The sequence below is a fragment of the Bordetella genomosp. 12 genome, assembly GCF_002261355.1.
Lineage (GTDB): Bacteria > Pseudomonadota > Gammaproteobacteria > Burkholderiales > Burkholderiaceae_B > Bordetella.
The window spans coordinates 57,672-114,586 of the sequence record NZ_NEVU01000001.1 but is presented as its reverse complement, the minus strand read 5'-3'; the positions used below and the strand labels follow the sequence as shown (position 1 = coordinate 114,586).

The following is a 56,915-nucleotide window of genomic DNA, read 5'->3' as shown; positions in this document are numbered from 1 at the left end:
TGCCGGGCAAGATCATCGCCATCGCGGTGCAAGCCGGCGACCGCGTCGACAAGGGCCAGGCGCTGCTGGTCATGGAAGCCATGAAGATGGAACACACCATTGCCGCGCCCGCGGCCGGCGTGGTGAGCAAGGTCTTCTACGCGCTGGGCGACCAGGTTGCCGAGGGCGTGGCGCTGATCGCGCTGGACGACCCCGCGCAGTGACCCGGCGGTGGGGCGTCAGGCCGCGGGACTGGCCGGCCCCACATAGCTGAAACGCGGCACCTCGCCGGCCTCGCTGCTGACCGTCTCGTTCCAGATGCGCAGCAAACGCGTGTTCATGGGCAAGCCATCGCGCGGATAAAGCCGCACGTAAACCACGACGGTGTCATCCGTTTCATCGGCGCGGGCCAGGCCCAGCGCCAGATAGTGCTGACCCTTGTAATGACGATAGACGCCAGGGCGAAAGTCCTCGATCGCAGACATCACAACTCCAAAGCAAGACAGCCGCATTGCGCGGCTGCCGTGGAAAGGGAAACGCTTAAGAACGGACGGTGGCGATCAGGTGATCGAGCTGCTCGAGCATGGTCGCCGTTTCGGCTTCGGACACGTTCAGGGCCGGCATGAAACGCAGCAGGTTGCCGCGCGGCGCGTTGAGCAGCAGGCCTTGCGGTTCGAGCTGGCGTGCCGCCTCGACAATCGCCGGACCGTAATCGCCATCGAGCTTGAGCGCGCGCAGCAGGCCCATGCCGCGCTCGCCTTGCAGGCCGTACTTCTGCGACAGGGCCAGCAGGCCCTCTGAGAGCTGTTGGCCACGCGCCTGCACGCTGGCCAGAAAGCCCGGCGCGGCCAGCGTGTCGTAGACCGCAACGCCCACGGCCGTGCACAGCGGATTGCCGTTGTAGGTCCCGCCTTGCTCACCATGCGAGAACACACTGACGGATTCGCGCGCCAGCAACGCGGCCAGCGGCACGCCGCCGCCGATACCCTTGCCCAGCGTCATGATGTCGGGCACCACATCGAACTGCTGATACGCGAACATGGTGCCGCTGCGGCCCATGCCCGTCTGCACTTCGTCGACGATCAACAGAATGCCGTGCTCGTCGGCCAGCTTGCGCAGGCCCTGCATGAATTCGCGCGAGGCCGGAATGACGCCCGCCTCGCCCTGGATGGGTTCGAGCATGATGGCCACGGTCTGCGCATCGATAAGGGCGCGTACCGAATCCAGGTCGTTCAGGTCGGCCTTGGGAAACCCATCGACCTGCGGCGCGAACATGGTGTCCCAGCCCGGCTTGCCCGAAGCCGACATGGTCGCCAGGGTGCGGCCGTGAAAGCCGTGGTCCATCGTGATGATCTTGTAGGCGCCGTTACGATGCACGCGGCCCCATTTGCGGGCCAGCTTGATGGCGCCTTCGTTGGCCTCGGCGCCGCTGTTGGCGAAGAAGACACGATCGAATACCGAGCCCTCGGTCAGCCGCTTGGCCAGCTCCAGCGAAGGCAGGTTGTAGAACGCGGGCGAGGGGTTCATCAGCAGGCCGGCCTGGGCCTGCAGCGCCTGCTGCATTTCCGGGGCGCAATGGCCCAGCGCATTGACCGCCCAGCCCTGCACGAAATCCAGATATCGCTTGCCCGCGTGATCCTCCAGCCAGGAGCCCTGACCGCGCACGAACACCAGGTCCGGACGGGAGGTGATCTCCATGAGGTTATTGACATTCAACTGGCTGAATTCCATGGCAGTTCCGCAAAAAGAAACAGGAAGGGGTGGGGGAAAAGCTGAAATTTAGCACCTTGGCGGGGCAGCCCGCCGCGCCGCGGGTCTGCGGGCGGCGGCCGGGGCCGAAAAAGGGCCGCGGCACGGCCCGCCGGGGCCCGCTAGCGGCTCAGGCCGCGCGCGGCGATGGGCCACAGGTCCACGACCACCTCATCGCGGAACACGACCAGGGTATCGTGCAGATTAAAGCCCGGATCGACATGCGGCATCACCAGGCGCATGACCTCGCCCACCACCGGCGGCTCGGCGCCGGCCTGCACCCGTACCACGCCGTGCTCGTCATTGGCCATCGCATAGTCCAGGCCCGGGCGGCCCACGATACGCGGCAGCCCGCACTCGATGGTGGCGGATTTCAAGCCGGCATCCAGGATCGCCCGATCCGGCGCCGGAGTGCTCATCACGGTGGACAACAAGAAAAGACTGGTGCCAAAGGACAAGGGGCCGGACCACTCATTGGCGCCGTAATCCCCGTCCATAAAGGCATACGAACCGGCCTGCAATTCGGTATAGATGCCGCTGGCCGCGTCGAATTCGGCGCTGCCGCTGCCGCCGCCGGTAATGCGCTCGCAGGTGATGCCATGGGCGCGCAACAAGGACGCGTAACCAGCGGCCCGCGCGGCGGCCTGCGCGCACAGCGCTGCGCGCTCGGCATGGCTGCGCACATGCTGCACGCTGCCGTGGTAAGCCTGCAGGCCGCCAAAGCGCAGGCCCTGCGCGGCCTCCGCCGCGCGCGCCAGCGCGAGCACATCGTGATCATCGACCACGCCGCAACGCCCCTGGCCGACATCGACCTCGACCAGCACCGTGATGCGCGCGCCGGCCTGCGCCATCGCGGCGGCCAAGGCCTGCAGATTGCGCATATTGTCGACGCAGACACTCACGTCGGCTTGCACGGCGATCTGCGCCAGCAAGGCCAGCTTGGCCGGCCCCACGACCTCGTTGCTGATGTGGATGTCGCGGATGCCGGCCTGCAAGAAGGGCAAGGCTTCGCTCACCTTCTGGCAGCAGATGCCGCGCGCGCCCAATGCCAGTTGCCGGCGCGAAATCTCAGGGCATTTGTGTGCCTTGGCATGCGGGCGCAAGGCGACGCCATGACGGTCGGCCCATTGCTGCATGGCGTTCAGATTGCGCTCGAACACGTCGAGATCGAGCACCAGGCTGGGCGTGTCGACCTGCGCCAGCGGCTGGCCGGGCAGGGCGGGATCGGGCAGGAATAATTCGTTGGAAAGGCGTGTGGACACCAGCGTTCGCTCCGCGCATGACCCCGCGTCCATAACAAAACCCGGGGCAATCATAACCATAGGGCCCAGTGGCCCCCAGGTAAACCATACCCTCCGGGTCATTGGCTAAGCAATCCCTACGTGACACACTGGCGTTGTTAAACGGCCAACAATCAGAGAGCCAGTTCTCACGGAGAAGCTTTACATGTCACTCAAAAAATGGATCAAAACGCTGACACTTGCCGTTGCCATCGCGGGCACGGCCACTTCGGCGCAGGCACAACAGTTCTTCCGTATCGGCACCGGCGGCACGGCCGGCACCTACTATCCCATCGGCGGCATGATCGCCAACGCGGTGTCGCAGCCCGGCAAGCTGATTGCCACGGCGGCGGCGTCCAACGGCTCGGTGGCCAATATCAACGGCATTTTGGGCGGTTCGTTCGAATCCGGCTTTACGCAATCCGACGTGGCTTACTGGGCCTATAACGGCAGCGGCACCTTCGAAGGCAAACCCAAGGCCCAGGATCTGCGCCTGGTCGCCACCCTCTACCCCGAAAGCATCCACCTGGTCACGCGCAAGGGCGCCGGCATCAAGTCGGTGGCCGATCTGCGCGGCAAGCGCGTCTCCATGGACGAGCCCGGCTCGGGCACGCTGGTCGACGTCCGCCTGATCCTGGGCGCCTACGGCATGACCGACAAGGACGTCAAGGCCGAATACCTCAAGCCCAACCAGGCAGGCGACAAGATCAAGGACGGCGGCCTGGACGCCTTCTTCTTCGTCGGCGGCGCGCCGGCCGGCGCCATCGCCGAACTGGCTTCCAGCTCCGGCATCGAAATCGTGCCCCTGGTCGGCCCGGAGATCGACAAGCTGCGCGCCGATCAGCAGTTCTTCACGCCGGACACGATTGCTGCCAACACCTATCAGGGCGTGGGCGAGACCAAGACGATTTCGGTCAACGCGCAAATGGTGACTTCGGCCAAGCAACCTGAAGAGACCGTCTACGAGATCGTCAAGGCCATGTACAGCGATCCGACGCAAAAAACCCTGGCCGCCGGCCACACCAAGGGCAAGCTGATCACCAAGGAAAACGCCGTCAAGGGCGCCGGCATCCCCTTCCATCCGGGCGCCGAAAAGTACTACAAGGAAATCGGCCTGCTGAAGTAAGCCGGATTCTCTGCGCGACCCCAACAGGCCACGGCATGCCCTGCAGCCGTGGCCTTGTCTTTACCCGGCGGAAACTCCCGCCCGCGAGATGCATTGGCCATGGAAATAGATCACGATAAAACCCAGCAGCTGGCCGAGAAGTACGATTCGGAAATCCGCTTCCGGCCGCTGGACAAGACCGCTACCTGGATCGTCTCCCTGCTATTGGTGACGCTGTCCATTTTTCACTATTACACCGCGGGCTTCGGCCTGCTGCGCGAAGCCACGCACCGCGGCGTGCATCTGGCCTTCGTGCTGAGCCTGATCTTCCTGGTCTTCGGTTTCAGCAAAGCCCATTACCAGCGCGAACCGAAGTCCACCTGGTACAGCCCCGGCGGCGTGCCGCTGTACGACTGGATCATCGCCATCGTCCTGGCGCTCAGCGTCCTGTACATCCCCTACATCTTCGAAGATCTGGCCTTCCGCGTGGGCAACCCGCTGACCATGGACGTGGTCATGGGCACCATCCTCATTCTGGGTTTGCTCGAAGGCACGCGCCGAGCCATGGGATGGCCGCTGCCCATCATCGCCCTGGTGTTCCTGGCCTACGCCGCTTTCGGTCCCTACTTCCCGGGTCTGCTCAAGCACGCCGGCAACAGCTGGTCGCAGATCGTCAACCACATGTACCTCACCAGCCAGGGCATCTATGGCGTGGCGGTCGGCGTGGTGGCGACCTATGTGTTTCACTTCGTGCTGTTCGGCGTGCTCGCCACGCGGATCGGCCTGGGACAATTGTTCCTGGATATCGCCTCGACCATCGCCGGGCGCTACGCCGGGGGTCCGGCCAAGGTGTCGGTCTTCGGGTCGGCCATGTTCGGCATGCTGTCGGGCTCATCGGTGGCCAATGCCGTGACGGTGGGGTCGTTGACCATCCCCGCCATGATCCGCATCGGCTATCCCCGCCACTTCGCCGGCGCCGTGGAAGCCGCCTCCAGCACGGGCGGGCAGATCACGCCCCCCATCATGGGCGCCGCCGCCTTTCTGATGATCGAGTTTCTCGGCATCCCGTATCAGGACATCGCCCTCGCCGGGATCTTTCCCGCCTTCCTGTATTTCTTCGGCATGTTCATGCAGGTGCACTTCGAGGCCAAGCGCGAAGGCCTGCGCGGGCTGACCGCCGAAGAAATGCCCAAGCTGCGCGCCTCGTTCAAGATGCGCTGGCCCACGCTGATTCCGCTGTTCCTGCTGATCGGCGTGCTGGCCAGCGGCCGCACGCCCTATCTGGCCGCCTTCGCGGGCATCACCGGCTGCATCGTGGTGGGGCTGCTCAATCCCTTCCAGCGCCTGCGCTGGCGGGATCTGTACGAAGCCTTCGAGACCGGGGCCAAGTACGCCCTGGCCGTGGGCGCGGCCGCAGGCACCGTCGGGTTGGTGATCGGGGTGGTCACGCTGACCGGGGTCGGCTTCAAGATCTCGTACATCGTCATCATGGCCTCGCAAGCCATCGCCTCCGGTGTGGGCAACATCATCCCCGAAGCATTGGCCAATGCGCAGACGCTCACGCTGATCGCCGCGCTGGTGATGACCGGCATCGTCTGCGTGATCATGGGCTGCGGCGTACCGACCACGGCCAACTACCTCATCATGGTCGCGGTCGCCGCGCCCACGCTGGTGCAGTTGGGCGTGCAACCCATCGCGGCGCACTTCTTCGTGTTCTATTTCGGCATCCTGGCCGACATCACGCCACCGGTGGCGCTGGCCGCCTATGCCGCGGCCGGCATGGCGGGCAGCGACCCCTTGAAGACCAGCGTGACGGCCTTCAGGCTGGGGATCACCAAGCTCATCGTGCCCTTTGTGTTCGTGTTCTCGCCCTCGCTGCTGATCTCGGTCAAAGGCTTTAGCTGGCATGACTTCGCCGTCACGCTGGTGGGTTGCATGATCGGCCTGGTGCTGCTGTCGGCCGCCTTCTCCCGCTACTTCCTCGTGCCGATGAAGTCCTGGGAACGTTGGCTGTTCACCATCGGCGCATTGCTGACCATCGTGCCCGGCGCCCTGAGCGGCATAATCGGCCTGGTGCTCTGCGTGCCGGCCTTCATGAGCCAATGGCGCGGCTGGAACGACCAACGGCGCACGCCCGCGGCAGCCTGACCCGTCCGCACCCGGCAAGCATGACGAAAACCCCCGCGTGGGGTTTTCGTTTTTCTGGAGCCAGGATGTCTCCCACAACACAAAACGAAACCGCCCGCTGCGGACGGTTCGAAAGGAAATTTAGTATCGATTCTCACTCATCTCCAGCGCCGGGCGCGCCCCGGTCTCTCGTTGTACTCGCGCATGTCTTTGCCCCCACCCCTGGCCCTGGCGGCCCTGTTCCTGCCTGCCGCCTCCCTGGGTTCGACCCACGCTCCCGCGCCACCCGATACGCGCCCGGTCTTCACGCTGCCCGCGCAGCAAGTCCTGGCCGACAGCGTCGAACTCAGCCGCTCGACACTGGAGCAGACCGACATCGACCGCGCGCAGGCCGACAACTTCGCCAGCCTGGTCGATCGCCTGCCCGGCATCTCGATGGCCGGATCGCCGCGGCCGGGTGGCCAGAGCCTGAACATCTGGGGCCTGGGCGACACCGAGGACGTCAAGCTGGTGCTCGACGGCGCACCCAAGGGTTTTGAAAAATACCGCCAGGGTTCCGTGTTCATCGAACCCGAGCTCATCCGCCGCATCGCGGTGGACAAGGGGCCGCACAACCTGCTGGACGGCACGGCAGGCTTTGGCGGCACGGTGCGCATCGACACCAAAGACGCCGCGGACCTCCTGGCTCCCGACGAACACCTGGGCGGTCTGGTCAAGTACGGCCGCCACAGCAACGATGGGCAGAACATCTACAGCGCCGCGGTGTTTGGCCGCATGGACCACGCCGACGGCCTGGTCTACGTCAACCGGCGCAACGGCGGCAATCTCCGGCGCCCGGACGGCAGCCGGTTTGCCTTCTCCGGCGCCGATTCCCAATCGTATCTGGCCAAGACCCAGCTCTATCTGGGAGCCAGCCATAGCCTGAGCTTGTCGGCGCTGCAATCGACGTCGGAAGGCTGGCAACCCTTTGCCGCCAAGCGCGACGATCTTCCCGCCCCCTCGCTGGCCGATATCCGCCGCTATGGCCTGACCGAAGCCTGGCGCCGCCGCCTCGTGTATCGCGACCAGACCGACCGCACCCTGAGCGCGCGCTACCAATACGCCCCGGCCGAACATCCCTGGCTCAATCTGACGCTGTCGTTTGCGCGCTCGCACACGTCCCAGCATGACCGGCGCCCTGACAACGCCTCACGCAGCGCCTTTCTCGCCACGCTGGGCAACCGCAGCTGGGTCGACTATCGCGACCGCGTGCTCGAACTGCGCAACCTGGCCAGCTTCGCCACCGGCGCGGCCGAGCACGGTCTGCTGCTGGCGGCACGCTGGCACCGGCATGACCGCGACACGCTGATGTACTACCCGGCCGGGGCGCGGGCGGCCGACTACAACCACGGCTACTTCCAGCCCTACTACATGCCCGCCGGCCGGCAAACCGTGCGCAGCGTCGTCGTGCAGGACGCCATCCGCCTCGGCACGCTCACCATCACCCCCGGCGTGCGCTACGACCAGGTCCTCAATCTCGGGCGTCCCAACGATGCGCCGCGCTACAACAGCCCGCTGCCCTCGGTCGGCCACGATTACCGGGGCGTGCGCTATACCGGCTGGACACCCCACCTGGGAGCGCTCTGGCAGGCCCGGCCCGGGTTGAGCCTGCTGGGCGACGTCACACGCGGCTGGCGCGCGCCGGTGATCGACGAGCAATACGAAGTGCAGTACGCCCGCGCGACGACCACGGGCACCAGCCGCGCACTCAAGCCCGAGCGCATCCTGGGCTGGCGCGCCGGGGCCATCGTGCAACACGACGGCCTGCTCACCGCCGGCGACCATCTCGAACTGCGCGCCACCGTATTCGGCAACCGTGGCAAGGATGAAATCTTCGCCCGCCGGGGTGTGCTGTGCGCCCAAGCTCCCTGCCAACGCCCGTTGTCGAACTACCGCAACCTGCCCGGTTACCGCATCGAGGGGCTGGAGCTGGAATCCTTCTACGACAGCCGGTACTGGTTCGGCAAAGTGGCCGTGACGGCGCTGCGCGGCTGGCGCGACAGCTCGCCGCGCGATCCGGCTGGCCGGCGCAGCTGGATGGCCGAGATCCCGCCCCTGACCGCGCACGCCATGCTGGGCATCAAACTGCCGCGCCACGGTCTGGCCATGGGCTGGACGGGCGACTTCGCGCGCCGCCAGGACCGCGCTCCCACGCAAAGCGATCCCTTGGCCGTATTCTGGGCGTTGCCGGCCTCCAGCGGGTATGCGCTGCATGGCCTGTTCGTGCACTGGCGCCCGCCCCAATGGCAAGGCCTGCACCTGCGCCTGACGATCGACAATCTGTTCAATCGCGCCTATCGCCCCTACCTGGGCGAATCCGTCTCCGGCTTGGGGCGCAACGTCAAACTCAGCCTCTCCCAACGCTTCTGATCCCGCTGCGAGGGATACGTCCCCCGCAGCGCGTCCTCCGGGCGCAACGCCTCCGATATCCTTGGTGGAATCGCGGTTGATCCCAGTGACCGTTCCGCGTAAAGTAAAATCATGTTTGCTGGTCTGCCGATATGCGGGCCGACTGTGCAAACCGGCACCTTACTCGCCATATGTTCGATATCCTGGTTTATCTGTTCGAAAACTACTACACGCCGCAAGCCTGTCCTGCGGCAGATGTGCTGGCAAAACGGCTCGCTGCCGCCGGCTTCGAGCACGAAGACATAGACGATGCCTTGGGATGGCTTTACGGCTTGGCCGAAACCACGGAACGCTGCGTCGATCTTGCCCACACCTCTGCCACCGGCTTTCGCGTCTATACCGACGCCGAGTATCAGCAACTGGGCAGCGCCTCGATCGGCTTCATCACCTTTTTGGAATCGGCCGGCGTTTTGCCGCCGCCCTTGCGCGAAATCGTGATCGATCGCGCTCTGGCCTCGCCCGACGTACCGGTCTCGCTCTCCAAGATCAAGATCATCGCCCTGATGGTTCTCTGGAGCCAGGAAGCCGAGATCGACAATCTGGTGCTCGAAGAACTGCTCGACGACGAAGAAAGCCACCGGCTGCATTGAGCCGCCGCCGGCGTTACCGCAACGCCCGGGGGGCATCCTTGCCCCCTGATTTTTCCTGTTCCCCATCGTGAGCTATATCGGCCGATTCGCCCCCAGCCCGAGCGGGCCTTTGCATGCCGGCTCGCTGGTCGCGGCTCTGGCCAGCTGGCTCGATGCCCGCGCCCATGCGGGCCGCTGGCTGCTGCGCATCGAAGACGTCGATAAACCCCGCGCCGTGCCCGGCGCCGACGCCACGATCATGCGGCAGCTGCGCGAGCTGGGCCTGCACTGGCAGGGCGAAGTGCTGTGGCAATCCCGGCGTGATGCGGTCTATCAGGCGGCCTTCGCACGCCTGGAGCAGGCAGGCCTGGTCTATGGCTGCGGCTGCACCCGGCGCGAGATCGCCGACTCGGCGCTGCGCGGCGCGACAGGCGTCGACGGCGAGCGGCCATACCCCGGCACCTGCCGCCACGGCCTGGCGCCCGGCAGGCAGGCGCGCGCCTGGCGCTTGCGCGTGCCGCCCGGGGTCGAACACTTTGACGACCGCTGGCTGGGCGCGCAGTCCCAGGATGTCGCCAGCGCGGTCGGCGATTTCGTCCTCAAGCGCGCCGACGGGATGTGGGCTTACCAGCTCGCCGTGGTCGTCGATGACGGCGAACAGGGCGTCACCGACATCGTGCGCGGTGCGGATCTCCTCGGGTCGACGGCGCGCCAGCGGGTGCTGGCGCGTCTGCTGGGGCTGCCCCTGCCGCGCGTCATGCATCTGCCTCTGGTGATCGACCCGCAAAGCGGCCTGAAGCTGTCCAAGCAGAACCACGCGCCCGCGCTGGACACCCGGGATGCCCTGGCCTGCCTGCAGCGCGCCTGGCAGGATCTGGGCTTTGCCTGCCTGCCCGCCAGCGGCCGGGATGACTTTCTGGCGCGCGCCACCGGCATCTGGAGCGCGCGCTTTGCCCGCTCCTAGAGCGGCTGCATATCCTCGCCCAACATGCGCACCAGCAAGCCGGTGCCGCGGCCGTCCAGCCTGACCTCGCCGTAACGCGCGCGCTCATAGCGGGCGGCCTGGCCTTCCGGGAAGAAATACGCATTGGTCACGATGCGCACGCCACCGGGCCGCACGCGATAGCGCAAGGCCATTTCGGCCGCGGCGTGCGGATCGGCCTGCGCCTGGATGCGCAGGGGTTGCGCCACACCGCGTGCATCGGGCGCCAGAATCACATAGCCATCATCGGCCGCACCCTCGTCGGCCTGGTGCAGTTTTGACACCGCCGTGCCGGCGGCAAAGCGCAAGGCCATGTAATCGCCCTGCATCAGCGACCGCGGATCCACCGGGGCGAGTTCCAGAATGGCGACGTCTCCATGCGCGAGCAGTTGCTCGCGCTGGTAGATCGTGACGTTGCATACACCCAGCACCAGCACCAGACCGCCGAGCACCACCGCGACGCGGCGGCGCATGACGCGCGAGGCCGGCGCCACCACGGGCCGGCGGCCCGCGTCGGTGCGCATGAAGCGCGGCACCAGCCAGACCAGGATGCGCAGCAAAAACAGCAAAGCCGCCGCCGCCGACAACCAGATCGCCTTTTGCAGCAAAGGCACCTCCATCTGGTAGTAATACAGCATCAGATAGGCCAGCAGGCTGAGCACGCCGAAACCGGTCAAACGCGGCTTGTTCAAGCCAAAACCCAGGAGAATCCACGTCAGCGCAAATGCAATGCCGGGGCTGGGCAGCCAGAACAAGGCCAGCAGCAGCAAGGCCAGCGGCGTGATGAAGACCAGCGACAGCGTCAGCACCCGGCGGCGCGGCCAGAGCAGCCAGAGCGCCACTACCGCCGGCAGCAGCGCACCGGCGATGTTCAGCAGCGCCGTGAGGCGATGCAGCCGCCACAACGCGGGCAATTGGTCCACCCCGACCCCGCCCGCCATCCAGACCATGCCCTGCACCGCCACCACGAAAGCCCACGCCAGCGGCTCGAGAAAATGCGGCTGGGTGCGCGCCAGCCGGCGATCGGCGCAGAAGGCCAGCGTGGCCATCCAGGCGCCCAGCACGGCGACCGGCAGCCACAGGAAAGTGGCGCGCATCACATCCAGCGCCAGCCACATGTTCAGCACATCATGGCGGTCGAGATCCGGCTGCAGGGCCTGCCATACCAGCCCCGTCATGCCGAACGCGATCAGGCCGCCGCTCAGAAAGCGCAGCAGCACATCCGGCGCCAGGACGTAGACGGCCGCGGCCAGCAGCACAATGAACAGGCTGGCGCTGGCGATCGAGTCATTGCCGACAAAGCTGAAGACCACCAGCAACTGCCCGGCAAACGCCATGGCGATGGCGCATTGGCGCCAGAAGGGCCCGGGGGCGGCGCGCAGGACGGCCACACCGGCCGCGCACAGCACCAGGCCAAACACCACGGCGCCCTGGTCGCTGTTGACCATGCCCGAAAAAAACAGAAAGACCAGCAGCAGCAAGGTGGCCAGCCAGGCGCTCAAACCCAGCAGGCCCTGCACATACCAGGGTGCGGTGGCGGCGTGATGCAGGCTGCTGTCTTCGGCCAATTCGATCACGGGCGCGGCATCGTCGGCCGGATCCACGCTCAGGCCCGCCGACATGCCCGCCGGCTCGGCATCGGCGGCGACAGTGGCCGCACGTGCGCCGTGCGAGGCCTGGCCGCGCTCACCCAGCCGCCGCAGCCAGCGCGCGGCCCAGACCGCCTCGGCCATGAGCAAGGCCGCCAGGGGCAGGGCGGCCCACACCCCCGGCTCGAGCCGCATCAGCCACTCGCCGGCCAGGCGCAGCGAGACGCAGATCACGCCCGCGGCCAGCATGGCCAGGATGACCAGATCTCGGCGTCCCCGTTGATAGAAATAGCCCAGGCCCAGGGTCACGGCCAGCCAGGCCAGGCCGGTGGCCTTGCCCTGGCCGCCGACGATGAAATCCGCGAACATCAAGGGCAGCACCAGGGCGGTCAGGGCCAGGAAGGCCAGCACCCGCGGCCCCACCCGCGTCTGGATGTTGCGCCGCCGCACCACTGCCTCCCACACCCCGAGCATGATGAGATTGGCCAGCGCCATCACCAGGGCCACGAAAGCGGGGTCGGATAGCTGATCCCACCACACCAGCAGGTGTTCACCGATCCACAGGCCCAGCGCGGCATTGACGACCAGGCACCAAAGCAACCAAAGTATCTGGGTGCCGGCGGCCAAGGCCCATGGCAGCATCAACAGCGCCCACCAGGCGAAGAGCTCCCACGTATCGGCGCCAGTCTGGTAGGTTTGGCCCAACAGGGCCAGCAGCGCGCCCAGCAGCAAACCGGACAGCGTCAACACGGCGCCGGCGGATTGTTGCCGCAGGCGCTCTGTCCCCCGTAAACGCAGCGCCAGCCAGATGCTCACGCAGACGGAGATGGTTAAAAGGCCCTGCGCCAGAGTAAAACGACGAATGATGGTCATGCCGGGCCAGTTGGCGGCCACCCAGCAGATCACCCCGCTGCCCAGCAGCAAAACCGCCAGCCAAAGCGTAGTCCGACCGAGAAATTGACGCCATGCATGAAGTTCCGATCCCGCCTGTTGAGTGGTGCCGACTTGCATCTCGCGAATCTCCCCTCTTATCATCCGCGCTAATTAAGGCGGGACTGCCGCCACTGGATACTCATGAACAAAACGCTGATCATTGCCGAGAAACCCTCGGTAGCCCTGGATATATCACGCGCTCTGGGAGGCTTTGCGCGCGAGGGTGACTATTTTGAAAGCGAACGTTACGTACTGGCTTCCAGTATCGGGCATTTGCTCAGTCTGGTGGCGCCCAACGACCCGGTCAAGGGCAAATGGAGTTTCACCCATCTGCCGGTGATCCCGCCCGCCTTCGAGTTGGGACCGACGGACAAAAAATCCGCCGAACGCCTGAAGCTGCTGGTGCGCTTGGCCAAGCGCAAAGATGTGGATGCCATCATCAATGCCTGTGACGCTGGCCGCGAGGGCGAACTCATTTTTCGCTACATCATCCAGTACGCCGGGGTGAAAAAGCCCATCCAGCGCCTGTGGCTGCAATCCATGACGCAAGCGGCCATCCGCGAAGCGTTCGAGAATCTGCGCGACGACGTCCAGCTCAAACCGCTGGAGGCCGCCGCCCGTTCGCGCGCCGAAGCCGATTGGCTGGTGGGCATCAATGGCACGCGGGCCATGACGGCCTTCAACAGCAAGGACGGGGGCTTTTTCAAAACGCCCGTCGGACGCGTGCAAACGCCGACGCTGGCCATCGTGGCCGAGCGTGAAAGCCGCATCCGCAGCTTCGTCTCGCGTGACTACTGGGAGGTGCACGCGACGTTCGTGGCCGCCGCCGGTCTGTACGAGGGCCGCTGGATCGACCCGGAGTTCAAGAAAGACGAGCGCGACCCCGAAAAGCGCGAATCCCGGCTGTGGTCTCAAGCCGCCGCGCAAAGCGTCGTGGCCGCCTGCCGCAGCCAGGCCGGACAGGTCACGGAAGAGTCCAAGCCCTCGACCCAGATGTCGCCGGCGCTCTACGACCTGACCTCGCTGCAACGCGAGGCCAATGGCCGCTTCGGCTTCTCGGCCAAGACCACGCTGGCGCTGGCCCAGACCCTCTACGAACGCCACAAGGCGCTGACCTATCCGCGTACCGATTCGCGCTACCTGCCGGAGGATTACCTCAACACGGTGCGCCAGACCATGCGCGCGCTGGCCGAGGGCGATTCGCAAGCCGTGGGCGGGCTGTCCCGCCATGCCGGCACCGTCGTCAGCAACGACTGGGTCAAACCCAATCGCCGCATCTTCGACAACAAGAAAGTATCGGATCACTTTGCCATCATCCCCACGCTGCAGATCCCGCACGATCTGAGCGAAGCCGAAGGCAAGATCTACGACCTGGTCCTCAAACGCTTCCTGGCGGTGTTCTTCCCCGCCGCCGAATACCGCGTCACCACCCGCCTGACCCAAGTGCAGGGTCATCGCTTCAGAACCGATGGCAAGGTACTGGTGGCGCCGGGCTGGCTGGCCGTCTACGGCAAGGAAGCGCAGGGCGAAGACGCCAACCTGGTGCCGGTCGCCGAGGGCGAAACGGTGCGCACCGAGGACGTGCGCGCCGAGGCCCTGGCCACCAAACCGCCGGCACGCTACAACGAAGCCACGCTGCTGTCGGCCATGGAAGGCGCGGGCAAGCTGGTCGACGACGAAGAACTGCGCGAGGCCATGTCCGAGCGCGGCCTGGGCACGCCGGCCACCCGCGCGGCCATCATCGAAGGCTTGCTCAACGAGAGCTATCTGCGCCGCGAAGGCCGTGACCTGGTGCCCACCGCCAAGGCGCGCCAGCTCATGACGCTGCTCTCCGGCCTGGACGTCACCGAACTGACCTCCCCCGAGCTGACCGGCGAATGGGAGCACAAGCTCAAGCAGATCGAGCAAGGCGGCCTGAACCGCGAAGCCTTCATGCGCGAAATCGCGCAAATGACCCAGGTCATCGTCAAGCGCGCCAAGGAGTACGAGCGCGACACGGTGCCGGGCGATTACGCCACCTTGCAAACGCCATGCCCGAAGTGCGGCGGCGTGGTCAAGGAAAACTATCGCCGCTACGCGTGCACGCAATGCGATTTTTCGATCAGCAAGCACCCGGGCGGACGCACCTTCGAATTGCCCGAGGTCGAGGAGCTGCTGGCCAAGCGCGAGATCGGGCCCTTGCAAGGCTTCATCAGCAAGATGGGCCGTCCGTTTGCGGCCATCCTGCGCATCAGCGACGAGTACAAGCTGGAGTTCGACTTCGGTCAGAATGACGAAGACGACGACGAACCCGTGGACTTCAGCGGCCACACGCCCGTGGGCACTTGCCCCAAATGCGCGGCGCGCGTGTTCGAACATGGCATGAGCTACGTGTGCGAGAAATCCGTCGGCCCGCAAAAGAGCTGCGACTTCCGTTCCGGCAAGGTCATTCTGCAGCAGGAGATTTCGCGCGAGCAGATGAGCAAGCTGTTGTCCGACGGACGCAGCGATCTGCTCGACGGTTTCGTCTCCAGCCGCACGAACCGCAAGTTCAAGGCCTTCCTGGTGCGCCAGCCCGACGGCAAGATCGGTTTTGAATTCGAGCCTCGCCCGGAAAAGCCCGGCCGCGGCGCCAAAACGGCAACCAAGACCGCCACCAAAACCGCGACCAAGACGGCCAGTAAAACGGCGGCCAAGACCGCAGCCAAGAAGGCCCCGGCCAAAACGGCCGTCAAGAAAGCCGCGGTCAAGAAAACGGCGGCCAAGACTGCGGTCAAGAAGGCAGCCGCCAAGAAAACCGCCAGCTGAGCGCGTCAGTGTTAACCCGAAATGCCCGGTCCGCCGGGCATTTTTTTTTCCGCCTGCCAATGGCTGATGTATCGTTGGCGACACTCGATACGCCACCACAAAATCAAAGAGGACGACATGACTTCTCCTTCCCATGGCCTGACACGTCGACAGTTGCTGGCCGGCGCGGCCGCGACCTCGCTCATCGGGCTGCCCGCCCTGGCGCAACCCCGGCTGGGCAAGGCCGTGTACGGTCAAGGCAGCATCGATCCTTTCTTCACCGCCGGCTACGTCGCCTTGAAAAAGGGCTATTTCGGGGCCAACGGCCTGGACGTGGAATACCTCAATTCACAAAGCGGCCCGCGTACCAACCAGCTGCTGGCCGCCGGCCAGATCCTGTTCGGCGCCACCGCGGCCACGGCCGCCCCCGCGCTGACCCTGGCGGGCAAACCGGCCACCCTGATCTTCGGCTTTGACCGCAAATTGACCTACGCCAACGTCATCGTGCGCAAGGAAGACTACGACAGCGGCAAAGTGCGCGAGTTGAAGGACCTGGCCGGCAAACGCATGGGCGCCACCCAGCCGCAGTCGAGCACCTGGTTGATGGCCGTCTATCTGATGCAGAAAGCGGGCGTGGGCGACAAAGTCGATATCCGGCCGCTGGGCGACCTGGCCACCATGCTCGGCGCCTTGAAGACGGGCTCGGTATCGGCCAGCATGGCCACCATGTCCATGATGGAGCAGGCCAAGGCCGAAGGCTGGGGCGTACCGATCTTCGACGCCACCACCGATGCTTCGTGGCAGGCATTCATGGGCGGCGACGTGCCGGGCATTGCGGCGCTGACCTTGCGCGACACCGTCGAGCGTCGCCCGGAAGTGGTGCAGGCCTTTGTCAGCGCGCTGGTCAAGGCGCAGGATTTCATCAGCACGCATAGCGCCGCCGAAGTCACTGACACCATCTACGCGGATTATCTCAATGCCTTCCCGCGCGCGGCCATCGAGAAAACCATCGGCGTCTATCAGAACAGCGTGTTCCTGAAAGACAATCTCATCACCGAGGACGCCTACGCGCGGCTGCTGGCCATCATGGGCGACGGCCGGCAGTTCTCCAATGAAGAACTCAAACGCACCCCGTACTCGCTGTGCGTGGACATGAGCTTCGTGCGCAAGGCCCGGGGCCTGTGATGATACGGCTGGAGCACGTCGGCAAGGTCTACCACGGCCGGCAGGGCAGCACGCATGCCGTCGGTGACGTCAGCCTGGACATCGCGCAGGGCGAGTTCCTGTCCATCGTCGGGCCTTCGGGCTGTGGCAAGAGCACGCTGTTGAATATGATCGCGGGCTTTCTGACGCCATCGAGCGGCCGCATCTATGTCGACGGCCAGCTCGTGCAAGGACAGGTCCCCCCGCGCCTGGGCTATATCTTCCAGAAGGACACGTTGCTGCCCTGGTACACGGTGAGCAAGAATGTGGCCCTGGGGCTCCGTTTCATGGGCGTGCCCACCGGCGAGATCGCCACGCGCGTCAAGCGCCTGCTGGCGCTTGGCCACCTGGAGAACTTCGCTCAAGCCTATCCGCACCAGCTCTCCGGCGGCATGCGCCGCCGCGTGGCGCTGTTGATGAGCCTGGCCGTCGAGCCGCGCATTCTGCTGCTCGACGAACCTTTCGGCGCGCTCGACACCCATACCAAGACCCATCTGCACCGCGAGCTGGGCGAGATCTGGCGCAATCTCGGCCAGACCATCGTGATGGTCACGCACGATCTGGACGAGGCCATCACGCTGTCCGATCGTGTCATCGTGCTCTCGGGCCCGCCCAGCCGGGTGCTGCTCGATGAGCGCATCACCATCGCCCATCCGCGCGACGTCTTCACCTTGCGCGAAACGCCCCAGTTCACCACCCATGTGCAAAGCCTGTGGGCCGTGCTGGGCCAGCAATTCCGCGCCGCGGCCTAAAGCAGCTTGAACATGACTCCCGCCTCTCTTTCCCCCGCGGCAACGCAACATCTGCAGCAGGAGCGCCGGCAGGCGGTCTCACGCCGCTTACGCATCACCGCCTGGCAGATCCTGATTCTGGCGCTCCTGCTGGGCGCCTGGGAAGGCCTCACCCGCATCCCGTGGTTCGTGCAGAACACCTTGTTCGATCCGTTTTTCATCAGCCAGCCCTCGCGCGTGGCCGTGCGGCTGTGGCAATGGCTGCAACCCGGGCCGCAATCCGTATGGCCTCATCTGTGGCTGACCCTGCAGGCCACGCTGGTGGGTCTGGCGGTGGGCGTGAGCAGCGGCTTCGTCGTGGGTCTGGCGTTGGCCCGCAGCCGCATGATGGCCGACGTCTTCAACCCCTTCATCGTGGCCTTCAACTCCATGCCGCGCATCGCCTTCGTGCCGCTGATCACCATGTTCTTCGGGCTGGGGCTGGCCTCCAAAGTGGTGACCTCGTGGTTCGTGGTGTTTTTCCTGGTGTTCTTCAACACCTACAAAGGCGGGCGCAGCGTGGAGCGCGAGCTGGTGGACTTCTGCCGCACACTGGGCGGCTCACCGCGCCAGATCCTCTGGCGCGTGCAAGTGCCCACGGCGGCGGCCTGGACGTTCGCCTCGCTGCCCAATGCGATCAGCTTCGCGCTGATCGGTGTGGTGCTGGCCGAGTTCGTCGGTTCGACCACCGGCATGGGCTATCTCATGATCACGGCGCTGGCCACGCTCAACGCCACGGATATGTTCGCCGCCGTAACGCTGCTGTCTATCGTCGGCATCGTGCTGGTCTATTGCGTCACCTGGTTAGAGCGTAGACTGCTGCACTGGGCTCCTGAATTCCGCGAATGATGTCCGCGTCAACACTCTCACCCTCGCAGTCGTATCTGCAGCAGTTCTCGCTGTCCGGCCAAGTGGCCCTGATCACCGGTTCGGCCCGCGGCCTGGGCTGGGAGATCGCCGCCGCCATGGCCGGCAGCGGTGCGCATGTCCTCATCAACGGCCGCAATGCGGCCGCGGCCGAAGCGGCCGCGCACAGCCTGCGCGAGCGCGGCCTGGCCGCCTCGGCGCTGCCCTTCGATGTGGCCGATCCCGACGCCATGCAGCAGGCCTTCGAACACATCGATGCACGCCATGGCCGGCTGGACATCCTGGTCAACAATGTCGGCGCGCGCAACCGCAAGACGCTGCTCGAACTGGACCTGGCGCAGATCCGCGAACTGATCGACACCGATCTGGTGGCCGGGATCATGCTGTCCAAGCTCGCGGCGCAGCGCATGCAGCGCCAGGGCCGCGGCAGGCTGATCGCCATCACCTCCGTGGCGGGCGAACTCGCGCGCGCGGGCGACGCGGTCTACCCGGCGGCCAAACAGGGCCTGACGGGCATGATGCGCGCGCTGGCCGCCGAGTTCGGCGCCTCGGGCATCACCAGCAATGCGATCGCACCGGGAACCTTCGCCACCGAGACCAACGCGGCCATGGTCGCCGACCCGGTCGCCGGCCCCCGTCTGGCGGCGCGCAATCCCACGGGCCGCTGGGGCCAGCCGCATGAAATCGCCGGCGCGGCCGTCTTTCTGGCTTCGCCCGCCGCCTCTTACATCAACGGCCAGGTGCTGGCCGTCGACGGAGGGCTCTCCATCCAGTTCTGATCCTGTCTGCCGCTTGCGGGCGGCAGCAACGCTTTGGTTTTGCTGTGGCTTTTTCTCATTATTCTTTTAAAAAGGGTGGTCAGGCATGAAGCAGCATTTCATCGATAACCGGTTCGTTGCCGGATCGACGCAAGACGCCATCGACGTGGTCGATCCTTCCACGGGTGAAGTCTACGAACAGATCGCGCGGGGCAACGCCGCCGATATCGACCGTGCGGTGCAATCCTCGCGCCGCGCCTACGAAGGCGCTTGGGGCAACATGTCCGCCGCCGAGCGCGGCCGCATTCTGCTGGCCCTGTCGCTCAAGATTCTCGAGCACCACGACGAACTCACCCAGATCGAATCGCGCGACTGCGGCAAGCCGACCAAACAGGCGCGCGCCGACGTCACGGCCATCGCGCGTTACTTCGAGTTCTATGGCGGCGCGGCAGACAAACTGATGGGCGAGTCCATCCCCTACCAGAACGGCTACACCGTCCTGACGCTGCGCGAGCCGCACGGCGTGACCGGCCATATCGTGCCCTGGAACTACCCGCTGCAGATCTTCGGACGCAGCATAGGCGGCGCGCTGGCAGCCGGCAACGCGTGCGTGGTCAAACCCGCCGAGGACGCCTGCCTGTCGCTGCTGCGCGTGGCCGAACTGGCGGCCGAAGTCGGCCTGCCGCCCGGCGCGCTCAATATCATCACCGGCTACGGCCACGAGGCCGGCGACGCGCTCTCGCGTCATCCCGGCATCGACCACATCTCCTTTACCGGTTCGCCGCGCGTGGGCATTCTCGTGACGCAGACGGCGGCCGAGAACCACGTCCCGGCCACGCTGGAGCTGGGCGGCAAATCGCCGCAGATCGTTTTTGCGGACGCCGATCTGGATGCGCTGATTCCGGTGGCGGTCAACGCAATCGTGCAGAACGCCGGGCAGACCTGCTCGGCCGGCAGCCGCATCCTGATCCAGCGCGACATCTACGACGAGGTCATGCGGCGCCTGTCGGCCGCGTTTACGGCCTTGCGCGCCGGCCCGGCCGGCCTGGATCTGGATTGCGGCCCCTTGATCCGCAGAAGCCAGCTGGAGCGCGTGCAGAGCTTCCTGCGCCAGGCCGAGGCCGACGGCATCGCCAAGGCCGCGCAAGGCACCGTGATCGACGGCGCGGACGGCTATTTCCAGGCGCCCACGCTGCTGTCCAATGTGCCGGTCGATCACCTGCTGGCCCAGGAAGAAATCTTCGGGCCGGTGCTGGTGGCCATCCCCTTCGATGACGAAGCCGATGCCGTGCGCATCGCCAACGCCACGCAGTACGGCCTGGCCGCCAGCATCTGGACGCGCGACGGCGCGCGACAGTTGCGCCTGGCGCGCAAGATCCGCAGCGGCCAGGTCTTCATCAACAACTACGGCGCCGGCGGCGGCGTGGAGCTGCCCTTCGGCGGCGTCAAGGCCAGCGGCCACGGGCGCGAGAAAGGCTTCGAAGCGCTCTACGGCTTTACCGTGCTCAAGACCATCGCCATCAAGCACGACTGATCGACAACAAGGAGACAACATGCGTCTGAAGGGAAAAACGGCCATCGTGACCGGTGCCGGCTCGGGATTTGGTGAAGGTATCGCCACGACGTTCGCGCGCGAGGGCGCCAACGTCGTCGTCGCGGACATCAACGAGGCCGGCGGCAAGCGCGTGGCCGATGCCATCAACAGCGCGGGCGGCCGCGCCGTCTTCGTGCGCGCCGATGTCTCGCGCAGCGACGACGTCGCCGCGCTGCTGGCCGCCACACTCGAGGCGTTCGGCGGGCTGGACACGGTGGTCAACAACGCGGGCACCACGCACCGCAACCGCCCCATGCTGGAAGTCGACGAAGCAGAGTTCGACCGCATCTACGCGATCAACGTCAAGAGCATCTACCTGACGGCCAAGCACATGGTGCCGCACTTTCGCGCCCACGGCGGCGGGTCCTTCATCAACATCGCCTCGACGGCGGCCATCCGGCCGCGTCCCGGCCTGACCTGGTACAACGGCAGCAAGGGTGCGGTGGTCACGACCAGCAAATCCATGGCGGCCGAGCTGGGCCCGGACAACATCCGCGTGAACTGCGTCAACCCGGTCATCGGCGCGACCGGCCTGCTGGCCGATTTCATGGGTGTGCCCGACACGCCCGAGAACCGCAAGCGCTTCCTGGGCACCATCCCGCTGGGCCGCTTCTCGACCCCTCAGGACATCGCCAACGCCTGCCTGTATCTGGCCTCGGACGAGGCAGCCTTCATCACCGGCACCTGCCTGGAAGTCGACGGCGGACGCTGCGTGTAAAACCCGGGCCGGGGCAATACCCGGCCCGCCGCCTCACTCTTCGAACCACTTCCCGCTGGCCAGCATCATGCGATGATGGCCTTCGCCCGCGGGCATCATGGGAAAGCAGTTTTCCTGCGCCGCGACGGTGACGTCCAGAAAGAACGGGCCGTCATGCGCCAGGCATTGCGCCAGCGCGGCATCGAGTTCGGCGGGATGCTCCACGCGTGCCGCCCCCCAGCCGAATGCACGCGCCAGGGCGACGAAATCCGGCAGCGAAGCGTTGTAGCTATGGCTATAGCGCCCGCCATGGATCAGCTCCTGCCATTGCCGCACCATGCCCATATAGCCGTTATTGCACAGCACGACCTTCACCGGGGCCCGGTGCTGCATGGCGGTGGACAACTCCTGAATGTTCATGAGCACCGAGGCATCGCCACTGACGCACACCACGGTTTTTTCCGGATGCGCGATCTGCGCCCCGATGGCGGCCGGCAAACCATAGCCCATGGTGCCGGCCCCGCCCGAGGTCAACCAGCGGCCAGGGTGGTCGAAACGCAGATATTGCGCGGCCCACATCTGATGCTGACCCACGTCGGTCGACACGATGGCATCGCGCGGGCCGAGCGCGGCATTCAGTTGCGCCATCAGTTGCTGCGGCAAGATGGCGTCGGGCTGCGGCTGCCAGGCCAGGCAATCGCGCGCGCGCCATGTCTCGATGCGCTGCCACCATTGCGCCAGTCGCGCCGGCGGCATGGACATGGCGTTCAGTTCGGCGCGCAGCGCCTGCAACATGGGCAGGCAATCGCCCACCAGCGCCGCGTCCACCCGCACCACCTTGTTGATCGACGCGGGGTCGATATCGACATGGATCTTGCGCGCATTGGGGCAAAACTCCGAGAGCTTGCCTGTGATGCGGTCATCGAAGCGCGCCCCGATACACACCACCAGATCGGCATGGTGCATGGCGAGATTGGCCTCGAGCGTGCCGTGCATGCCCAGCATGCCGACGAATTGCGGATCCGACGCCGGGAAGGCGCCCAGCCCCATGAGGGTGAGCGTGCAGGGCGAACCGGTCAGGCGCACCAGTTCGGTAAACGCCGCGCAGGCCTGCGGGCCGGAATTGATCAGGCCGCCGCCGCCGTAGAAGATGGGCCGGCGCGCCTGGGCGATCATGGCCGCGGCGCGGCGCACCGCGCCGGCGGGCACGCGCAACGCGGCCTTGCCCGCCTGACGCCGGGCGCGCGAGGCCGCGACCTGGGCAGAGCTGGGTTCGATGTGATCGTCGCAAGGCCGCGCCAGTTGCACGTCCTTGGGCAAATCGACCAGCACCGGCCCCGGGCGGCCCTGACGCGTGAGCGTGAAGGCGCGGCTCACGACATCGGCCACGTCCTCACAGCGTCGGATCTGGGTATTCCACTTGGTGACCGAGCGCGAAATGCCAATCGCATCGCACTCCTGAAAGGCGTCCGTCCCGATGGCGCTGGTGGCGACCTGGCCGCTGATGCACAGCACCGGAATGGAGTCGCACATGGCGTCCAACAGGCCGGAAGTCGTATTGGCCATGCCGGGGCCCGACGTCACGAAGACCACGCCGGTGCGGCCCGTGCTGCGCGCATAGCCTTCGGCGGCGTGCACGGCCGCCTGCTCGTGGCGCACCAGAACATGCCGCAGCCGGGGCTCGGCGTGCAGGGCGTCATAGAGCGGCAGCACCGCGCCGCCCGGATAGCCGAACACCGTGTCCACGCCCAGATCGATCAGCGTCTGCAAAAGAATCTGCGCGCCATTGGCGGCAACGGGAGGGGCAGGGGAGTCGACAGCGTCGGGGGTGTCGAGGGCGGCGAGCGCCTGGGCGTGGAGACGATCATTCATGTGACCATCTTATGGGACTTTCGGCAGAATTTTTATCTTCTTTCCCACAGCTACCGGCAAATAGCAGTAAATTTATCCTTTCAAATGCAAATTCCTAGAAAATGAATCTGGACAAATTTGATCTGGCCATTCTCAAGGTCTTACAGGACAACGCACGCGCCAGCCTGGCCGATATCGGCCAGGCCGTGGGCCTGTCGTCCACCCCTTGCTGGAATCGCATCAAGCGCATGGAAACCGCGGGCGTCATCCGCGGCTACACCGTCGATCTGGACCCGGCCAAACTGGGCTACACCGACACCGTCATCGTCCACGTCACGCTCGAGAGCCACAGCGAAGAAACCCTCTACGAGTTCGGACGCGCGCTGGCCGATATCCCGGAAGTGCTGGAAGCCTTTCTGGTGTCGGGCGACTACGACTACTACATCCGCATCGCCGTGCGCGACACCCGCGACTACGAGCGCCTGTTGCGCGAACGCCTCTACCGCATCCCGGGCATCCGCCACAGCAAATCCGGTTTCGTGCTGCGCAGCCTCAAGGAAGCCCGCCTGCCGCTGGAGCTGCCGCCGGCTCAGTCGAGCTGATAGCGTTTGGGGGCCAGCGGCTCGGGCAGATCGGTCTGGCCCAGGCTTTCGAGCAGATCGATGGCCGTCAGGCGCGCCATCGCATTCAGGGGCAGATCGTTGTCGTCCAGCCCGAACGGCTCCTCCAGCTCATCGCCCAGCGCATCCAGGCCAAAGAAGGTGTAAGCAATGATGGCCACGGCCAGCGGCATGATGTTGCCGAGCGTGCCGACCAGGCCGAAGGGCAGCAGCAGACAGAAAATCCATGCGGTGCGATGCAGCAGCAGGGAATAGGCAAAAGGCGTGGGCGTAAAGCGGATGCGCTCGCAGGCGGCCTGCACCGCGCCACAGGCCGCCAGGCGCAGCATCAGGCCTTGATAGATCACCTCGCCGAAACGGCCGGCCTGACAGGCCTGCCGATAGGTCTGGCTGATCAGGCTGAGCAAGCCGTCGGGCACGTTGCGGCGGCCTTCGAGCGCCTGGATGTCACTGGCTTCCAGCCAGGGCCTGACCGCCTCCAGTTCGTTCTGCTGCCGCAGCCGCGCGGCCAGCGCGTGCGGAAACGCGATCAGGCGCCGGATCTGGCGCTGCACCTCGGGATCCTGCACGGGCAAGGGAGCCTCCCACACGACCCGGGTTTCTCGCGCCAGCGCGCGCAATTGGACGATGAGCTCGCCCCATTGTTTGCGCGCTTCCCACCAGCGGTCATAGCAGACGTTGTTGCGAAAGCCCAGGAACACCGACAGCGCCAGGCCGAACAGCGAGAAGGGCACGGCGCCCAGATGCCCGGGGTTGAAATACCCGGCGGCATGGACCGCGGCGATGACACAGCCCGCCACGATCATGAAAAGCAATTTGCCTGCAATGCGCGGCAACACGGAGCCGCGCAAAATGAAGAGCAGGGCCAGTGCGGAAGGACGCGGGCGGACAATCATGAAACACAGCAGCGGACGAGACGGGCGCTCACTATACGCCTGTCTCGATGCGGCCGATATAATGACGCGCGCTCTGTCGCACTTTCGCAGCCTCCTGCACAACAGCCCCACTCCATGACCACCGAGACCGTAAAACCCTGGTACGCCGTGCGCCGCTCCAAGCTGCATGGCAATGGCGTGTTCGCCGCGCGCAAGATCCCGGCCGGCACGCGCATCATCGAGTACGGCGGCGAGCGCATCAGCGCGGCCGAAGCCGACCGGCGCCACCCCACCAACCCCGACGACCCCTTCCACACCTTTTTCTTTGCGCTGAGTTCGGGCAAGGTGATCGACGGCGGCGACCAAGGCAACGACGCGCGCTGGATCAATCATTCCTGCACCCCCAATTGCGAAGCCCAGGAAGGCCGTCACGGCAAGCGCGTGTACATCGTGGCGCTGCGCGATATCGCCCGGGGCGAAGAGCTGGCCTACGACTACGGTCTGGTGCTCGATGGCCGGATCACCAAAGCCCTCAAGCAAGGCTATGGCTGCCTGTGCGGCACGGAGAACTGCCGCGGCACCATGCTGGCGCTCCCCAAGAAAAAAGCCGCCAAGAAGAAACCGGCCGCTGCGGCCTGAGCCTGCCCGGCGCCCGCCCCGGGCCTCATCGCGCCACGCGGCGCGGCCTGCCGGTCATATGGTTATGCTTTCCTCTTGCGGCCAGCGGCGTACAATCAGCGCTGCCGTATCCAAAAACACGGCATTGCAGTACGTCTTCAGGGCGGGGTGAAACTCCCCACCGGCGGTATGCCGCGCAATGCGGCGAGCCCGCGAGCGCCCGGCCTGTGCCGGGGTCAGCAGATCTGGTGAGATGCCAGGGCCGACGGTCATAGTCCGGATGCAAGAAGATGTGCCGGCTCAACCCGCCCAGGACGGCGTCCTGGCGGTATTGCGTTTGGCTGTCGTAGCCCTGAAACGTTTTTCGCCCATTTACTCTAGCGAGAGCGTTTCAATGTCCCATTCCACGGTTTCCCCGCTGTTTGCCCAGCCGTTTGCCATGCGCTTCGAACGCGCCCTGCATCAATTGCGCCTGGGACGCCCCATCATCCTCATGGATGATTTCGATCGCGAAAACGAAGCCGATCTCATCGTCGCTGCCGACAAGCTCACCGTCCCCGTCATGGCCCAGTTGATCCGCGATGGCAGCGGCATCGTCTGCCTCTGCCTGCCCGGCGAGACGCTGGATAAGCTGGATCTGGCGCCCATGGTCCAGCGTAACCAGAGCCGCTACGCCACCGCGTTCACGGTCTCCATCGAGGCCGCCAGCGGCGTGTCCACCGGCGTGTCGGCCGTCGACCGGGTGACCACGATACGCGCGGCCATCGCCCCTGGCGCGCAGGCTGGCGACGTCGTCAGCCCGGGCCATGTATTCCCCTTGAGGGCGCAGCCCGGCGGCGTGCTGACCCGGCGCGGCCATACCGAAGGCTCGGTCGACCTGGCCCGGCTCGCAGGCCTGCGCCCGGCAGGCGTGCTGTGCGAACTGATGAATCCCGATGGCACGATGATGCGCGGCGCCGCACTGGAGCGCTACGCCGCGGCCCAGGGGCTGGTGGCGCTGACGATCGCGGAGCTGGCCGACCATCTGCGGGCCTTGCAGCCCGAGGCCGCCCTCGCCGCCTGAAAACGCCGGTGTCAGGCGCCGGCGGCGAGCCGGCGCAGACAGGCACGCGCATCGCCTTGCACCCAGCGCGCGCCGCAGGCCAGCATGAGATTCAGCGGCAGGCCGAAGTCTTCGACCGTATAGCCCTGCGCATCCACATAACGGCCATCGGTGTCACGGCGCACAGGCTGTTGCTCGATCAGGGGCCGGGCATCCTCGGCATAGGCCCACACCGGCTTGCCCAGCGCCACCGCATAACCCACTTCGAACGCCGTGCCGGAGTCCGGCTCGGCGCCCCGAAAGCGGTTCAGATTGGCCATGACCAGATCGGCACGCTGGATCAGCGTGACGTTCTGGCGGTAGATCCAATTGGCCAGCGGCGGCCCGGCCAGATCGGCCGGTGCCTGGTTATCGAGCGGGTAGAGGCCTTCGTAGCCATACTCGCGGCACAAGGCCTTCAAGCGCTCGCCGTGCGCGAGCGCATCGGCACGAAACACGTCAAAACCGGCCAGATAGATGCGTCGCATGGCGCTGCCCCGCGTTCAGAACATACCGTTGGCGTTGGCGGGATTCTCGGGAATCTCCTGGCTGACATCCCAGTGCTCGACGATTTTGCCGTCGGCCAGCCGGAAGATATCGACCACGGCCTGGCCGCGGTCCTCGGCCGCTTCTTTCCAGAGGCTGTGCACCACCACCAGATCCCCTTCGGCCACGACGCGCTTGATTTCGGCCGAGGCCTGCGGATTCTGCTCGAAATAGAGCACGAAAAAATCCACCAGCGGCGCCGTCCCCGATTCGAGATAGGGGTTGTGCTGCACATAGCGCTTGTCCACATAGCGCGACACCGCCTCTTCCACCCGATGCTCCTGGAACATCAAGCGGAAAAAAGCCAGCGCCAGCTCCTTGTTCTGCTGGACACTCTGCGCCTGGGCCGCGAAAGCCGTCGCCAGACAGGCGCAGGCGGTCCAGGCCAGCATCAACGTCTTGAACTTCTTCATGCCTTGCCCCGAGATCGTGGCAGGCCAGTTTAAGGGAAAGCCGGCCGGCCGCAATGGCGGGTCGGCACAATACAACGCTTGCCGTATTCAGTACGCCACACTGAAGCGCCGGCGGCTGTGACGAGGCGTTTCCAGCTCGTCGACCAGCGCGATGGCGTAGTCCTCCATCGAGATCCGGCTGTTGCCCTGGGCATCGGCCATCAGCGCGTCGCCCCCGAGGCGAAAGCGGCCCGTGCGTGCGCCCGGCTCGAACAGCGCGGCCGGTGACAGAAAGGTCCAGTCCACCGCTTCCTGGGCGCGCAAGGCCTGCAGAAACCGCAAGCCCGCGCTGGCCTCGGGCTTGTAGGCCGCGGGAAACTGCGGCGTGTCGATCAAGGCCTGGCCCGGCGCCACCTCCAGACTGCCCGCGCCGCCCACCACCAACAGACGCGGCACGCGGGCCTGCCGGACCGCGGCAAGCAGCGCATCCGCCTCCATGGACACAAAACGTCCGGCGCTGATGACCGCCGCGTGGCCGGCCAGCAGCGGCGCCAAAGCCGCCGGCGCGCTGGCATCGCCCGGTACGACGGTCAGCCCCTGGCGCGGCGCAACGCCGGCGACCTGCCGGGCGATCCCCGTGACCTCATGGCCACGGCGCAACAACTCGTCGGCCACGCGCGTCCCCACGCGACCGCTGATTCCTATCAAGGCAACTTTCATGCACGCACTCCGGCTAGCGGCGCCTGCGCCAGGCGCCATCGAATGCGTTCATGCTAGTGGCCGGACGGGCCGGCGCCTACCCCGCCCGGACAGACACACTATTGCAGCTTATGCACCAATGGCGCGCTGCGCCTGGTAGACCTGCAGATGACTGCGCGCCAGCCGCAACAACGGCGTAGCCACCGCCAGCGTGGCTCCCCGGTGCGCCATGTCGCCCACGATGTGGTCGGCCTCCACACGCAGGCCCTGGCGCAGATCGCGGAACATGGAGGCCGTCATGGGCTGCGCCGGATCGGTCAGTACCTTCAGCGCGGTCGCATCGGCCTGCGCACGCACGGGATGGCCGCTGGCCGCCGCCACCTGCTGCGACTCGCGCAGCAGATCCCGCATGAAGTCGATGCCGCCCTCCGTGGAACAGATCTGGCCCACCGTGCCGCGCATCAGGCAGGTCGCCGCGGCCAGAGTGGTCAGGAACACGAATTTTTCCCAGATGTCCTGATGGATGTTCTCACTCAGGCGGCTGGAAAACGCGGCGTCGGCCAAGGCCGCCTCCAGCGCCTCGCAGCGCGGGCTGCGCGCCGGCCCGGCACGCTCGCCGAAAACGAAATTGGCCGTCGTGCCCATCTGCACGATTTCGCCCTCGGGGCCCAGGGTGGCGTTGATCTGGCACAACCCGCCCAGCACGCGATGCGCGCCAAACTCACGGTCGAGAATGTCGTACTGCAACACGCCGTTCATGATGGGCAGCACGGCGGTCTGTTCGCCCATGGCCGGCCGCAGCGCTTCGATGGCGCTGTCCAGATCGTAGGCCTTGCAGCTCAGGATGATCACGTCGTAATCCGCGCTCAGGGTGTCGGCGGTCACCACCTTGGGATGCAACGTCACCTCGCCCCCCGGGCTTTGGATGCGCAGGCCCTCGGCCTGCACTTTCCGGGCACGGGCCGGACGCAACAGAAAACTCACGTCCGCGCCGGCTTCCAACGCGCGGCCGCCAAAAAAACCGCCGGTCCCGCCGGCGCCCAACACCAGAATCTTCATACCTGTCTCCTCATTGCATCCATGATCGTCTTCACACCCGGGGCAGGCGCCGACCTTGCCGGCACTGCGGGAGCAACGGGGGACAGATTACCTCGCCTCCCGCCCGACCGCGCGCCCACGGGCGCCAGTGCGCCAAGTGTAGGCCGGCTCGCCCCCATAACCGGGCAACAACCCTGTTCATGTGCGGGCTCGCACCAAGACGTGGCAGGCAAGGCGCCGTTCTGGTGCGTACAATCCCTCCCGCGGTGCTTGCCCGCCGAAAGATCTGCCCGACTTTCGCGCATTGCGGCAATGGCATACAACTTGCTTGCTCAGTAGCGTGCGCGCGCGACACGCGCCGCCGCTCCTGTCCCGACCTCCATAGGAACTCACATGACATCCTTTTTCCGCGGTGCTGCGCGTCGCAGTCTGCTCAAACTCGGCCTGGCCGCCAGCCTGGCGCTGATCGGCGGCATGGCCCATGCCCAGACGCCGGCCAAGACCAAGGTCGCCGCGGTCTATACCGTCCCGGTCGAGCAGCAATGGGTTTCGCGCATCCACAAGGCGCTGAATGCGGCCAAGGAACATGGCGACATCGACTATGTCTACTCGGAAAATGTCAGCAATGCCGATTACGAGCGCGTGCTGCGCCAGTATGCCGAGCAAGGCAACAACCTGATCGTCGGCGAAGCCTTCGCCGTCGAAGCGGCCGCGCGCAAGGTCGCCAAGGATTATCCCAAGACGGCCTTTCTGATGGGCTCCTCGGGCAAGCCGCAGCAACCGAACTTCTCGGTCTTTGACAACTACATCCAGGAGCCGGCCTACCTGACCGGCATGATCGCCGCCGGCATGAGCAAAAGCGGCCAGATCGGCCTGGTGGGCGGCTACCCCATCCCCGAAGTCAACCGCCTGATGCAGGCCTTCATCGCCGGCGCCCAGGAAATCAATCCCCAGGCCCGTTTCACGGTCACCTTCATCGGTTCGTGGTTCGATCCCCCGAAGGCCAAGGAAGCGGCCTTCGCCATGATCGACAAGGGCGCCGACGTCCTCTATGCCGAGCGTTTCGGCGTCTCCGATGCCGCCAAGGAGCGCGGCAAGCTGGCCATCGGCAACGTGGTCAACACGCAGGCCCAGTATCCGGAGACCGTGGTGGCCTCGGCGCTGTGGAACATGGAACCCACCATCGGTCATGCGCTCAATGAGGTCAAGGCCGGCAGCTTCAAAGCCGAAGACTACGGTCAATACTCGCTGATGAAGCACAAGGGCTCCGAACTGGCGCCGCTGGGCACCTTCGAGGGCAAGGTGCCCGCCGATGTCATGGCCAAGGTCCAGGCGCGCCAAAAGGCCATCCTGGATGGCAGCTTCGCGGTCAAGGTCGTCGACAGCGAACCCAAGTCGAGCAAATGAACCAAGCCGCCACTGCCCTGCGCTTGACAGGGATTACCAAGCGCTTTGGCAGCCTGACGGCCAATGACGACATCTCGCTCGCGCTGGACGCGGGCGAGGTGCTCGCCCTGCTGGGCGAGAACGGCGCGGGCAAGTCCACCCTGGTCTCCATCCTGTTCGGCCACTACGTGGCCGACGCGGGGCGCATCGAAGTCTTTGGCCAGCCCCTGCCGCCGGGCCGCCCGGACGCGGCACTGGCCGCCGGCATCGGCATGGTCCACCAGCATTTCACGCTGGCCGACAACATGACCGTGCTGGACAACGTCATGGTCGGCACGGAATCGCTCTGGAAGTTCGCCTCCGCGCGCCGCCCCGCGCGGCAAAAACTGATCGAACTGGGCGAGCGCTTCGGCCTGGCCGTGGATCCGGAGGCGCGCGTCGGCACGCTGTCGGTCGGCGAGAAGCAGCGCGTGGAGATCCTCAAGGCCTTGTATCGCGGCGCCCGCATCCTCATTCTGGACGAGCCCACCGCCGTCCTCACGCCGCAGGAAGCGCAGGCGCTGTTCGCCACCCTGCGCGGCTTTGTCGAACAGGGGCTGGCTGTCATCTTCATTTCGCACAAGCTCGATGAAGTGATGGCCGTCTCGCGCCGCGTCGCCGTGCTGCGCGCCGGCCGCCTGGTGGCCGAACGCGCCACGGCCCAGACCCATGCCGCCGAACTGGCCGAACTGATGGTCGGGCGCAAGGTGGTCATGCCGCGCGCCCAGGCTGCTGCGGCGCGCGATCAGCTCGCGCCGGTCATCCGGCTGTCGCAAGTCACGGTGCAGGCAGAGCACAGCAACGTCGCTCTGCTCGACGCGCTGGACCTCACCGTGCATGAACACGAAATCGTCGCCATCGCTGGCGTGGCCGGCAACGGCCAACAGGCGCTGGTGTCCGTCCTGACGGGCCTGCGCCAACCCACCGACGGCAGCATCCGCCTGGGTACGGCGGGCACGATGGCGCCGCAAACCCCGGCCGGCTGGACCGCCGCCGCCGTGGGCCGCATCCCCGAAGACCGCCATCACGAAGGCGTCATCGGCGACAGCCCGCTGTGGGAAAACGCCATCGTCGAAGACCTGAATGATGCGCGGTTCGCCCGTCACGGCATGATCCGCGCCCAGGCCTCGCGCGCGCACGCCGCCGATATCGTGCGGCAATACGACGTGCGCGCGGCATCCCTCGATGTGCGCACGCGCAGCCTGTCCGGCGGCAACATGCAGAAGCTGATCCTGGGCCGGGCCCTGTCCCGCCAGCCGCGCTTCATCGTGGCCGACCAGCCCACCTGGGGCCTGGATATTGGCGCGGTCGCCTATGTGCGTGAACAACTGCTGGCCGCACGGGAACGCGGCGCCGGTGTGCTGCTGGTCTCCGAAGACCTCGAAGAGATCTTCGCACTGGCCGATCGCATCGCGGTGCTCTGCGCCGGCAAACTCGTCGCCGATCGGCCCGTGGATCAATGGACCCCCGCCACCGTGGGCCTGGCCATGACTGGAGTGTCAACATGAGTTTTATCCTGGAGCGGCGCCCCGAACCCAGCCGCTTCGTGCTGGCGGTCGCGCCGCTGACGGCCATCGTCTTCACCTTGCTGATATGCACGCTGCTGGTCGCCTGGGCCGGCGCGCCCATCGGCCGCACCTATGCGCTGCTGTTCGACGGCGCCTTCGGGTCGCGCTTTGCCATCGCCGAGACGCTCACGCGCGCCACGCCGCTCATGCTCACCGGCCTGGCCTGCGCGGTCGCCTTTCGCGCGCGCTTCTACAACATCGGCGCCGAAGGGCAGCTCTATCTGGGCGCGCTGGCCGCCGTAGCGGTGGGCGGCATGCATGGCGGCACGGGCTTTGACCTGCCCACCCCCGTGCTGTTTGCCGGCATGCTGCTGGCGGCGGCCGCCGCCGGGGCGCTGCTGCTGCTCATCCCCGCCATCCTGAAATCCCGCCTGGGCGTGGACGAGGTGGTCACCACCTTGCTGGGCAACTTCATCGTGCTGCTCTTCGTGTCGATGATGCTCGACGGCCCCATGAAAGACCCCATGGCCATGGGCTGGCCGCAATCGGTGGCCCTGAACGGCGACCTGGAGCTCGGCCGCCTGATCGAACGCACCCGCGCCCACACCGGCTTGTTGTGGGCGGTGGGCCTGGCCGTCGGCCTGTGGCTGCTCAACCGCTACACCGTGTTTGGCTTTCAGATGCGCGCCGTGGGCGCCAATGCCCACGCCTCGCGCTTTCTCGGCCTGCCCGTCAATCGGGTGATGGTGGGCACCGCCATGCTTTCGGGCGCGCTGGCCGGACTGGCCGGCGCGCTGGAAGTCGCCGGCCGCACCAGCTACGTGACCCTGGACATGTCGCCGGGCTATGGCTACACCGGCGTGGTCGTGGCCATGCTGGCCGGCCTGCATCCGCTGGGCGTGATCGCCGCCAGCATCTTCGTGGCCGGCATGCTGGTCGGCGCCGACAGCATGAGCCGCGCCATCTCCGTGCCGAACTACATCGCCGACGTGATCGTCGCCACCTCGCTGCTTTCCATGCTGGTGGCCACGCTCTTCGCGCAATACCGGCTGCGCCGCAACCCCGCCTGAGGATCTCGCAATGGAATGGATGGATTTGCTGGGATCGGCAAGCTTCTGGATCGCCACGCTACGGCTGGCCACGCCGCTCATTCTCGGCACCCTGGGGGTGCTGATGTGCGAGCGCGCAGGTGTGCTCAACCTGGGCATCGAAGGCATCATGGTGGCCGGCGCCTTTACCGGCTGGCTGGCGGTCTACCTGGGCGCGCCGCTATATGTCGGCGTCTTGGCCGCAGCATTGGCAGGCGCGGTGTTCGGCCTGCTGCACGCCGTGCTCACCGTGCCGCTGGGGCTGTCGCAACACGTCTCCGGCCTGGGCGTGACCATGCTGGCCACCAGCTTGTCATATTTCGCCTACCGGGTGACCTTCCCCAAGGTCGAAACACCGCCGACCATCGTGCCCTATGCCGAGATGAAATCGCTGGCTGGCGTGCCGCTGATCGGCCCGGTGCTGGCGGGCCTGACGCCCATGACGCTCGGTGCGCTGATTGCGGTGCCCCTGATCGCCTGGCTGCTCAACCGCACGCCCTTGGGGCTGGCGCTGCGCATGGTGGGCGAGAACCCGGCGGCAGCCGAAGGGCAGGGGCTGTCCGTCATCAAGCTGCGCATGGGCGCCATCGTCGCCGGCTCGGCGCTCATGGGCGTGGCCGGCAGCTTCCTGACGCTGGCGGCCTTCAACGCCTTTTTCTTCAACATGATCAATGGCCGCGGCTGGATCTGCGTGGCGCTGGTGGTCTTCGCGTCCTGGCGCCCGGGCAAGGCCCTGATCGGCGCCTTGGTGTTTGCGTTCTTCGACGCGCTGCAACTGCGCCTGCAACAAGGCGCTTTGCCAGGCCTGCCTGCGCTGCCGTATCAGGTCTACCTGATGCTGCCTTACATTCTCTCGATACTGGCCCTGGTCATCGTGGCGCGCCGCGCCGCCTATCCCCAGGCCCTGATGAAGCCCTACCGCAAGGGCGAGCGCTGACTCCAAGGATTTCCCATGCTTGATCTCATCATTCGCAATGCCATGCTGCCCGATGGCCGCGGCCCGCTGGACATCGGCGTGCAAGACGGCCGCATTGCCGTCATCGCCCCCCAACTGGCGGCCGACGCGGGCCAGACGCTGCAGGCCGATGGCCAACTGGTCAGCACGCCGTTTGTCGATGCGCACTTCCATATGGACTCGACCCTGTCCTATGGCCTGCCGCGCGTGAATCAATCCGGCACCCTGCTCGAAGGCATCGCGCTGTGGGGCGAGCTTAAGCCGCTACTGACACAGCAGGCGCTGGTCGATCGCGCGCTGGCGTATTGCGACTGGGCGGTGGCCCGCGGGCTGCTGGCCATCCGCAGCCACGTCGATGTGTGCGATCCGCGCCTGTTGGCCGTCGAAGCCCTGCTGCATGTGCGCGAACAGGTCAAACCCTATCTGGATCTGCAGCTGGTGGCCTTCCCGCAAGACGGCCTGCTGCGCTCGCCCAATGCCTTGGCCAACCTCACGCGCGCCCTGGACATGGGCGTGGATGTGGTCGGTGGCATCCCGCATTTCGAGCGCACGATGGCCGATGGCTCAGAGTCCGTGCGCATTCTCTGTGAGCTGGCTGCCGAACGCGGCCTGCTGGTGGACATGCATTGCGACGAAAGCGATGACCCGCTGTCGCGTCATATCGAAAGCCTGGCCTATCAGAGCCAGCGTCTGGGCCTGCAAGGCCGCGTCACCGGCTCGCATCTGTCGTCCATGCACTCGATGGACAACTACTACGTCTCCAAGCTGCTGCCGCTGATGCGCGAAGCCGGGGTCGCCGCCATCGCCAACCCGCTGATCAACATCACCCTGCAAGGCCGCCACGACAGCTATCCCAAACGCCGCGGCATGACGCGCGTGCCCGAGCTGCTGGCAGCCGGCATCCCGGTCGCCTTCGGTCACGATTGCGTGATGGACCCCTGGTACAGCCTGGGCAGCGGCGACATGCTGGAAGTCGCCCACATGGGCCTGCACGTCGCACAGATGACCGGCCGCGAGGCGATGCGCGCCTGCTTCGACGCGGTAACGACCACGCCGGCGGCCATTATGGGCTTGCAGGATATCGGCCTGGAAGTCGGCAAGCGCGCCGACCTGGTGCTGCTGCAAGCGCGCGACCCCGTCGAAGCCCTGCGTCTGCGCGCCACGCGCCTGGCAGTGCTGCGCGGCGGCCGCATCATTGCCACCACACCGCCGGCTCGCGCCAGCCTCAATCTGCCGGGCCGGCCCGGCAGCGTGGACTTCCAACTGCAGCGTTAAGCTGATCACGTGCTCGCGCGCCTGCGCGAGCACGCTTGTCGCCAGGATCAACAGGCCGCGGCGGCGTTGCCGTAACCGGACACAAAGCCTTTGGGCTCGCTCGTCTCGGGGTCGAACACATGGCGGGAGATCTTGCCGATATTGCCGCCATACACATGAATGCTGATGGAGACCCGGTCGGCATACGCATTGGAGACGCGGTGTATGTCGCCCGTGGACGGTGAGAGGGTGTCTATCGTGCGCGTCTGCAGTGTCTGCGTCGGCCCCGCCACCATGGGCTGGCCAGGATCGCCACGGCGGAACATCTCCGAGCATTCCGCGCCCCGCAGCACGCCGATGATGGCCCACACCGTATGGTCGTGAATGGGCGTTTTCTGCCCCGGCCCCCACACAAAGCTCACCACCGAGAATCGCTCCTGCGGGTCGGCGTGCAACAGGTACTGCTGGTAGTACTGCGGGTGAGGGCGGGCGTACACCTCGGGCAGCCAGTCATCCTGCGCGATCAGGGCGCTCAACAAGCCGGCGCCCTGATCGAGCATGCGCGCCTCGTTCGCCCCCGCGCCATCGACGAGCGCGGTAAAACGGCGCGAGAAATCCACAAACTTCTCTGGCATGCCTTCCATGAGGTCTCCTCCCGTTTGGCTCGCAGCGCCAGCAGCGTGGCGTGCGATCAAAGAGAGTCTAAGCGCCCCGGCCGGGAAGTCCTAAGGAAATCCGCCTTGAGACTCGCGGCGCGGCGCCATCGCACGCCGTGCCGCGTGGCCTGACTTAGCGCGGGTAGGTGCCCGGCACGAGGATGCTGGTGTCGACCTCGGCCAGGTTGCGGCGGCCGCACAGCGCCATGGTCACGTCGGCCTCCTTGTAGAGGATCTCGAGGGCCCGCGTCACGCCCGCCTTGCCATAGGCGCCCAGGCCATACAGAAAGGCCCGCCCGACCATGGTGCCGCGCGCACCCAGCGCGATGGCCTTGAGCACGTCCTGGCCGGAGCGGATGCCGCTGTCGAGCCAGACTTCGATCTGCGAGCCTACCTCGCTGACGATCGAGGGCAGCACTTCGATGGTCGACAGCGCACCGTCGAGCTGGCGCCCGCCGTGGTTGCTGACGATGAGGGCATCGGCGCCCGTGGCCGCGGCGCGGCGGGCATCCTCGGCATCGAGGATGCCTTTGAGAATGAGCTTGCCGCCCCAGCGTTCCTTGATCCAGGCCACATCGTCCCAGCTCAGGCGCGGGTCGAATTGCTCGGCCGTCCACGACGACAGCGCGGCCAGGTCCGTCACGCCCTTGGCATGGCCGACGATGTTGCCGAAAGTGCGCCGCTTGGTGCCCAGCATGCCCAGGCACCAGCGCGGTTTGAAGGCGAGGTTGAGCATATTGCGCAAGGTCGGCTTGGGCGGCGCGGACAGGCCGTTCTTGATGTCTTTATGGCGCTGCCCCATGATCTGCAAATCCAGCGTCAGCACCAGCGCCGAGCAGCCCGCGGCCTTGGCGCGGTCGATCAGATTGCCGATGAACTCGCGGTCTCGCATCACGTAGAGCTGGAACCAGAACGGCTTTTGCGTAGCCTGCGCGACGTCCTCGATAGAGCAGATGCTCATGGTCGACAGCGTGAAGGGCACGCCGAAATCAGCGGCCGCCTGCGCGGCCAGGATTTCGCCGTCGGCGTGTTGCATCCCGGTCAGGCCGGTGGGCGCGAGCGCCACGGGCATCTTGACGTCGATACCGGCCATGGTGGTGGCCAGCGAGCGTCCGTCCATATTGACCGCCACGCGCTGACGCAGCTTGATCTTGTGGAACTCGCTCTCGTTGGCACGGTAGGTGCCTTCGGTCCAGGCGCCGGAATCGGCGTAGTCGTAGAACATGCGCGGCACGCGCCTTTTGGCGACGACTCGCAGATCTTCGATGCAGGTCACCGTGGAGAGATTCTGGCTCATGGATGCTCGGATAATGCGGCTGGGCGCACCGCCTGACGTCTCCGGGACATCCCGGGAGCGAGGGGAAGTATACGATGGCAGCTTGGCGTGACAGCCGGCGCGGCCCGATAATTCGGGCCAAGGCGCGATCATGCTGCCCTGCAACATCGCCACCACAGGAAACCCTCATGCAAGACCCCCATATCGAAACCGTCTTCGTCGTCGTGCGCGGCAAGGTCCAGGGCGTGGGCTACCGCCATGCCACCGTGCGGCGCGCGCACCTGGTCGGCGCGACCGGCTGGGTACAGAACATGGAAGACGGCACCGTCCAGGCCATGGTGCAGGGCACCCCGGATCAGATCGACCAGATGCTGGAGTGGATGCGGCGCGGCCCGCCTGCCGCGGTGGTCAGCGAACTCGAGTCACGGCGCGACGACGGCGAGCGCCGCTTCAAGCATTTCGCCCAGCACTAGAAACCCGCGGCCCGCCGCCGATGTCGGGCGGATCCGGCCGGACAGATCAGGGCTGGCGCGCCGCCAGGCCCGACATCAAACCACTGACGATCTTGCGCGCCAGGGCATCGCGGTCCTGCTCGGTCTCGCCTTGGCGGGGACGGTACCAGATGGCCATCCAGTTGATCGCGCCCAGCGCCGCCTTGACGGCCACCGAGGCATCGTCCGTGCGCAGCGACCCGTCCGCCGCGCCCTCGCTGGCCACCGTCTTGAACAAAGCCTCGAAGTCATCGCGGATGACCATCAACTCATCGAGCGTGCGGCGTTGCGCCGGCGTGATGGCGGCCTGACGATGCATGTGCACACCATGCACGACCACGGTCTCGAAAGCCAGATTCTCCATCATGGTCAGGGCGTGCCGGTGAAACATCGCCGCGAGCCGCTCGGCGCCATTGGCGCCATCTTGCATGGCAGGACGCACCGCCTCGAAGTTGCGCCGCATCCCCTCGCGATGCACATCGAAGAACAGATCGGTCTTGGAGCGGTAGTAGTGATAGACGCGCCCCTTGGTGGCGCCCAGGCGCTGCGCCACGTCATCGATGCTGGTCGCATAAAAACCCTGCTCCATAAAGCATTCGGCAGCGGCCGAGAGCAGGGCGATATTCCCCATACCGTCGTCGCGCGTGGCCGTCGGCGTAGGTGTGTTCATGCGGAATATCTCCAGGGGGCAAGGGGCACGCGCCAGTGTAGCCAAGCATCGCCTCGCCTGTCGCGCAAAGAATCATGGCCCGTGGATAAGTCCACGGGCCATTGCTTATCCACAGGCCGCGTGATTACTCGACCTTGATCCCGGCGCTTTTGATCACCCCGGCATTGCGCTTGAGTTCCTGGTCGACGCGCGTGTGAAATGCGGCCGCATCGCCATAGAAGGGTTCAAAGCCCAGCTCGCGCATCTTGGCCAGCGTTCCTTCCTCGCCCAGCATGCCCTGCACCTCCGAGGCCAGACGTTGCACCACCGGCGCTGGCGTGCCGCGCGGCGCCACGATGCCAAACCAGGTCATGAAGTCGTAGTCCGGCACCCCGGCCTCGATCACCGTCGGGACCTCGGGCAGCAGGGAAGACCGCTGCGCGCCGGTCAGCGCCAGGGCGCGTACCTTGCCGGCGCGTATCTGCGGCAGCGCCGCCACCAGCGTATCGATGGACAGCGGGATCTGATTGCCCATCAGATCCGTCATGGCCGGCGCACTGCCCCGATAAGGCACATGCAACAGATGCGCGCCGGTGCGCTGTGCCAGGAACTCACCGGCCAGATGCGGTGTGGAGGCCGTGCCGAACGAACCAAAACTCAAGGCGTCCTTGGCCTTGATGATATCGGCCACGGATTGCAGCCCCGTCTGCGGGTTGGTCAGGATGACGAAAGGCGCGCTGCCGGCGATGGCCACATACTCGTAACTCTTGATCGGGTCATAGCCGATGTTCGGGTAGAGCAAGGAGTTGGTGGTAAACGTCGGCGCCCCCGTGATCATCAGCGTATAGCCGTCGGGCGCAGCCCGCGCCACGGCGGCCGCGCCTATCCCGGTATTGGCGCCCGGGCGGTTTTCGACCACCACGCTCTGGCCAAGGCGATCACCCAGCTTGGCCGCAAACAGCCGCGCCAACACATCGGTCGAGCCGCCCGGCGGAAAAGGCACCACCAGCGTGACTGGCTTTTGCGGCCACTCGGTTTGGGCCGCTGCCGCCCCCGACATCGCGGCAAGACTGGCCAGGCCAACGACGGCCAGGCGCTGCAAGAATCTGCACAACATACTGCTTTCCCCGTTTATGAAGCGCAGCGGCGCTGCGCGTTGTTGAATCTCTAGCGTGCGGGCGCGCGGCGCCACAGCCCGGTGGCCTGCTCGAATGCATGAGCCAGGCGCAACAGTCCCAGCTCATCGCGATACCGCCCCACGATCTGGATGCCGACAGGCAAGCCCTCGGCCGTAAAGCCACAGGGCACGGAAATGGCCGGATGCCCGGTCAAGGACAGGTAATAGCCCGAACGCATCCAATCGATGTAGTTATCCATCGCCGTGCCGTCGATCTCGCGGACATAGGGTTCTTCGACCGGAAACGGGGCGACCTGGCTGACTGGCCCGATCAGAAAATCATGCTGCTGCATGAAGGCATGCATGCGCGTGAACAGGGCAGCGCGATCACGCTCGGCTTGCGCCAACGCCGCGCCCGCCTGGGACAAACCCAGTTCGGTATTCCAGATCACGGTGTCCTTCATGCGCGCACGTTCGCGCGCCAGGGTCTGGCCTTGGGTGACCGCGAAAGCCAGACCGCGCAAGGCATGAAACGCCGCATCCGCCCCGCTGAAATCCGGGCAGGCCTCGCGCACTTCGCAGCCCAAGGATTCGAACACGGGCAAGCTGGCCGCCAGCGCGTCGCGCACGCGTGGCTCGACCGGCAGCCCGCCCCATGTGGGCGCATACGCCAACCGCGTGCCCCGCACATCGCTTTCCAGGCTCTGCGCGAAGCAGGCCGGGTCCTGCTCCAGCGTCCAGGGATCCCGCGCGTCGGGCCCGGCCATCGCCGCCAGATAGAGCGCGACATCGCTCACCGTGCGGGCCATGGGTCCGGCCACGGTCAGGCTGTTGTAGGCCGCGGCATTCGGCCACTGCGGCACGCGCCCGGGAGAGGGGCGCAAACCCACCACATTGCAAAAGCTCGCCGGATTGCGCAGCGACCCGCCCATGTCCGTGCCGTCTGCCAAAGGCAGCATGCGGCAGGCCAGCGCGGCGGCCGCGCCGCCGCTGCTGCCGCCTGCCGTCAGCGCCAGGTCGTACGGATTGCGCGTCACGCCAAACACCGGGTTGAAGGTCTGCGAGCCGGCGCCAAACTCCGGCATATTGGTTTTGCCCAGGCGGATGGTGCCGGCGGCATCCTGACGGCTGACGATCAGGCTGGATTGCGTCGGCACGAAATCGCGGTAGACGGGCGACCCCCAGGTCGTGCGCATGCCCTCGGTCAGAAAACAGTCTTTGTGCGCCACGGGCAGGCCGTGCAACAGCCCCAGCGCCTCGCCCCGGGCCTGTGCCTCATCGGCCGCCCGCGCGCGCGCCAGAGCGCCCGGCGCGTCCAGCGTCACGATGGCGTTGACGGCTGGATTACGCTGCTCGATGGCCGCCAGGTGCGCTTCGGTCAGCTCGCGAGCGCTTAGTTGTCCGGCCGCGATCTCCGCGCGCATCTGTACCGCGGTCATCTCGCACAAGGCTTGCCAGCTCATAAACATCCTCAAAACATTGCGATCCCAGAAGTATCGCTATACAATACAAAGTACACGTATTCGATATTTATAATCCGCTGCCGATCACCGGGCAATGCGGGTAAACACGCGCCCATGCCCGCTGACGACGACGATCCGCTCTACATTGCTTCGCTGGGGAAATCCATGCGCGTGCTGGAAGCCTTCCGCCATAGCCATGACTCGCTCGGCCTGACCGATCTGGTCCGGCTCACCGGCCTGGGCAAAAGCAGTGTGCAACGCATCATCCACTCCTGGGAGCGCCTGGGCTACCTGGACAAAAACCCGCAGTCACGCCGCTACGTTCTGGGCCCGAGGGTGCTCGAACTGGGCTACTACTTCCTGCGCAGTGACCGCCTCATTTCCATGGCCGCGCCGCATCTGGTCGCCTTGCGCGAGCGCTGCGGGCTGGCCGTCAATATGAGCGTGCTCGATGGGCAGGACATGATCTACTTGCTGCGCTTGCCCAGCCGCCAATTGACGCTGGCAGAAATGCTGCCCGGCCGCCGCATGCCGGCCTGGTGCAATAGCGCCGGACGCATGTTGCTGACCCCGTTTGACGACGCCGCCATCACGCGCTTCCTGGCGCAGTCCGACATCAAACCCTACACCACCCGCACCACCACCGATCCCGCTGCGCTGATGCAAGCCATCGCCCAGGCCCGCCTGGATGGCCACGCCGTGACCCACGATCAGGTGCTGCTCAATCAGGTGGGCGCGGCCGTCCTGCTGCGCGACACCCCCGGCCAACCGCGCGCGGCCATCAACGTCACAGCGGCGGCCAGCGAGTACCCACCCGCGCGGCTCGCGCAAGAGATCGTGCCGCTGCTGCTGCAAACGGCGTACGCCATCGGTAGCGCCCTCTAAGCCCTATCCTCACCAGGCTTGCGCGCCGGCCTCGCCGCGTGTCGGGTAGGGCGCCACCCGCTCGGGCCATTGCACCTGGGGGATGCCGTTCAACGCGGGCCGGGCGAACAAATACCCCTGAAAGCGTTCAATGCCCGCGGCCTGCAGCCAGCACCACTCCTCGACCCGTTCCACGCCTTCGGCCACCGGTGTGATGCCCATGGCCGTGCAAGCATGGACAATCGCCCCGACAATGGCCTGCCGTGCGCCGTCCAGATGAATGTTCTGGATAATGCCGCGGTCTATCTTGAGCTTGTCTGGCTGGAACTCGGCCAGCAAGGACAGGCCGGCAAAACCCGTGCCAAAGTCATCGATCGCCACACCGATGCCCGCTGCGCGCAGCCGCTCGATGGCCGCGCCGAACTCGCCCGGGCCCGCCACCGCCTCCTGCTCGGTAATCTCGACGATCACTTGCTGGGGCCGCAGACCGCAGGCGGCGATCTGGTCCACCAGACGATCCACCGGCGACGAAGCGCCGATCAAAGACATCGGAAACAAATTGACCGACAGCTTGACCTGATCGAGATGCAAACGGCGCGCCAGTTCAAACGCGCAGGCTTTGGAGTCGAGATCCACGAGATAACGTTGCACGGGCGTCAGGGCGGCGAACATCTCTTCCGGCGAGCCGCCCGAGCGGCTGCGGATCAGAAACTCGAACGACGTCACCTCGCGCCGCAGGGGATCGACGATCGGCTGCAACGCAAACGGATACGCCAAGGTGTCCAGGGCCTCATCGCTGGCCGCCGGCGCATCCGAGGGCAGAAAGCGCCAATGCTCCGCGGCCTCGCCCTCGATGATGTGGCCCGAACCGCTGGCCAACGCATACCACTCCAGGATCTTGACGACGCGATCATCGCTCACCGCCAGCCTGGCCTGCGTATCCATCTTCTCGCGGATGAGCACCGAGACTTGCCGCGAATGCAAGACGCGCAGATCCAGTACGGCCATCGGGTCGCCGCCGAAGCGGCGCGCCGGTCCTTGATCGCGCATCAACAGCACGACGTTGTCGTGCCTGGGATCGCGCTTGATGGTGCTAAAAAGCGCCGTCACGGCATGCACACCCCCTTCCAGCAACTGGACGAAATGCGTGCCGTCAAACAGCAAAATACCCGTGATGCCCAACGCCGCATTGCGCAGCCGGGCCGCCGCCAACAGACCTTGCAGCGCCTGGGCACTCATGGATTCGACCGCACGGCTGCGATATATCAAAGTCGATAGCATGCGTGCTCTCCTGCAGCGGTACTGACAAATCAACCCTTAGATTCTAGTCCACCTGACGGACACCCCTGGCAGGGCGCAACATCATGAAATACGGCGCCGCCTCCAGCCCGTTCCGTGACGCCCGATTGCCGCAGCCATGAAAAAAGGGCTGCCGAAGCAGCCCTTTCACGGTCACATCAGAACGAATACACCGTCCCGGTGCAAATCATCAGGCGTCGATATTGCCCGCCGACAGTGCGTGGGTTTCGATGAAGGCGCGGCGCGGCTCGACGTCATCACCCATGAGCGTGGTGAAGACCTCGTCGGCCGCGATGGCGTCTTCGATCTGCACGCGCAACAGGCGACGCACGGTGGGATCCATGGTGGTTTCCCAGAGCTGATCCGGGTTCATTTCGCCCAGGCCCTTGTAGCGCTGTTTGGACAGTCCCCGCTCGGCTTCCGCCCGCAGCCATTGCATGGCTTCGCGGAAGTCGGAGACGAACTGTTCTTTCCGCTTGTCGCCCTCGCCGCGCGCCACGATGGCGCCGGGACCGATCAGCCCGAGGAAGGTCTGGGCCGATTTCGTCAACACGGCATAGTCAGCGCCGCGCACGAAGTCCGCATCGATGATGCTGATGCGCACATTGCCATGGTGCATGCGGCGGATCACCAGGCGGTACTTGCCGCTTTCTTCCTGGAACTCGGGCACCACCTCGACACCGTTGAGGTCGGTCGCGTCATGCAGCACGGCATGCAGGCGCTTGGCCGAGGCTTCGGCGCCAGCCTGGTCGTCCAGATTGATATCCACGCCTTCGGCCAGGGCCGACAGGGCAGGGACGTCAAAGACGCGCGACAGACGCGCAATCACGGCATCGGCCAGCACATACTGGCGCGCCAGCTCTCCGAGCGCTTCGCCAGCGATGGGGGTCGCGCCCTGACGCGGCAGCAACTCGGCATCCTTGAGCGCCAATTGCAGCATGAACTTGGCCTCTTCGACCTCGTCCTTCAGATAGCGCTCCTCACGGCCGACCTTGACCTTGTAGAGCGGCGGTTGCGCGATATAGATGTGGCCGCGCGTGACCAGCTCCGGCATCTGGCGGTACAGCAAGGTCAGCAGCAGCGTACGGATGTGCGCGCCGTCGACGTCGGCGTCGGTCATGATGATCAGGCGGTGATAGCGCAGCTTCTCGATATTGAAGTCCGGCCCGATGCCCGTGCCCAGCGCCGTGATCAGCGTGGCGATCTGCTCGCTGGCGATGAGGCGGTCAAAGCGCGCCTTCTCGACGTTGAGCACCTTGCCGCGCAGCGGCAGAATGGCCTGGAACTTCCGGTCCCGACCCTGCTTGGCCGAGCCGCCTGCCGAGTCGCCCTCGACGATATACAGCTCGCACAGCGCGGGGTCTTTTTCCTGGCAGTCAGCAAGCTTGCCGGGCAAGCCGGCGCCTTCGAGTACGCTCTTGCGGCGGGTCATCTCGCGCGCCTTGCGGGCGGCTTCGCGCGCACGGGCGGCTTCGACGATCTTGCCGCACAGGGCCTTGGCGTCGTTCGGATGTTCGAGCAGCCAGGTCTCCAGCGAGCGCGCCACGGCATCCTCGACGGCGGGGCGCACTTCGCTGGAGACCAGCTTGTCCTTGGTCTGGCTGCTGAACTTGGGTTCGGGCACCTTCACCGACAGCACGCAAGCCAAGCCTTCGCGCATATCGTCGCCGGAGGTCTCGACCCTGGCCTTTTTGGCCAGTTCATTGTCGGTGATGTATTTGTTGATCACGCGCGTCATCGCCGCGCGCAAGCCCGTCAAATGCGAGCCGCCGTCGCGCTGCGGGATGTTGTTGGTAAAGCACAGCACGCTTTCGCTGTAGCTGTCGTTCCACTGCATGGCCACTTCGACGCCCACCGGCACACCGCCGGCCGCGGACTCGGTGCTCACGGCGAAAACATTCGCGTGCAGCACGGTCTTGGCGCGATTGATGTACTCGACAAACCCTTTCACGCCGCCCGAGAACGCGAAGTTCTCTTCCTTGCCCTGGCGCTGATCGACCAAACGGATCTTCACGCCGTTGTTCAGGAAGGAGAGCTCGCGCAAACGCTTCGACAGAATCTCGTAGTGGTACTCGATATTGTTGAAGATGATGGGGTCGGCCAGAAAGCGCACTTCGGTGCCGCGCTTGTCGGTCGTGCCGGTCACCGCCAGCGGGGCGACACGTTCGCCCTGGCGGAACTCCATCTCATGCACCTGCCCGTTGCGGCGGATGGTCAGGCGCAGCCACTCGGACAGCGCGTTCACGCACGACACGCCCACGCCGTGCAGGCCGCCAGACACCTTGTACGAGTTCTGATCGAACTTGCCGCCGGCGTGTAGCTCGGTCATGACGATTTCAGCGGCGCTGCGGCCGAACTCGTCATCCTTGTGGATATCCGTCGGGATGCCGCGGCCATTGTCCGTCACCGAAATCGAATTGTCGGTGTGGATGGTGACCACGATGTCGTCGCAATAGCCGGCCAGCGCTTCGTCGATGGCGTTGTCGACCACTTCGAACACCATGTGGTGCAAGCCGGTGCCATCGGAGGTATCGCCGATGTACATGCCGGGGCGCTTGCGCACGGCCTCCAGCCCCTTGAGCATCTTGATCGAATCGGCGCCGTAGCCGCTGTTCTCAGGAGTGGTGTTCTGTTGATCTGACATATCTGTGTTCAAAAATAAAAGGCGGCCTCACGGCCGGTCCGCTGGCGCAAGCCCCAGCGGTCTACACCCACGATGCGCGGATCAGATCCGCATGGGCATGACGACGTACTTGAACTGATCGTCGCCAGAGAGAGTGATCAAGGCCGATGCGTTGGCATCCGGCATGACCGACCACTGCACGTTTTCCACTTTGACATTGGCCAGCACGTCGAGCAGATAGCCGACGTTGAAACCGACGTCCAGCGCCTCGTAACCATAATCGATATCGATTTCTTCCTGAGCCTCTTCCTGCTCGGCGTTGGAAGACGAGATCTTCATGACATTCTGACCCAGCTGCAGGCGCACGCCCTTGAACTTGTCGGTGGTCAGGATGGCCGCGCGCTGCAGGCTGCCTTGCAACGCTTCGCGACTGACGGAGAAATGGCGCGTGTAATTCGTGGGGATCACGCGCGAGAAATCCGGGAACTTGCCTTCGACCAACTTCGAAACCAGCTCCACATCGCCGAAGCGGAAGCGGATCTGTCCCGGCGCCACGTCTACCGCCACGAGTTCGTCGGAGTCTTCCAGCAGGCGCTGCATTTCGAGCACGGTCTTGCGCGGCACGATGACTTCGTGACGCTCGCTGATGCCATCGGCCTCCGTGGCGCAATGCGCCAGGCGGTGCCCATCGGTGGCCACGGCGCGCACGCGGCCCGGCTCAAATACCAGCAGCATGCCGTTCAGGTAGTAACGGATGTCCTGCTGGGCCATGGCGAAATGCACCATGTTGAACAGGTGGCGCAAGGTCCGTTGCGGCATGCTCAAGGACACATCCCACTGCTCGGGCTGCGCAACAGTCGGAAACTCGCTGGCAGCCAGCGTCTGCAAAGCGAAGCGGCTCTTGGCCGACTGCACCGACAATTTGTTCGAGGCCAGCGCCAGCTTGACTTCGCCCGTGTCCGGCAGGGCCTTCAGGATGTCCAGCAATTTGCGCGCGGCCACCGTGGTGGACTCGTTATCCGCACCGACACCGAAATCCGCATGCGTGGTGATCTGCACTTCCAGGTCGGTGGCAATGAACGCAACCTTGTTGCCCTCTTTGCGCATCAGGATGTTCGCCAGGATGGGCAGGGTATGGCGTCGTTCAACGATGCCCGCCACAGTCGACAGCGGTTTCAGCAATGCATCGCGTGTGGTTTGTACGAGTTGCATGGTCATCCTTTTAGAGTTTGTTCCAACACGTGCAGGGTATGGTTGAGCTCGGCCTGCTTGGCGCGGGCGTCGGAAATCTTGCGCACCGCGTGCAGCACCGTGGTGTGGTCCCGGCCACCGAACAGATCACCGATTTCCGGCAGGCTCTTCTGCGTCAACTCTTTGGCCAGATACATGGCGACCTGACGCGGCAGGGCAATATTCGCGGGCCGACGTTTCGAATACATGTCGGCCACTTTGATCTTGTAGAAATCCGCTACGGTCTTCTGGATGTTCTCGACCGTGATCTGGCCGTTGGACACGGACAGCAGATCCTTGAGCGCCTCCTTGCAGACGTCGACGTTGAGCGCCTCGCGACCATGAAAGCGCGCATAAGCCAGCACCTTGCGCAAAGCGCCTTCGAGCTCACGCACGTTGCTGCGCAAATGCTTGGCGATGAAAAACGCCACTTCCTCGGGCATGGGCACGCCCTCGGACTCCGCCTTGCGCAGCAGGATGGCCACGCGCATCTCCAGTTCGGGCGGCTCGATGGCCACCGTCAATCCCGAATCGAAACGCGAGATCAGGCGGCTGTCGATGCCGGAGAGCTCCTTGGGATAGGTATCGCTGGTGATGATGATCTGCTTGCGCTGCGCCACCATCGCCTCGAAAGCGTAGAAGAACTCTTCCTGGGTGCGGTTCTTGCCGGAGAAAAACTGGATATCGTCGATCAGCAGCAGGTCCAGCGAATGGTAGTAGCGCTTGAAGTCGTCGAAAGCCTTGCGTTGATAGGCCTTGACCACGTCGGAGACATATTGGTCGGCATGCACATAGCGCACGCGCACCCCGGTCCCGGCAGCCACCATGGCGTTGCCGATGGCATGGATGAGGTGGGTTTTGCCCAGCCCCACGCCGCCATACAGAAACAGCGGGTTGTAAGAGGTGCCCGGGTTCTCGGCGACCTGCAGCGCGGCCGCGCGCGCCAGCTGGTTGGCCTTGCCGGTAACGAAGTTCTCGAACGTCAGATCGGTGTTCAAGCGCGAGCGCTCGTACACGATGTTGGCCGCGTCGGCGGCGGCCGACACCGGGGGGGCGGGCGGCGGCGCCACCTCGACCCGCGGCGCGGCTGCCGGAATGGCAGGCACGGCGACGGGCGCGGCCGCCTGAGGCGCCGCGGTAGTAGGGGCTGACGCACGCGGCGTCATGGACATGCGTGGCGTTGCGCTGTGACTGGGCAATTCGAACTGCACCTGCACCGGACGCTGATACCACTCGGTAGCCAGCGCCTCGATCTGATGCGAAAAGTTCTTGCGCACCCAATCAAGCTTGAAGCGATTGGGGGCAGCCACGCGCAACACCGCCTGCGCTTCGTCATAGGCAAGCGGCACCAGCGGTCGTATCCACGCGCTGATTTGTTGGGGGGGGAGTTCCTGCTCAAGACGACTGACGCAGGTCTGCCAGAATTCTTTCATGTCGCTCTTGTTCAAACCTCGATTCTACCGCTTTTGGGCAGGAGTTATCCACAGCCCCCGGCGCGCCCCCGCCAAGGGGCCTGCGCCTAACTGATTGACAAGACTGGGAAAACTTGCTGAAATGGTGGGCTTTTCCGAATTCTGCCTGTCAGAAGGTTCCGTTGGAACTGCACGGGAAGCGGCGAAAACCTCAGTATCTCAGGGGCTTACGCCGCAAGCGTTACACCCCAAATTGGTGAATGGGTCGGCCGGCATGCTTTATGCCGCCAGATTGATCGCCGCTGCCGGGGGTGCCGCAGAACTGTCACCCATAGTTGTACGCACCGAGGGGTTCCTTGCGGAACCAACGCCGGACCTCACTTCGGCACCTTTTGCACCAACACCCTGGTTTGACCCGTTCGGCGAGCGCCATGTAATGTTCCCAGCCTCGAGCCCCGTCCCATGGCCAGCCCTCATGCTGGCGCCGGGATACCCGCCCGGGTCATTGCAACCAGGAACCTCCAGGCAGCGTCCTACTGACTTTGTTCTTTTTGTGGATCGTCCATGAAACGCACCTACCAACCTTCCGTCACCCGTCGCAAGCGCACCCACGGCTTTCGCTTGCGCATGAAGACTCGCGCCGGCCGCGCCATCCTGAACGCTCGTCGCGCCAAGGGCCGCAAGCGTCTGGCCGTCTAAGCCAGGCGCATCGCAGCTCGACCCTTTGCCCGGATCACAACAAGCCCCTGGCCACGGCATAACGCCCAGCCCTGAGCCTGCTGCCCCCCGGCAATCGGACGACTCTTCGATACAGTCAGCCATGTCGTGCGCCACGCTTCCCGCGGAGGCGCGCTTGCATCGCCCCTCCGAGTTTGCCGCCGCCTTGAAAGGCCGGCGGCTGGCCCGAGGGGCGATGTTCATTGTGAGCGCCGCCCCCGCTACGCCCGCCGGCGAGCCGGCGGCCTGTGCGCGCTTGGGTCTGGTCATCGCCAAGCGGCACGCCGCGCTGGCCAGCACCCGTAACGCCATCAAGCGCGTATTGCGCGAAGCCTTCCGCCACCAGCGCCTGGCGTTGCCGGCGCAAGACTATGTCGTGCGCCTGCACAGCAAAGTGGGGCCGGTCTCCCTGACGGCCCTCAAACGCGCGGCGCGCAGCGAGGCGGACGCGCACTTTGGACGTATCGCGCGATGATCAAAGCCTTGCTCATCGCGCCCATCCGGTTTTACCGATTTTTCCTGAGCCCCTGGATCGGCCGTCAATGCCGTTTCACGCCCAGTTGCTCGGCCTACGCGATCGAGGCGATAGAACGTCACGGCGCGGCCCGCGGCCTGTGGCTGGCGGCACGCCGTATCGGCCGCTGTCATCCCTGGTCACCTGGCGGGCTGGATCCCGTTCCGGGCACCGGCCAGGCCAAAGAAACCCGGAGCGGTGGCTGCTGCGACAACCATCCCCGTCCCGGACACGATTGCAGTTAAACTGGCGGGCTTTGCTGGTCCGCTCACTCTTCCTCAGGCACCATGGATATTCGACGAACTGTCCTCTGGATGATTTTTTCCTTCTCGCTGTTGCTCCTATGGAACAACTGGCAGATCCATAACGGCAAGCCGTCGCTGTTTGGCGCGCCTCCGGCCAGCGCCGAACAGAAGGTGCCCGCCAATCCGGCCACCGCGCCGGCGGCTGACGCCTCCACACCGTCGGTGCCCAGCGCCCCGGCAGCGGCAGCCGCTCCTGGCTCGGTGCCCGGCAGCGTAGCCGTCGTGCCCGCGCAGGCCCAGGAAGTGGTCGTCACGACCGACGTCCTGCGCCTGACCTTCAGCACGACTGGCGCGCAACTGGTCCGTGCCGAGCTGCTCAAGTATCCCGCCAGCGCCGACAACGACAAGCCCATGGTCCTGCTGGACCGCGCCCCCGACCTGACCTACACGGCGCAGACCGGGTTGATCGGCTCGGGACAGAGCTTCCCCACGCACCTGACGCCCTTTGCCGTGACCACGCCCGAGCGCGAGCTCGCCGGCGACAAGCTGGTGGTGCGCTTTGAGGCGGAATCCGGCGGCCTGCGCGTCCTCAAGACCTACACGCTGGACCGCGGCAGCTACGACGTGCACGTCCGCCACGACGTCACCAACGTCAGCAACGCCGTGCAAAGCCCCTCGGTCTATATGCAGCTCGAGCGTGATGGCAACGATCCGGCCGGCACGTCCAGCTTCTATCACACCTTCACGGGCGTGGCGGTGTATTCCGAGCAGGACAAGTTCCAGAAGATCACCTTCGGCGACATTGCCAAGAACAAGGCCAACTACATCAAGCAGGCTGACAACGGCTGGATCGGCATCGTTCAGCACTACTTCGCCACGGCCTGGGTGCCGCAGCAAGGCAAGCCGCGCACCAACGAACTGCTGCAGGTCCAGCCCAATCTGTTTGCCGCGCGCTCGATCGAAGCCCTCGGCCAGGTGGCGCCGGGCGCCAGCGTCTCGTCCGAAGCGCAACTGTGGGTCGGCCCGCAAGACCAGAAAGCCATGTCGGCCGTCGCCCCCGGGCTCGAACTGGTGGTCGACTACGGTTGGCTGACCATCATTGCCAAGCCGCTGTTCACCCTGATGACCTGGCTGCACAGCCTGCTGGGCAACTGGGGCTGGACCATCGTCGCGCTGACGGTGATCATCAAGGCGGTGTTCTATCCCCTGGCCTCGGCCAGCTATCGCTCGATGGCCCGCATGAAGCAGGTCGCCCCGCGTATGCAGGCCCTGAAAGAGAAGTTCGGCGATGACCGCCAGAAGCTCAATCAGGCCATGATGGAGATGTACCGCACCGAGAAGATCAACCCCCTGGGCGGCTGCCTGCCCATGGTGGTGCAGATTCCGGTGTTCATCGCGCTGTACTGGGTGCTGCTGGCCAGCGTCGAGATGCGCGGCGCGCCCTGGATCCTCTGGATCCATGACCTGTCGGTGCGCGATCCCTACTTCATCCTGCCGGCAGTGATGATGGGCACCATGTTCCTGCAGATCCGCCTCAACCCCACGCCGCCGGATCCCGTGCAGGCCAAGGTGATGATGGTCATGCCGCTGGTGTTTGGCGGGATGATGTTCTTCTTCCCGGCCGGCCTGGTGCTGTACTGGTGCGTGAACAACACCCTGTCCATCCTGCAGCAATGGAGCATCACGCGCAGCATCGCTCGCCGCGCGCAGGTGCCGGCCAAGCGCAGCTGATAGCCGCTGCACGGTCCGCAAAATGCCGCGCCTTGAGCGCGGCATTTTGTTTGGTGCCTGCCCTCTGGCCGAGGACATGAAAAAACCCCGGCGGCCCGAAGGCCGGCCGGGGTTGCCGGACACGCCACGCTTTACTTCAGATCGAACCGGTCGAGGTTCATCACCTTGTTCCAGGCCGCGACGAAGTCGTGCACGAACTTCTTGCCCGCGTCATCGCTGGCGTAGACCTCGGCCAGCGCCCGCAACTGCGAATTCGCACCAAACACCAGATCCACGCGGCTGGCGGTCCATGTGGCCTTGCCCGTCTTGCGATCATGGCCCTGGAAGGTTTCGCGCGCCGGCGATTGCGGCTTCCACTCCGTGCCCATATCGAGCAGGTGGCGGAAGAAGTCATTGCTCAGCACGCCCGGGCGCTCGGTGAACACGCCGTGCTTGTCCTTGCCGCTGCGCACATCCAGCACCCGCAGGCCGCCGATCAGCACCGTCATCTCCGGCGCGGTCAGCGTCAGCAACTGCGCGCGATCGATGAGCAGATGCTCGGCCGGGATGTCGTAGCGCCCCTTCAGGTAGTTGCGGAAGCCATCGTGCAGCGGTTCCATCGCCGCAAAGGACTCGACATCGGTCTGCTCCTGCGAAGCGTCCATGCGGCCGGGCGCAAACGGTACGGTGACCCTGTGCCCGGCCTTCTCGGCCGCCTGTTCCACGCCCGCACAGCCGGCCAGCACGATGAGATCGGCCAGCGAGATCTTCTTGCCGCCCTTGCCATTGAAGTCCGCCTGGATGCCTTCCAGGACCTTGATGACCTTGGCCAGTTGTTCCGGCTGGTTGACGGCCCAATCCTTCTGCGGCGCCAGGCGGATACGGGCGCCATTGGCGCCGCCTCGCTTGTCCGAACCCCGGAACGTGGACGCCGACGCCCAGGCGGTCGAGACCAGTTCCGCCACGGACAAGCCGCTGGCCAACACCTTCTGCTTGAGTTCGGCGACATCCTTGTCATCGACCAGAGGATGATCCACCACCGGGATGGGATCCTGCCAGATCAGTTCTTCGGCCGGGACTTCCGGGCCCAGATAGCGTGCGCGCGGCCCCATGTCGCGATGCGTCAACTTGAACCAGGCGCGCCCGAAGGCTTCGGCAAACGCATCCGGGTTCTCGAAAAAGCGGCGAGCGATCTTTTCATAGGCCGGATCGACGCGCAACGCGATGTCGGACGTCAGCATGGACGGTGCATGGCGTTTAGACGGGTCATGCGCGTCCGGGATGGAACCTGCGCCCGCGCCATGCTTGGGTATCCATTGATGGGCGCCTGCCGGGCTCTTGGTCAGCTCCCAGTCGTAGCCAAAGAGGTTCCAGAAGAAGTTATTGCTCCAGCGGGTCGGCGTGGAGGTCCAGGTGACCTCCAGACCGCTGGTGATGGTGTCGCCGCCCTTGCCGCTGCGAAAGCTGCTCTTCCAGCCCAGACCCTGGTTCTCCAGGTCGGCCGCCTCGGGTTCGGGCCCCACGTGGTCCGCCGGACCCGCGCCGTGAGTCTTGCCGAAGGTGTGGCCGCCCGCGATCAGGGCAACGGTTTCTTCGTCATTCATGGCCATGCGCGCAAAGGTATCGCGGATGTCACGCGCCGAAGCGGCGGGATCGGGATGGCCGTCCGGGCCTTCCGGGTTGACGTAAATCAGGCCCATCTGCACCGCAGCCAGGGGATTTTCCAGGTTGCGTTCGTCCAGCGCACGGCTGCTTTCCTTGCCATGCAGGTCTTCGTCGGCCACCACGGTGCCTTCATCCTTGCCGCCGGCCTGCTTGCCATAGCGCAGGTCCCCGCCCAGCCAGGTGCGCTCATTGCCCCAATAGACATCCTGATCGGGTTCCCAAGTGTCTTCCCGTCCGCCCCCATAACCGAAGGTCTTGAAACCCATGGTCTCGAGCGCCACATTGCCGGTCAGGATGAGCAGGTCGGCCCAGGAAATCTTGTTGCCGTATTTCTGTTTGATGGGCCACAACAAGCGGCGCGCCTTATCCAGGCTGACGTTGTCCGGCCAGCTGTTCAACGGTGCGAAACGCTGCTGCCCTCGTCCGGCGCCGCCGCGGCCATCGCCGATGCGATAGGTCCCGGCACTGTGCCAGGCCATGCGGATGAAGAGGGGTCCGTAATGCCCGAAGTCGGCGGGCCACCAATCCTGCGAATCTTTCATCAGATCGGCGAGATCTTTCTTCACCGCCGCCAGGTCGAGACTCTTGAAGGCCTCGGCATAATCAAAATCCGGATCCATGGGATTGGATTTTTCAGAATGCTGGCTGAGCAACTCCAGGCGCAGTCGTTTCGGCCACCAATCCTGATTGGTCGTACCGCCGCCGGCGGTGTGTTTGAAAGGGCACTTTGCCTCGTTTGACATGCTCTCTCCTTCAGAAAATAGAATCTGCTGCCGGAAATCGCGAGTGCCGTGCAACGCGGCTGGCGTATGACCACTCTAGGCCGCACAAGCACCAGCAACCGCAATCTGCCAGGCCCGACCATAGCTTACGATCGGACGCCTCGCATGCGGCTGACTATATACGAAGGGAGGTAAAACCTGGGTTGATTGCTGCAATACGCGCAATAGTGCGCAGCTATTAACGTTGTGCCATGCCCAGTTTTTTCATAAAGCCGGCCAGGCACAGGCTTGCAACGCGCCGCTGCGGCTCAGCGGGTCTGCACGCTGACAGTGGCGGCTTGCGCAGGGGTGGGCGCAGCCAGGGCCAGCAAGGCAATAAACAGCGCCAGGGCGGCGCCGGCGGCATAATCGGCCAAACGAGAGCGCATGGGGTTTCCTGAAGGCGGCCTCCTCATGCGGAAGCCATGTACGGATTATGAAAACCCCGAACCCATCGGCAAACGAATAAATCCGCCTTTGTTCAATCCCTGCAGTCATATGGCGCGCCGCTTGTTCTGTGCGCAGCCGCGCCTCGCCGCCTTGTGGTTATCCCCCCCTGACACACCTCGGTTTCCCAGGACAGAGGCTGTTGATAACCTTGGGAACAAGCTTGTGAGCAAAATGTGAGCAGCCGGTGGATAAGCTGTGTACAGCCTGTGCAGAACTTCAGCCTCTCGGCAGGAAGGCCTGCACCAATTTGACCCAATACGTGGCGCCGACCGGCAACAAGGCGTCATTGAAGTCGTAATTGGGGTTGTGCAATTGGCATGGACCCATCCCGTGATAACGCTGCAGGCGGTGGTCGCCATCGCCATTTCCCAGGAACAGATAGCAACCCGGCACTTTTTCCAGAAAAAAGGAAAAATCTTCGGCGCCCATAAATTGCGGCATATGCGGATCGACGTTTTCCCGCCCGAACACCTCCTCGGCGATCCGGGTGGCAAACGCGGTCTCCTTCTCCCAATTGACCAAGGGCGGATAGGCCCGCACGAAATCCAGTTCGCCGCTGCCGCCATAGACCTGGGGCAGGGTGGTGGCGATGCGCCGCATATCGGCTTCGATTTTGTCCAATGCCTCCAGGGTGTAGGTGCGCACCGTGCCCCGCAACACCGCTTCGCCCGGAATGACGTTGTAAGCATCACCCGCGTGGATCTGCGTGATGGACAGCACCGCGGGGTCCAGGGGATTGCGTCCCCGGGAGATCACGGTCTGCAAGGCCTGCACCATCTCCGAGGCGATCACGATGGGATCGACCGCCGCATGGGGCTGGGCGGCGTGCCCGCCCTGGCCCTTGATGACGATATCCCAGCGGTTGCTCGACGCCATCGTGGGTCCCGTGCGAAAGCCGAACTGATTGACCGGCATGCCAGGCATATTGTGCAGGCCGAACACCGCATCGCAGGGAAAGCGCTCGAACAGGCCATCGGCCATCATGGCGCGCGCGCCCGCGTTGCCGCCTTCCTCGGCGGGCTGGAAAATGAAATTCACCGTGCCGTCGAAGTCGGGATGCGCAGCCAGGTATTGCGCCGCACCCAGCAAAATCGCGGTGTGCCCATCGTGGCCACACCCGTGCATGCGCCCGGCGATGGTCGACTTGTGCTCGAAGCGATTGTGCTCAGGCATGGGCAGGGCATCCATGTCGGCGCGCAGACCCACGGATTTCTTGCCCTCACCGGCACGCAATACGCCCACCACCCCGGTTTTCCCCAGCCCGGTGTGGACTTCCAGCCCCAGCGCGCGCAAGCGCTCGGCCACCAGGTTGGAAGTACGGGTCTCCTGAAAGGCCAATTCCGGATGCGCGTGGATATCGCGCCGCAAGGCAGTCAGGTCACCGTGAGCGCGTTCGATTTCGTCTAAGGTTTTCATGATGCTTACCGGAAAGAAAAGACAGGTTGGCTTGTAGCACAGCAGCGTCAGGACGCGTCGTTGAGGTGGCAGGCGCTCCAGTGCCTTGGAGATATCTCGCGCAACACCGGTCGCTGCTCGCGGCAGCGCGGCATGGCGCGGGGACAGCGGGGATGAAACGCACATCCGGCAGGCGGGGCCAGCGGCGAGGGTAGCTCGCCCTCAATGGGCCGGTACTCGCGCCGCTCGGTGTCCAGCGTCGGCAGTTCGCGCAGCAAGGCCTGGGTGTAGGGATGATTGGCCTGACCAAAAATCGCCTCGGTGCTGGCGAGCTCGACGATGCGCCCCAGATACATGATGGCGACACGATCCGAGATATACGCCACCACCCCCAGATTGTGACTGATGAACAGATACGTCAGCCCGAGATCGCCACGCAGCTGCCCAAAGAGATTGATCACCTGCGCCTGGATGGAGACATCCAGCGCCGCAACGGCCTCATCGCACACGATGACCGTGGGTTGCAGCGCGAGCGCACGCGCAATGCCGATGCGTTGGCGCTGGCCCCCCGAGAACTGATGCGGATAACGCTGTGCATAACTCGGGTCCAGCCCGACTTGATGCATCAGGCCAGCGACATACTCATCGCGCTCGCCCCGCCGGATCAGACCGTGGGCCAGCGGGGCTTCGCCGATGATGTCGGCCACGCGCATGCGCGGGTTCAACGACGCATAGGGATCCTGGAAAATCATCTGCACGGCCAACTCGTAACGCCGGCGTGAAGGCGCGGACAACTGGGCGACATCCTCGCCCTGATAACGGATCTGACCGGCCGAAGGCGGCAGAATCCCCGCCACCAGGCGGCCCAGGGTGGATTTTCCACAGCCTGACTCCCCCACGATGCCGATGACTTCACCTGCGCGGACCTCTAGATCCACGCCGGCCACGGCATGCACCACCTGATCCTTCAAACCCGCGCCAAAACAGTTGGCGATGCGCCCGGCCAGATCGA

49 protein-coding genes and 1 riboswitch (2 of these 50 cut by a window edge) are annotated in these 56,915 nt (G+C 65.3%); of the genes, 27 read left to right on the top strand and 22 right to left on the bottom strand.

Annotated elements, in window-relative coordinates; translation table 11 throughout:
* Window positions 1–203: the 3' portion of an acetyl/propionyl/methylcrotonyl-CoA carboxylase subunit alpha gene (locus CAL22_RS00525; RefSeq protein WP_094809449.1), read on the top strand. 1,822 nt of this gene lie to the left of the window's left edge; 203 of the gene's 2,025 nt are visible here — the last part of the coding sequence; its start codon lies beyond the left edge, outside the window; the stop codon is at window positions 201–203.
* Window positions 204–218: 15 nt separating this feature from the next.
* Here CAL22_RS00525 and CAL22_RS00520 read toward each other — a convergent pair whose 3' ends face one another.
* The 3 genes from CAL22_RS00520 to CAL22_RS00510 all read right to left on the bottom strand — a co-directional run bounded on the left by CAL22_RS00520 (window position 219) and on the right by CAL22_RS00510 (window position 3,023).
* Window positions 219–464 (bottom strand): DUF1653 domain-containing protein, encoded by a 246-nt coding sequence (locus CAL22_RS00520; protein ID WP_094809447.1) that lies wholly within the window; start codon window positions 462–464, stop codon window positions 219–221.
* Between the two features lie 55 nt (window positions 465–519).
* Window positions 520–1,710: an acetylornithine transaminase gene (locus tag CAL22_RS00515; RefSeq protein WP_094809445.1), complete on the bottom strand. Its 1,191-nt coding sequence runs from the start codon at window positions 1,708–1,710 to the stop codon at window positions 520–522.
* A 140-nt stretch (window positions 1,711–1,850) separates the two neighbouring features.
* On the bottom strand, window positions 1,851–3,023 hold the full coding sequence (locus tag CAL22_RS00510; protein WP_094809443.1) for a DSD1 family PLP-dependent enzyme: 1,173 nt from the start codon (window positions 3,021–3,023) through the stop codon (window positions 1,851–1,853).
* A 151-nt stretch (window positions 3,024–3,174) separates the two neighbouring features.
* Here CAL22_RS00510 and CAL22_RS00505 point away from each other — a divergent pair, with 151 nt between their 5' ends.
* The 5 genes from CAL22_RS00505 to gluQRS all read left to right on the top strand — a co-directional run bounded on the left by CAL22_RS00505 (window position 3,175) and on the right by gluQRS (window position 10,221).
* Window positions 3,175–4,134, top strand: a complete 960-nt coding sequence (locus tag CAL22_RS00505) for a TAXI family TRAP transporter solute-binding subunit (protein ID WP_094809441.1) — start codon at window positions 3,175–3,177, stop codon at window positions 4,132–4,134.
* Between the two features lie 99 nt (window positions 4,135–4,233).
* Window positions 4,234–6,261, top strand: a complete 2,028-nt coding sequence (locus CAL22_RS00500; RefSeq protein ID WP_094809439.1) for a TRAP transporter permease — start codon at window positions 4,234–4,236, stop codon at window positions 6,259–6,261.
* A 183-nt stretch (window positions 6,262–6,444) separates the two neighbouring features.
* Window positions 6,445–8,649, top strand: coding sequence for a TonB-dependent hemoglobin/transferrin/lactoferrin family receptor (locus tag CAL22_RS00495; RefSeq protein WP_094809437.1), 2,205 nt, complete (start codon window positions 6,445–6,447; stop codon window positions 8,647–8,649).
* 170 nt (window positions 8,650–8,819) lie between these two features.
* Window positions 8,820–9,278, top strand: coding sequence for a DUF494 family protein (locus CAL22_RS00490; protein WP_094809435.1), 459 nt, complete (start codon window positions 8,820–8,822; stop codon window positions 9,276–9,278).
* Between the two features lie 67 nt (window positions 9,279–9,345).
* Entirely contained in the window at window positions 9,346–10,221 is an 876-nt protein-coding gene (gluQRS, locus tag CAL22_RS00485; RefSeq protein ID WP_167383520.1) for a tRNA glutamyl-Q(34) synthetase GluQRS, read from the top strand.
* On the opposite strand, the gene CAL22_RS00480 is transcribed toward gluQRS, so the two are convergent.
* Window positions 10,218–12,839 (bottom strand): GDYXXLXY domain-containing protein, encoded by a 2,622-nt coding sequence (locus CAL22_RS00480; protein ID WP_094809431.1) that lies wholly within the window; start codon window positions 12,837–12,839, stop codon window positions 10,218–10,220. The two genes, gluQRS and CAL22_RS00480, sit on opposite strands and share 4 nt — an antisense overlap.
* Before the next feature lie 63 nt (window positions 12,840–12,902).
* On the opposite strand from CAL22_RS00480, the gene CAL22_RS00475 reads away from it, so the two are divergent.
* The 7 genes from CAL22_RS00475 (at window position 12,903) to CAL22_RS00445 (ending at window position 21,437) form a co-directional block, all read left to right on the top strand.
* Window positions 12,903–15,548 carry a DNA topoisomerase III gene (locus tag CAL22_RS00475; RefSeq protein WP_094809429.1) on the top strand — a complete coding sequence of 882 codons (2,646 nt, stop codon included), beginning with the start codon at window positions 12,903–12,905 and terminating at the stop codon, window positions 15,546–15,548.
* Between the two features lie 117 nt (window positions 15,549–15,665).
* Window positions 15,666–16,712, top strand: a complete 1,047-nt coding sequence (locus CAL22_RS00470; protein ID WP_094811005.1) for an ABC transporter substrate-binding protein — start codon at window positions 15,666–15,668, stop codon at window positions 16,710–16,712.
* Complete coding sequence (locus tag CAL22_RS00465) at window positions 16,712–17,482, top strand: ABC transporter ATP-binding protein (RefSeq protein WP_167383553.1); 771 nt, start codon at window positions 16,712–16,714, stop codon at window positions 17,480–17,482. The genes CAL22_RS00470 and CAL22_RS00465 overlap by 1 nt, the downstream gene beginning before the upstream one ends.
* Window positions 17,483–17,494: 12 nt before the next feature.
* The gene (locus tag CAL22_RS00460; protein ID WP_167383519.1) at window positions 17,495–18,349 is read left to right on the top strand and encodes an ABC transporter permease; all 855 of its coding nucleotides are present in this window, start codon (window positions 17,495–17,497) and stop codon (window positions 18,347–18,349) included.
* A complete protein-coding gene (locus CAL22_RS00455) occupies window positions 18,346–19,146 on the top strand; it encodes an SDR family oxidoreductase (RefSeq protein WP_094809425.1) in 801 nt (266 codons plus the stop codon). Before CAL22_RS00460 ends, CAL22_RS00455 begins: the two co-directional genes overlap by 4 nt.
* 85 nt (window positions 19,147–19,231) lie before the next feature.
* Window positions 19,232–20,659 (top strand): aldehyde dehydrogenase family protein, encoded by a 1,428-nt coding sequence (locus CAL22_RS00450; RefSeq protein WP_094809423.1) that lies wholly within the window; start codon window positions 19,232–19,234, stop codon window positions 20,657–20,659.
* Between the two features lie 19 nt (window positions 20,660–20,678).
* Window positions 20,679–21,437, top strand: coding sequence for an SDR family oxidoreductase (locus CAL22_RS00445; protein WP_094809421.1), 759 nt, complete (start codon window positions 20,679–20,681; stop codon window positions 21,435–21,437).
* A 33-nt stretch (window positions 21,438–21,470) separates the two neighbouring features.
* Here CAL22_RS00445 and ilvB read toward each other — a convergent pair whose 3' ends face one another.
* On the bottom strand, window positions 21,471–23,288 hold the full coding sequence (gene ilvB / locus CAL22_RS00440) for a biosynthetic-type acetolactate synthase large subunit (RefSeq protein WP_094809419.1): 1,818 nt from the start codon (window positions 23,286–23,288) through the stop codon (window positions 21,471–21,473).
* A 101-nt stretch (window positions 23,289–23,389) separates the two neighbouring features.
* Here ilvB and CAL22_RS00435 point away from each other — a divergent pair, with 101 nt between their 5' ends.
* Complete coding sequence (locus CAL22_RS00435; RefSeq protein ID WP_094809417.1) at window positions 23,390–23,869, top strand: Lrp/AsnC family transcriptional regulator; 480 nt, start codon at window positions 23,390–23,392, stop codon at window positions 23,867–23,869.
* On the opposite strand, the gene CAL22_RS00430 is transcribed toward CAL22_RS00435, so the two are convergent.
* Window positions 23,857–24,783 (bottom strand): bestrophin family protein, encoded by a 927-nt coding sequence (locus tag CAL22_RS00430; RefSeq protein WP_094809415.1) that lies wholly within the window; start codon window positions 24,781–24,783, stop codon window positions 23,857–23,859. The two genes, CAL22_RS00435 and CAL22_RS00430, sit on opposite strands and share 13 nt — an antisense overlap.
* Before the next feature lie 114 nt (window positions 24,784–24,897).
* Between CAL22_RS00430 and CAL22_RS00425 the strand changes: the two genes are divergently transcribed.
* On the top strand, window positions 24,898–25,401 hold the full coding sequence (locus CAL22_RS00425; RefSeq protein WP_094809413.1) for an SET domain-containing protein: 504 nt from the start codon (window positions 24,898–24,900) through the stop codon (window positions 25,399–25,401).
* 129 nt (window positions 25,402–25,530) lie between these two features.
* A riboswitch (FMN riboswitch) is annotated at window positions 25,531–25,676 on the top strand.
* Between the two features lie 98 nt (window positions 25,677–25,774).
* Window positions 25,775–26,443, top strand: a complete 669-nt coding sequence (gene ribB / locus CAL22_RS00420; RefSeq protein WP_094811001.1) for a 3,4-dihydroxy-2-butanone-4-phosphate synthase — start codon at window positions 25,775–25,777, stop codon at window positions 26,441–26,443.
* A gap of 11 nt (window positions 26,444–26,454) precedes the next feature.
* Here the strand turns inward: ribB and CAL22_RS00415 are convergent, their stop codons facing one another.
* From CAL22_RS00415 to panE, 4 genes are all read right to left on the bottom strand, one after another.
* Window positions 26,455–26,949: a nucleoside 2-deoxyribosyltransferase gene (locus CAL22_RS00415; RefSeq protein WP_094809411.1), complete on the bottom strand. Its 495-nt coding sequence runs from the start codon at window positions 26,947–26,949 to the stop codon at window positions 26,455–26,457.
* Window positions 26,950–26,964: 15 nt separating this feature from the next.
* Entirely contained in the window at window positions 26,965–27,420 is a 456-nt protein-coding gene (locus CAL22_RS00410) for a nuclear transport factor 2 family protein (RefSeq protein WP_094809409.1), read from the bottom strand.
* 87 nt (window positions 27,421–27,507) lie between these two features.
* On the bottom strand, window positions 27,508–28,119 hold the full coding sequence (locus tag CAL22_RS00405) for an NAD(P)-dependent oxidoreductase (protein ID WP_094809407.1): 612 nt from the start codon (window positions 28,117–28,119) through the stop codon (window positions 27,508–27,510).
* Between the two features lie 108 nt (window positions 28,120–28,227).
* Window positions 28,228–29,157, bottom strand: a complete 930-nt coding sequence (gene panE / locus CAL22_RS00400) for a 2-dehydropantoate 2-reductase (protein ID WP_094809405.1) — start codon at window positions 29,155–29,157, stop codon at window positions 28,228–28,230.
* Between the two features lie 372 nt (window positions 29,158–29,529).
* Here panE and CAL22_RS00395 point away from each other — a divergent pair, with 372 nt between their 5' ends.
* The 5 genes from CAL22_RS00395 to CAL22_RS00375 are packed head-to-tail and all read left to right on the top strand — an operon-like array spanning window position 29,530 to window position 35,387.
* Window positions 29,530–30,543, top strand: a complete 1,014-nt coding sequence (locus tag CAL22_RS00395; RefSeq protein WP_094809403.1) for a BMP family protein — start codon at window positions 29,530–29,532, stop codon at window positions 30,541–30,543.
* Entirely contained in the window at window positions 30,540–32,069 is a 1,530-nt protein-coding gene (locus CAL22_RS00390) for an ABC transporter ATP-binding protein (protein ID WP_094809401.1), read from the top strand. Before CAL22_RS00395 ends, CAL22_RS00390 begins: the two co-directional genes overlap by 4 nt.
* Window positions 32,066–33,139, top strand: coding sequence for an ABC transporter permease (locus CAL22_RS00385; protein WP_094809399.1), 1,074 nt, complete (start codon window positions 32,066–32,068; stop codon window positions 33,137–33,139). Before CAL22_RS00390 ends, CAL22_RS00385 begins: the two co-directional genes overlap by 4 nt.
* Window positions 33,140–33,149: 10 nt before the next feature.
* The gene (locus tag CAL22_RS00380; RefSeq protein WP_094809397.1) at window positions 33,150–34,094 is read left to right on the top strand and encodes an ABC transporter permease; all 945 of its coding nucleotides are present in this window, start codon (window positions 33,150–33,152) and stop codon (window positions 34,092–34,094) included.
* A 15-nt stretch (window positions 34,095–34,109) separates the two neighbouring features.
* On the top strand, window positions 34,110–35,387 hold the full coding sequence (locus tag CAL22_RS00375) for an amidohydrolase family protein (RefSeq protein ID WP_094809394.1): 1,278 nt from the start codon (window positions 34,110–34,112) through the stop codon (window positions 35,385–35,387).
* A gap of 47 nt (window positions 35,388–35,434) precedes the next feature.
* On the opposite strand, the gene CAL22_RS00370 is transcribed toward CAL22_RS00375, so the two are convergent.
* Together CAL22_RS00370 and CAL22_RS00365 are read right to left on the bottom strand one after the other, a co-directional pair.
* Window positions 35,435–36,001 carry a cysteine dioxygenase gene (locus CAL22_RS00370; protein WP_432264290.1) on the bottom strand — a complete coding sequence of 189 codons (567 nt, stop codon included), beginning with the start codon at window positions 35,999–36,001 and terminating at the stop codon, window positions 35,435–35,437.
* A gap of 154 nt (window positions 36,002–36,155) precedes the next feature.
* The gene (locus CAL22_RS00365; RefSeq protein WP_094809390.1) at window positions 36,156–37,319 is read right to left on the bottom strand and encodes an alpha-hydroxy acid oxidase; all 1,164 of its coding nucleotides are present in this window, start codon (window positions 37,317–37,319) and stop codon (window positions 36,156–36,158) included.
* 167 nt (window positions 37,320–37,486) lie between these two features.
* On the opposite strand from CAL22_RS00365, the gene CAL22_RS00360 reads away from it, so the two are divergent.
* Complete coding sequence (locus CAL22_RS00360; protein ID WP_094809388.1) at window positions 37,487–37,771, top strand: acylphosphatase; 285 nt, start codon at window positions 37,487–37,489, stop codon at window positions 37,769–37,771.
* 46 nt (window positions 37,772–37,817) lie between these two features.
* On the opposite strand, the gene CAL22_RS00355 is transcribed toward CAL22_RS00360, so the two are convergent.
* From CAL22_RS00355 to CAL22_RS00345, 3 genes are all read right to left on the bottom strand, one after another.
* The gene (locus CAL22_RS00355) at window positions 37,818–38,459 is read right to left on the bottom strand and encodes a TetR/AcrR family transcriptional regulator (protein WP_094809386.1); all 642 of its coding nucleotides are present in this window, start codon (window positions 38,457–38,459) and stop codon (window positions 37,818–37,820) included.
* 124 nt (window positions 38,460–38,583) lie between these two features.
* Complete coding sequence (locus CAL22_RS00350; RefSeq protein ID WP_094810999.1) at window positions 38,584–39,555, bottom strand: Bug family tripartite tricarboxylate transporter substrate binding protein; 972 nt, start codon at window positions 39,553–39,555, stop codon at window positions 38,584–38,586.
* Between the two features lie 50 nt (window positions 39,556–39,605).
* Window positions 39,606–41,018 (bottom strand): amidase, encoded by a 1,413-nt coding sequence (locus CAL22_RS00345; protein ID WP_094809384.1) that lies wholly within the window; start codon window positions 41,016–41,018, stop codon window positions 39,606–39,608.
* 114 nt (window positions 41,019–41,132) lie between these two features.
* Here CAL22_RS00345 and CAL22_RS00340 point away from each other — a divergent pair, with 114 nt between their 5' ends.
* Window positions 41,133–41,903 carry an IclR family transcriptional regulator gene (locus CAL22_RS00340; protein ID WP_094809382.1) on the top strand — a complete coding sequence of 257 codons (771 nt, stop codon included), beginning with the start codon at window positions 41,133–41,135 and terminating at the stop codon, window positions 41,901–41,903.
* Between the two features lie 9 nt (window positions 41,904–41,912).
* On the opposite strand, the gene CAL22_RS00335 is transcribed toward CAL22_RS00340, so the two are convergent.
* The 4 genes from CAL22_RS00335 to dnaA all read right to left on the bottom strand — a co-directional run bounded on the left by CAL22_RS00335 (window position 41,913) and on the right by dnaA (window position 48,467).
* On the bottom strand, window positions 41,913–43,163 hold the full coding sequence (locus CAL22_RS00335; protein ID WP_094809380.1) for a diguanylate phosphodiesterase: 1,251 nt from the start codon (window positions 43,161–43,163) through the stop codon (window positions 41,913–41,915).
* A 208-nt stretch (window positions 43,164–43,371) separates the two neighbouring features.
* The gene (gene gyrB / locus CAL22_RS00330) at window positions 43,372–45,825 is read right to left on the bottom strand and encodes a DNA topoisomerase (ATP-hydrolyzing) subunit B (RefSeq protein ID WP_094809378.1); all 2,454 of its coding nucleotides are present in this window, start codon (window positions 45,823–45,825) and stop codon (window positions 43,372–43,374) included.
* Between the two features lie 81 nt (window positions 45,826–45,906).
* Window positions 45,907–47,016, bottom strand: coding sequence for a DNA polymerase III subunit beta (gene dnaN, locus CAL22_RS00325; RefSeq protein WP_167383518.1), 1,110 nt, complete (start codon window positions 47,014–47,016; stop codon window positions 45,907–45,909).
* A 2-nt stretch (window positions 47,017–47,018) separates the two neighbouring features.
* Entirely contained in the window at window positions 47,019–48,467 is a 1,449-nt protein-coding gene (gene dnaA / locus CAL22_RS00320) for a chromosomal replication initiator protein DnaA (protein ID WP_094810997.1), read from the bottom strand.
* A gap of 543 nt (window positions 48,468–49,010) precedes the next feature.
* Here dnaA and rpmH point away from each other — a divergent pair.
* The 4 genes from rpmH (at window position 49,011) to yidC (ending at window position 51,653) form a co-directional block, all read left to right on the top strand.
* Window positions 49,011–49,145: a 50S ribosomal protein L34 gene (rpmH, locus tag CAL22_RS00315; protein ID WP_005017166.1), complete on the top strand. Its 135-nt coding sequence runs from the start codon at window positions 49,011–49,013 to the stop codon at window positions 49,143–49,145.
* Window positions 49,146–49,266: 121 nt separating this feature from the next.
* A complete protein-coding gene (locus CAL22_RS00310) occupies window positions 49,267–49,638 on the top strand; it encodes a ribonuclease P protein component (RefSeq protein WP_094809374.1) in 372 nt (123 codons plus the stop codon).
* Window positions 49,635–49,922, top strand: a complete 288-nt coding sequence (gene yidD, locus CAL22_RS00305; protein ID WP_094809372.1) for a membrane protein insertion efficiency factor YidD — start codon at window positions 49,635–49,637, stop codon at window positions 49,920–49,922. Before CAL22_RS00310 ends, yidD begins: the two co-directional genes overlap by 4 nt.
* A 42-nt stretch (window positions 49,923–49,964) precedes the next feature.
* On the top strand, window positions 49,965–51,653 hold the full coding sequence (gene yidC / locus CAL22_RS00300) for a membrane protein insertase YidC (RefSeq protein WP_094809370.1): 1,689 nt from the start codon (window positions 49,965–49,967) through the stop codon (window positions 51,651–51,653).
* A gap of 131 nt (window positions 51,654–51,784) precedes the next feature.
* Here yidC and katG read toward each other — a convergent pair whose 3' ends face one another.
* The 3 genes from katG to CAL22_RS00285 all read right to left on the bottom strand — a co-directional run.
* On the bottom strand, window positions 51,785–54,040 hold the full coding sequence (gene katG, locus CAL22_RS00295; protein ID WP_094809368.1) for a catalase/peroxidase HPI: 2,256 nt from the start codon (window positions 54,038–54,040) through the stop codon (window positions 51,785–51,787).
* 684 nt (window positions 54,041–54,724) lie between these two features.
* Window positions 54,725–55,924 (bottom strand): M20 aminoacylase family protein, encoded by a 1,200-nt coding sequence (locus CAL22_RS00290; protein WP_094809366.1) that lies wholly within the window; start codon window positions 55,922–55,924, stop codon window positions 54,725–54,727.
* A 47-nt stretch (window positions 55,925–55,971) separates the two neighbouring features.
* Window positions 55,972–56,915, bottom strand: partial view of an ABC transporter ATP-binding protein gene (locus CAL22_RS00285; RefSeq protein WP_094809364.1) — the 3' portion only. Its footprint extends 67 nt past the window's final position; the window shows 944 of its 1,011 coding nt (coding positions 68–1,011); its start codon lies beyond the right edge, outside the window; it ends in the stop codon at window positions 55,972–55,974.

Excerpts from the sequence above, each read along its gene's own strand:
- CAL22_RS00490 (WP_094809435.1), top strand. The coding sequence starts at position 8,820 with ATGTTCGATATCCTGGTTTATCTGTTCGAAAACTACTACACGCCGCAA.
- CAL22_RS00515 (WP_094809445.1), bottom strand. The coding sequence starts at position 1,710 with ATGGAATTCAGCCAGTTGAATGTCAATAACCTCATGGAGATCACCTCC.
- CAL22_RS00370 (WP_432264290.1), bottom strand. The coding sequence starts at position 36,001 with ATGCCAGAGAAGTTTGTGGATTTCTCGCGCCGTTTTACCGCGCTCGTC.
- yidC (WP_094809370.1), top strand. The coding sequence starts at position 49,965 with ATGGATATTCGACGAACTGTCCTCTGGATGATTTTTTCCTTCTCGCTG.
- CAL22_RS00290 (WP_094809366.1), bottom strand. The coding sequence starts at position 55,924 with ATGAAAACCTTAGACGAAATCGAACGCGCTCACGGTGACCTGACTGCC.
- CAL22_RS00500 (WP_094809439.1), top strand. The coding sequence starts at position 4,234 with ATGGAAATAGATCACGATAAAACCCAGCAGCTGGCCGAGAAGTACGAT.
- CAL22_RS00340 (WP_094809382.1), top strand. The coding sequence starts at position 41,133 with ATGCCCGCTGACGACGACGATCCGCTCTACATTGCTTCGCTGGGGAAA.
- CAL22_RS00475 (WP_094809429.1), top strand. The coding sequence starts at position 12,903 with ATGAACAAAACGCTGATCATTGCCGAGAAACCCTCGGTAGCCCTGGAT.
- CAL22_RS00345 (WP_094809384.1), bottom strand. The coding sequence starts at position 41,018 with ATGAGCTGGCAAGCCTTGTGCGAGATGACCGCGGTACAGATGCGCGCG.
- yidD (WP_094809372.1), top strand. The coding sequence starts at position 49,635 with ATGATCAAAGCCTTGCTCATCGCGCCCATCCGGTTTTACCGATTTTTC.
- ilvB (WP_094809419.1), bottom strand. The coding sequence starts at position 23,288 with ATGAATGATCGTCTCCACGCCCAGGCGCTCGCCGCCCTCGACACCCCC.
- CAL22_RS00335 (WP_094809380.1), bottom strand. The coding sequence starts at position 43,163 with ATGCTATCGACTTTGATATATCGCAGCCGTGCGGTCGAATCCATGAGT.
- CAL22_RS00455 (WP_094809425.1), top strand. The coding sequence starts at position 18,346 with ATGATGTCCGCGTCAACACTCTCACCCTCGCAGTCGTATCTGCAGCAG.
- CAL22_RS00410 (WP_094809409.1), bottom strand. The coding sequence starts at position 27,420 with ATGAAGAAGTTCAAGACGTTGATGCTGGCCTGGACCGCCTGCGCCTGT.
- CAL22_RS00450 (WP_094809423.1), top strand. The coding sequence starts at position 19,232 with ATGAAGCAGCATTTCATCGATAACCGGTTCGTTGCCGGATCGACGCAA.
- CAL22_RS00495 (WP_094809437.1), top strand. The coding sequence starts at position 6,445 with ATGTCTTTGCCCCCACCCCTGGCCCTGGCGGCCCTGTTCCTGCCTGCC.
- CAL22_RS00380 (WP_094809397.1), top strand. The coding sequence starts at position 33,150 with ATGGAATGGATGGATTTGCTGGGATCGGCAAGCTTCTGGATCGCCACG.
- dnaA (WP_094810997.1), bottom strand. The coding sequence starts at position 48,467 with ATGAAAGAATTCTGGCAGACCTGCGTCAGTCGTCTTGAGCAGGAACTC.
- CAL22_RS00465 (WP_167383553.1), top strand. The coding sequence starts at position 16,712 with ATGATACGGCTGGAGCACGTCGGCAAGGTCTACCACGGCCGGCAGGGC.
- CAL22_RS00510 (WP_094809443.1), bottom strand. The coding sequence starts at position 3,023 with ATGGACGCGGGGTCATGCGCGGAGCGAACGCTGGTGTCCACACGCCTT.
- CAL22_RS00390 (WP_094809401.1), top strand. The coding sequence starts at position 30,540 with ATGAACCAAGCCGCCACTGCCCTGCGCTTGACAGGGATTACCAAGCGC.
- panE (WP_094809405.1), bottom strand. The coding sequence starts at position 29,157 with ATGAAGATTCTGGTGTTGGGCGCCGGCGGGACCGGCGGTTTTTTTGGC.
- CAL22_RS00360 (WP_094809388.1), top strand. The coding sequence starts at position 37,487 with ATGCAAGACCCCCATATCGAAACCGTCTTCGTCGTCGTGCGCGGCAAG.
- CAL22_RS00430 (WP_094809415.1), bottom strand. The coding sequence starts at position 24,783 with ATGATTGTCCGCCCGCGTCCTTCCGCACTGGCCCTGCTCTTCATTTTG.
- rpmH (WP_005017166.1), top strand. The coding sequence starts at position 49,011 with ATGAAACGCACCTACCAACCTTCCGTCACCCGTCGCAAGCGCACCCAC.
- ribB (WP_094811001.1), top strand. The coding sequence starts at position 25,775 with ATGTCCCATTCCACGGTTTCCCCGCTGTTTGCCCAGCCGTTTGCCATG.
- CAL22_RS00520 (WP_094809447.1), bottom strand. The coding sequence starts at position 464 with ATGTCTGCGATCGAGGACTTTCGCCCTGGCGTCTATCGTCATTACAAG.
- CAL22_RS00310 (WP_094809374.1), top strand. The coding sequence starts at position 49,267 with ATGTCGTGCGCCACGCTTCCCGCGGAGGCGCGCTTGCATCGCCCCTCC.
- dnaN (WP_167383518.1), bottom strand. The coding sequence starts at position 47,016 with ATGCAACTCGTACAAACCACACGCGATGCATTGCTGAAACCGCTGTCG.
- katG (WP_094809368.1), bottom strand. The coding sequence starts at position 54,040 with ATGTCAAACGAGGCAAAGTGCCCTTTCAAACACACCGCCGGCGGCGGT.
- CAL22_RS00375 (WP_094809394.1), top strand. The coding sequence starts at position 34,110 with ATGCTTGATCTCATCATTCGCAATGCCATGCTGCCCGATGGCCGCGGC.
- CAL22_RS00470 (WP_094811005.1), top strand. The coding sequence starts at position 15,666 with ATGACTTCTCCTTCCCATGGCCTGACACGTCGACAGTTGCTGGCCGGC.
- CAL22_RS00365 (WP_094809390.1), bottom strand. The coding sequence starts at position 37,319 with ATGAGCCAGAATCTCTCCACGGTGACCTGCATCGAAGATCTGCGAGTC.
- CAL22_RS00505 (WP_094809441.1), top strand. The coding sequence starts at position 3,175 with ATGTCACTCAAAAAATGGATCAAAACGCTGACACTTGCCGTTGCCATC.
- CAL22_RS00415 (WP_094809411.1), bottom strand. The coding sequence starts at position 26,949 with ATGCGACGCATCTATCTGGCCGGTTTTGACGTGTTTCGTGCCGATGCG.
- CAL22_RS00435 (WP_094809417.1), top strand. The coding sequence starts at position 23,390 with ATGAATCTGGACAAATTTGATCTGGCCATTCTCAAGGTCTTACAGGAC.
- CAL22_RS00385 (WP_094809399.1), top strand. The coding sequence starts at position 32,066 with ATGAGTTTTATCCTGGAGCGGCGCCCCGAACCCAGCCGCTTCGTGCTG.
- CAL22_RS00425 (WP_094809413.1), top strand. The coding sequence starts at position 24,898 with ATGACCACCGAGACCGTAAAACCCTGGTACGCCGTGCGCCGCTCCAAG.
- gyrB (WP_094809378.1), bottom strand. The coding sequence starts at position 45,825 with ATGTCAGATCAACAGAACACCACTCCTGAGAACAGCGGCTACGGCGCC.
- CAL22_RS00350 (WP_094810999.1), bottom strand. The coding sequence starts at position 39,555 with ATGTTGTGCAGATTCTTGCAGCGCCTGGCCGTCGTTGGCCTGGCCAGT.
- CAL22_RS00355 (WP_094809386.1), bottom strand. The coding sequence starts at position 38,459 with ATGAACACACCTACGCCGACGGCCACGCGCGACGACGGTATGGGGAAT.
- CAL22_RS00445 (WP_094809421.1), top strand. The coding sequence starts at position 20,679 with ATGCGTCTGAAGGGAAAAACGGCCATCGTGACCGGTGCCGGCTCGGGA.
- CAL22_RS00480 (WP_094809431.1), bottom strand. The coding sequence starts at position 12,839 with ATGCAAGTCGGCACCACTCAACAGGCGGGATCGGAACTTCATGCATGG.
- CAL22_RS00460 (WP_167383519.1), top strand. The coding sequence starts at position 17,495 with ATGACTCCCGCCTCTCTTTCCCCCGCGGCAACGCAACATCTGCAGCAG.
- CAL22_RS00405 (WP_094809407.1), bottom strand. The coding sequence starts at position 28,119 with ATGAAAGTTGCCTTGATAGGAATCAGCGGTCGCGTGGGGACGCGCGTG.
- CAL22_RS00395 (WP_094809403.1), top strand. The coding sequence starts at position 29,530 with ATGACATCCTTTTTCCGCGGTGCTGCGCGTCGCAGTCTGCTCAAACTC.